Raw genomic sequence first — 57066 nt, 5'->3', positions numbered from 1 at the left:
CGGCCGCGTGGTCGTCGGCTGCAACGTGGAGAACGCGTCCTACGGCGTCGGGCTGTGCGCCGAGTGCGGGCTCGTCAGCTCGCTGCACGCGACCGGCGGCGGCCGTCTCGTGGCGATCTCCTGCGTGGACGCCAACGGCGAGCCGCTGATGCCCTGTGGGCGCTGCCGGCAGCTGCTCTACGAGCACGGCGGCCCGGAGTGCCTCGTCGAGGCGGTGCCGGCGCCGCTGCGGGTGCACGACCTGCTGCCGTACGCCTTCGGCCCGGCCGACCTGGAGAAGGTCAACGGCCCGGCCCTCGGCCCCCAGGTGCCCGAGGCCCTCGCCAAGTGGCGGGGCCGGGGCACCGTCTTCGTGCACCCGGACCTGTCCGGCGGCGCTACCGTCTGGACGGGGTACTGGGAACGTTCCGGCGGGAGCCCGGCCGAGATCGACGCCGAGAAGGGCGTGCTCGAGGAGGGCCCGAACTTCCCCACCGCGGCCGAGGCGGTCGCGTGGGGCCACGTCCGCACCCCACGGATCGTGGTGGTGGACGCCGACGGCGGCCTGGCCTGGGCCGGCGAGGGAGAACCGCCGGAAGGCATTCCGGCGAGGTGGGTAGGGGAGCAGGCATGAGCGAGTTCGCCGCGGTCGACGTCATCCGGGCCAAGCGGGACGGGCACGTGCTGTCCGACGCGCAGATCGACTGGGTGGTCGACGCGTACACCAAGGGCGTGGTCGCCGACGAGCAGATGTCGGCGCTGGCCATGGCGATCCTGCTGCGCGGCATGACGCCGGCCGAGATCGCCCGGTGGACCGCCGCGATGATCGCCAGCGGCGAGCGGCTCGACCTGTCCGCGGTGACCCGTCCGACCGCCGACAAGCACTCCACCGGCGGCGTCGGCGACAAGATCACGCTGCCGCTCACCCCGCTCGTGGCCGCCTGCGGCGCGGCCGTGCCGCAGCTGTCCGGGCGCGGCCTCGGCCACACCGGCGGCACGCTGGACAAGCTCGAGTCGATCGCCGGGTGGCAGGCGACGATCTCCAACGACGCGTTCAAGCGGCAGCTGCAGGAGGTCGGCGCGGTGATCTGCGCGGCCGGCGAGGGCCTCGCGCCCGCCGACCGCAAGCTCTACGCCCTGCGCGACGTCACCGGCACGGTCGAGGCCATCCCGCTGATCGCCAGCTCGATCATGAGCAAGAAGATCGCCGAGGGGACCGGGGCGCTCGTGCTCGACGTCAAGGTCGGCTCCGGCGCCTTCATGAAGGACCTGGCGACCGCCCGCGAGCTGGCGAGCACCATGGTCCGGCTGGGCAAGGACAGCGGCGTCAACACCATCGCGCTGCTCACCGACATGAGCACCCCGCTCGGCCTGGCCGTCGGCAACGCGGTCGAGGTGGCCGAGTCGGTCGAGGTGCTGGCCGGGGGCGGACCGGCCGACGTGGTCGAGCTCACCCTCGCGCTGGCCCGGGAGATGCTGGCCGCGGCCGGGATCGACGCCGACCCGGCCAAGGCGCTCGAGTCGGGCGCGGCGATGGACAGCTGGCGGCGGATGATCGCGGCGCAGGGCGGCGATCCGTCCGCTCCGCTGCCGGTGGCTCGGGAGAACGAGGTGGTGCGGGCCACGGCCGACGGAGTGGTGACGGCGGTCGACGCGTACGGGATCGGGGTTGCCGCCTGGCGTCTCGGCGCCGGACGCGCCCGCAAGGAGGACCCGGTCAGCTACGGCGCGGGCGTTCTTCTCAAGGTCAAGCCGGGCGACCGGGTGCGGGCCGGTGACGTGCTGCTGGAGCTGCGTACGGATGAACAGTCCCGAATTCCCGGCGCGCGCGACCTGGCCGTGGATGCGGTGAATGTCGGAGACGTCCCGCCCACCCTTACCCCGCTGGTGCTCGACCGCATAGCCTGACGCACCATGACGAAGGCCGCACCCGACCCGCGCGCGGTCCGCGAGGCCAGCCTGGACGAGCTCGAGCGGCTGGGCCTGCCGCTGCCGCCGCCGGGCTTCCCGATGATCTGGGAGTCCGGCGACACGGTGGAGCTGCGCCCGACGCTCGACATCGAGGCGCGCTGCGCGGTGCTGCACGTGGTGGTGGCGCGCTGCTTCGGCATGCCCACCGAGATCGCGATGAGCTGGCTGCTCGGGTCGCACCTCGTCGATCTGGTCACCCCGCCCGAGTGGCAGTTCGTGATCGGGGCCAAGGGCGACCACCGCTCGTTCGTGCTGCACCACGATGCCGTCTTCGCGCTGGCCTGGCTGCTCGGCCTCAGCCGGCACCTCGACCCGACCGCGCCGCCCGAGGGCCGGCTGATGTCGCAGATGCCCGATCTTCCGGCCGGTGAGTCCTTCGGCAGCTGGCGGTCGCGGTCGCTGATGTCGCCGCGGGACCCGGTCGAGGCGGCGGTTCTGCTCGATCTCTACTACTGCCTGGACTGGGCGTTCCAGGAGGCCGCGCGGATCGGGATGCGCCTGCCCGGGGAGATCGACGCCAACGCGATCGGCCAGCGCCGGTGGGCTCTGGAGTGGGCGATCGTCTTCCATGGCCCGTACCACGACAAGCCGCCGGAGTGGGAAGAGGTCGACCTCTCGGTCTAATCGGATTTCCTCCGATATGTCGAGATCTGTACGGCGGCGGTAACCGTCACGTCCCCGTCGGGTGCGGCCGCGCCGTGATGGGCGCTCGGGGTCATGCCGATCAATGTGCGGGTCTCGGCGGCGCTGAGGTTCATCTGTTTCTCCAGCGTTATCGCGTCTTTCAAGCGGAAATAGTCGCCGAGGCTGTCGCGGACCCGCTGGTCCTTGTCCGGATCAACCCCGATCATTCCGTACGAGGTGATCAGCTCCCGCAGGTGCTCGGCGGTCGGGGTGACCACCAGCAGCACGCCGTCGGGGCGCAGGACGCGGCGGAACTCGGCGCCGTTGCGCGGCGCGAAGACGTTCAGCACCGCCGACGCGGCGCCGTCCACGATCGGCAGCGGCCGCCACAGGTCGGTGAGCACGGCCGCCGCCCTCGGATGCACGCGGGCCGCCCGGCGCAGCGCCGGCTTGGAGACGTCGAGCCCCACTCCGCTCGATGTTTCGCCCAGCGCACGGGACAGGTAAAAACCCGTGCCCACGCCGGCGTCGATCAGGAAACCGCTCGGTACCTCGGCGGCGAGCGCGTCGGCGATGAAGTCGTAATGACCGGCGGCCAGGAACGTCTCGCGGTCGGCCACCATCTCCGCCGTGTCGCCGGTGTGCGGCAGGCGGCCGGCGCTCAGGTCGGCGTACCCCTGTTTCGCCAGGTCGAAGCTGTGGCCCCGGGGACACCGCAGGGCTTGCTCCCGCCGGTGCAGCGGCTGCCCGCAATTCGGGCAGCGCAGGTACGGCAATGCTCCGTCGATCATTCGTTCCCGACCTTTAGGCTCGGCTGATGGCGGCCATCACGCACTCCGACATCGTCAAGGCGCCCAAGGCGCTCCTGCACGACCACCTCGACGGCGGCCTGCGCCCCGCGACCATCCTCGAGCTGGCCGACGCCGTGGGCCACCGGCTGCCGGCCGGCGACGCCGAGGCGCTGGGCGCGTGGTTCGTCGCCTCCGCCGACTCCGGCTCGCTGGAACGCTACCTGGAGACGTTCGCGCACACCGTGGCGGTCATGCAGACCGAGACCGGGCTGCACCGGGTGGCCAAGGAGTGCGCGCTCGACCTGGCCGCCGACGGCGTCGTCTACGCCGAGGTGCGCTACGCCCCCGAGCAGCACCTGGAGCGTGGCCTCTCGCTGGACGGTGTGGTCGACGCGGTCAACGCGGGCTTCGCCGAGGGCAGCGCCGAGGCGGCCGCGCTGGGCCGGCCGATCCGGGTCGGGGTGCTGCTGACCGCGATGCGGCACGCGGCCCGCTCGCAGGAGATCGCCGAGCTCGCCGTGCGGTACCGGGACGCCGGGGTGGTCGGCTTCGACATCGCCGGCGCCGAGGCCGGCTTCCCGCCCACCCGTCACCTCGACGCGTTCGAGTACCTGCAGCGTGAGAATTTCCACTTCACGATCCACGCGGGCGAGGCGTTCGGCCTGCCGTCGATCTGGCAGGCGCTGCAGTGGTGCGGCGCCGACCGGCTGGGCCACGGCGTCCGGCTGGTGGACGACATCACCGGCTCGCCGGCCGACGGCGGCGCGATGCTCGGCCGGCTGTCGGCGTATGTGCGGGACAAGCGGATTCCGCTGGAATTGTGCCCTTCGTCCAATGTGCAGACCGGCGCGGCCCCCTCGATCGCCGAACACCCGATCGGGCTGCTGCACGACCTCCGCTTCCGGGTGACGGTCAACACGGACAACCGTCTGATGAGCGGAACGTCCATGTCGCGGGAGATGACCCTGCTCTGCGAGGCCTTCGGCTGGGGCTGGGCGGAGCTGCGGTGGCTGACCATCAACGCTATGAAGTCGGCCTTCATCCCGTTCGACGAACGGCTGGCCATCATCGACGAGATCATCAAGCCGGCGTACGCGAAACTCCTGGGTTGAATGCCCTCGGGCAAATAGCACCCCACCTACGGGGAGCGATGCTGCCGATTCGGTGAGCCTCCTCATCCGTTCGGCCAGAATGGTCCCAACAAAGACTGCAAAATCGGGCATCTCACCTTGCTCTGGGGCTCGGACCGCGCCATCGTCTCTCCTGCCCCGATCCACTACGATCGGGCCCGATCGGACTGCGCCACCCCCACGCCGTACCGGTCGGAGTGAGTGACACTGAGAGACGCACACAGATACAGGCAGTAACAGCGAACCGGCGATGACCCCTGGATTGGGACAACATCGCATCACACAACCGGTCCGTGTCCGCTTGGTCTTTCTCTTTGACACTCGTCGTGATGGAATCTCGGGGGCCCGACGCGGTAGTCGGCCGTGTGCGGTGCCCGGCGACCCGATGCCGGGCCCGAATCAGGAGGACGGTGACGTGAGCAAGCGCCCCAAGACGGCGACCGGCGTCATGTCGCGTCTCCGTCGGCCGGCCGATCGGCTGCGAGATCTGCCGATCTGGTCGAAGCTCGGCTTGATCATGCTGGTTCCCACCTTGGCGACGATCATCGTCGGCGTCAGCGGCCTGGTGGACCACATCGATACGGCCAGCAACGCGGAGCGCGCACGTAACCTTGCGGTGTTGTCCGAGGCGGCCGGTGGCCTCGTCGACCGCCTGCAGAACGAACGCGCCTACGGCGTGATGATCAGGACCTATGGGAACACGCCCGTCGGCGACGCCGCGGTCACCGCGTTCTCCAAGGAGAACGCCGCGGTCGACGAGGCCAAGGTGCCCTACTCCCAGCAGAAGGCCGCGCTCGACGACGTGCCGCCCAAGGTGGCCACGCTGCTGCTGCGCCTCGACCGCAACCTCGAGGAGCTGCCCGCCAAGCGCACCTCGATCGCGAAGCGGAAGCTGACGGTCCCGGACGTCGAGGACACGTACGACATCCTCATCAACGACCTACTCACCGTGCGCGACGTGTCGGCACAGCTCTCGAGTGACACCGAGCTGAGCGACCACCTGCGTACCGTGGCCGCCGTCGCCCGGGCGAAGGAGTACATCGCCGAGCAGCGTGACATCGGCCACGAGGTGCTCGGCGCCGGCGACTTCACCGCCACGCTGCGCCGTGCGTTCCTGCTCACCGACACCGGCTTCGAGCTCGCCACCGACACGGTCCACTCGATCGGCACCGACAACGAGATCCAGCTCTTCGACCGGATCCAGAACGTGCCCGACGGCCGCGCCGCGACGAACTTCACCGGCCAGCTCAAGGCCCTGCAGGGCAACAACACCCGCAACATTCCGTACGACGCGCAGTCGTGGGAAAAAGCGATGATCGGCTACAACAACCTGTTCCGTCAGGTGGAGCAGAAGCTGGACGCCGACGTCGTGGCCCAGGCCACCACCCTGCGCAACGACGTGAACCGGCGGGTGTTCATCGAGACCAGCGTGCTGCTCGCGATGCTGCTGCTCGCGATCCTGTTCGCCTGGCTCGTCGCCCGGTCGATGGCCCGCTCGCTGCGTGAGCTGCGCCAGGGTGCTCTCTCGGTCGCCCAGTTCGGTCTGCCGCACGCCGTCTCCCGGCTGCGAGATCCCGCGCTGGCCACCTCGCTCACCCCGGCGCAGGTCGCCGACCAGATCGCCGAGCCACTGCCGGTCCGCAGCCGGGACGAGTTCGGGCAGGTGACCGAGGCGTTCAACGCGGTTCACCTCGAGGCGGTGCGCACCGCGGCCGAGCAGGCCGCCCTGCGGGCCTCCGTCGCGACGATGTTCGTCAACCTCGCCCGCCGTTCGCAGATCCTGGTCGACCGGCTCATCGGTCACCTCGACCGGCTGGAGCGCGGCGAGGAAGACCCGGACCGCCTGGCCGAGCTCTTCCAGCTCGACCACCTCGCCACCCGGATGCGTCGTAACGACGAGAACCTCCTGGTTCTCGCCGGCGCCGACTCCACCCGCGTGCAGCGCGAGCCGGCCGCCCTCATCGACGTGCTGCGCGCCGCGCAGTCCGAGGTCGAGCACTACACCCGCATCGAGTTCGGCATGATCGACCGGGACATCGAGGTGGCGGCGCACGCCGTCAACGACATGGTCCACCTGGTCGCCGAGCTCTTCGACAACGCGACCGCGTTCTCCCCGCCCAACTCGACGGTCACCGTCGAGGCCCGGCGGCTCGGCGACGGCGCGCTGCTCTCGGTGGAGGACCGCGGTATCGGCATCAGCCGTGAGCAGCTGCGCGACCTCAACGACCGGCTGGCCAACCCGCCCATGGTGGACGTGGCCGTCTCCCGGATGATGGGCCTGGTCGTGGTCGCCCGGCTGGCGAACCGGCACGGCGTCAAGGTCGAGCTCCGCCCGGCCGACTCCGAGCGCGGCACGGTGGCCGAGGTCAGCCTGCCGATCCAGGTGCTCATCGCCGGCGCGCTGGCCGGCCGCGGCCTCCAGCCCGGCGGCTACGAGAGCCTGCCGCAGGGCGGCCGTCCGGGCCTGCCCGAGCCGATGGCGCTCGAGAGCGGTCGCGGTGGCTACTCCGGTGGCCGTCCCTTCGACCCGAACCCGCCGATGAACAACGGCGGCCTGCTCGGCGCCGGCGGCCGGTCGGTTCCGGCCTGGTCCGACCTCACCGGCGCGCCGGGCTCCAACGGCAGCAACGGCTTCGGCGCCAGCAACGGCTTCACGCCGAACGGCTCGACCAACGGCAGCAACGGCAACGGCAACGGGACGGGCAACGGCTTCTACGGCCCGCGCAGCAACGAGATGATCCCGCCGCTGCCGTCCGGCCCGCAGGGCTTCGCCGGTCCCGACGGGCTGCCGCAGCGCCGCAACGGCGAGCAGTTCCGCCCCGAGACCGACAGCGGCTTCGGCGCGACCATCCCGCGGCAGCTTCCGTCCAACCCGGAGAGCCAGCGCGGCGGGTTCGTCCCGCCGGTCTCGGCCCCGCCGGTGCCGCCGGTCTCCGCGCCGCCGGTGCCCTCCGGTCCGCCGTACGGCCGGCCCACCTCGGTGCCGCCGGCCAACGAGCCGCCGGTCTCCGGCCCGCCGACCCCGGCCGGCGGTCCGCCGACCTGGCCGCCGGTTGCCCCCGAGCGTGACCAGAACGCCGCTCCGCACGTGCCGGAGAGCCTCGCGGCCGCGCTCGACATGACCGCCGAGATCCCGCGCTACCGCCCGGGCGGCACCGACCAGCACCCGCAGGTCGAGCGCCCGAGCAACCCGCAGACCGCGCCGATCCCGTCGTCCGCGCCGCCGGCCCGTCAGGTTTCCGGCACGCCGACGTCGGGTGTGGACGCCCAGCGGGCGGCCGCGGCGGCCCGGGCGGCGCACGAGGCGGCGACGGCTCAGGCCGCGGAGGCTCAGGCCACCGCGGCGGCGCAGATCGCCGCGGCGCAGGCCGCGGCCCGCCAGCGGGACAGCGCGCAGGGCCAGTTCGCCGACGAGACGATGGAACTGCCGATCTTCCGCGAGCTGGAGTCGGCCTGGTTCACCACGGCCCGTCCCGCCGACGCCAAGCCGGCGGCCGGCGACGACACTCCACAGCGGATCCCGACCGGGGAACCGGCCCGTGTGGTCGGCGTGCCCCAGCAGGCCGGTTCGCCCGAATCGCGCGACCACGATCCCGCCCCGGTGGGCGTTGGCGCCGCGAACGGCTACGGTACTTCGAGTGGCAACGGTTCGAGCGGTGGTGTGCCGTCCAATCCGTGGCAAACAGCTGCCGACGAGGGTTGGCAGGCGGCCCGCGCGGCGGCCGAGCACACCATCGATGTCACCACCACGGCCGGGCTGCCCAAGCGCACACCGATGGCGCAGCTCGTCCCCGGCGGTGTCGACCGGGGTGGGAACCCCGCCCAGAAACGTACGCCCGAGGGTGTCCGCGGTCTGCTTTCCGCGTACCACCGCGGTGTGCAGCGTGGTCGCACCAAGGAACAATCGACCAACCCGGAGGAGACTCCGGGAGGGCAGCAGTCCTCGCAGGCTGGCAAGGAGCATGAGGCATGACATCTACGCAGGATCTCGGTTGGCTTCTGGCCAACTTCGCCGACCGCGTTCCCGGAGTCGCACATGCGATCGCGGTCTCCGCCGATGGTCTGCTCCTGGCAGCCTCGCGGGACCTTCCGCGTGACCGTGCGGACCAGCTGGCGGCTATCGCCTCCGGTCTGGTCAGCCTCACTCAGGGCGCCGCTCGGTGCTTCGAGGGTGGTGCGGTGTTGCAGACGGTCGTCGAGATGGACAACGGGTTCCTTTTCCTGATGTCGATCTCCGACGGTTCGTCGTTCGCGGTGCTCGCGGCGCGTAGCTGCGACGTCGGGCAGGTCGGCTACGAAATGGCCCTTCTCGTCGACCGGGTCGGCGAGGCACTCACCCCCGCCCCGCGGTCCGCCGCTGGGGTGCTCGGCTGAACGGGCCGTGGGCCGGCTCAGCCAACGGGGTTTACTGGACGGTTCCGCCGAGTGTTGGTCCGCTCGGCGGCTGTCCAAAACATTGACAACACGAGACACTTCTAGGGTTCGAGGAAGGGGTGAGCGGTGACGATGCCCGAGCGCGATGAGCCGACCGGCGCGCTGGTCAGGCCGTACGCCGTGACCCGCGGTCGGACCCGACCGAAGCTTGAGATAGCGCTGGAAGCGCTGGTCGAGACAACCGTGCGCGGACGATCTGGAGTGATCCGCGGCGGGCAGGGTGGAAGCGAGCATCAGTACATAGCGGCTATGTGCGACGGCGGCCGTGTGCAGTCGCTCGCAGAAATCGCCGCACGCATGCAACTGCCGCTCGGTGTGGCTCGAGTGATCGTCGCCGACATGGCCTCCGATGGCCTGGTCGCGGTGTACGAGCCCACCTCGCTGGAAGACGAGACCGACGCGGTAGGCACTGAACTGCTGGAAAGGGTGCTGAGTGGACTTCGCAGGCTCTGACATGTCGCACCGTCCCGCTGCTGGGGGGCGCGTTACATCGGCGAAGATTGTCATCGCCGGTGGGTTCGGCGTCGGCAAGACGACGCTGGTCGGGTCGGTCTCGGAGATCACCCCGCTGACCACCGAGGCCATCATGACCTCGGCCGGTGTGGGTGTCGACGACAACCGGCAGGTGCCGGGCACGATGACGACCACCGTCGCCATGGACTTCGGCCGTATCAGCATCGACCGTGACCTGATCCTCTATCTGTTCGGTACCCCCGGCCAGACGCGGTTCTGGTTCATGTGGGACGAGCTGGTGCGGGGCGCGATCGGTGCTGTCGTGATGGTGGACACGCGGCGTCTCGCCGACTGTTTCGCCGCCATCGACTTCTTCGAGCACCGTCGCCTGCCGTACCTGGTGGCGATCAACTGCTTCGACGGCATGCAGTACCACAACGCCCAGGACGTTCGCGACGCGCTCGCGATCTCCAGCGACGTGCCCGTGGTGAGCTGTGACGCCCGCAACCGTGAGTCGACGAAAAACGTCCTCATCTCGCTCGTCGAGTATGTGCTGACGATGCGTCGCTCGCGCGCGGTCGCACCTGCCTGAGTCGAGCGGCCGACGGCCCACGGCGCGATGCCGGACGGCCCGGTCGATCACTCAGAGTAGTCAGCCCACTCGCCTCGGCAAGCCCCGCTCCGATCGGTCGGAGCGGGGCTTCTGCGTGCTCAAGTTCGGGTGAGGGCGAGCAGCTCGTCGAGGTCATCGACAACCAGATCCGGCCGGTACGGGTCGGGGTCGCTGCGGTAGGCCTCGGCGCCCGGATACGCGGCGTTACTGACCAGCACCGGGCGCATCCCCGCGCGCCGGGCGCCGTCGTGCTCGCGGCTGCCGCCGTCGCCCACGTACCAGCAGTCGGCGGGAGCGACCCCGAGACGGGCGCTGACGGCCGCGTAGAGGCGCGCATCGGGCTTGCTGCACCCCTCGTGCCAGGAGAAGACCGTGGCGTCGATACGGGGCGCGTAGGGGGTTGCCGGCCATGACTCGTAGAGCTCGCTCGAGCAGTCGCTGATCAGTCCCAGGCGGAAGCCGTCGGCGCGCAGGCGGTCCAGGAGGGCGAGCACGCCGGCCCGGGGCGGGCGCACGAGCTCGGCGCCGTCCAGCTGGGCCGCGACGGCGTTGTCCAGTTGCGCCTCGGCGGGGTGGGCGCCGCAGCGGCGGGCGATCGCACTCAGCGTCGCCCGGGTGCCGCCGTAACGGCCCACGATGCGCTCGGGGAAGGTCTCCGCCATCTCTCCCCAGAAGACATCGGCCGGCACGCCCAGCGCGGCCGCGGTGGCCGCGAACGAAGCCCGGCGACCAGCCTCGGCCGCCGGGTCGGTCAGCGTGCCGAAGAAGTCGAAGACGATCGCGCGCACCGCCTCATGATGCCGCCACCGGGCTGCGCGCGTGGGGCGGCGGGGAGAAGGATGGGAGGCATGACGAAGCTCACGGGAAAGCAGATCGCCGAGGAAGGGCTGGCCGGGTGGGTGATGCTCGCGGGCAGCCTGCACACCCGGGTCCGCAGCGGGAACTTCGCGACCGGGCTCGCCCTGGTCGACGCGATCGGCGCCGAGGCCGAGCGGGCGAACCACCACCCCGACATCGACCTGCGCTACCCGCACGTCAACATCAGGCTGCTCAGCCACGACGAGGGCGGGGTGACCGAGCGCGACGTGCGAATGGCCCGCACGATCTCGGGGCTGGTCGCGGCCGCGGGGCTCGAGCAGACGTCGGCCGGGGTCAGCCAGCTCGAGCTGGCGCTGGACACCCCGGCCCTGAGCGCCGTGCTGCCGTTCTGGGGCGCGGTGCTGGGCATGGAACAGGACAGGGGACCCGACATCGGCGACGACCTGGTCGACCGGGCGGGCACGCTGCCGCTGATCTGGTTCCAGGAGTCGGGCGCCGAGGAACCGCGCCAGCGCTGGCACCCGGACATCTGGGTCGACCCCGCGGAGGTTCAGCCACGTATCGACGCCGCCGTCGCGGCCGGGGGCTCGCTGGTGAGCGACGCGGAGGCGCCGAGCTTCTGGGTGCTATCCGACCCCGAGGGCAACAAGGTCTGCCTATGCACCTGGCAGGACCGCGGCGCCTGACCAGCGCGCCACGGGCCGAGGCGGGTCGCCCGCGACCGAAAGCCGGGTTACGGGTCGCCCGCGACGGAAAGCGGTGGCGCCGGGTCGCCCGCGACGGGAAGGGCCGTGAGGGATCGCCCGCGACGGGAAGCGGTCGCGAGGGGTTGCCTGCGACGATCAGCCGCGGTGACGGGTCGCCCGAGACGGGAAGCGGCCGCGACCAATCGGTCGCGGCCGCGTTCGCAGAAGCGGTCTGCAGCGGAACCGGGCTAGCGGGAGCTGTAGTTCGCGTTGTTGTTGCGGTAGTCGTCGGCGCCCTCGCGGTCGCGGGTGAAGTCCCAGCCGCCGGCCGACTCGCGGCCCGGGCGGCCGCCCATCGCGAAGCCGCCGATTTCCTGACCCCGCCGCCAGCCGCGGAAGTAGCCCGTGGTGTGTGCGGCGATGCTCGCGGCGTCGCGCACGATGCGCAGCGGCCGCTCGTCGCGCAGCGGCGAACCCGGAACCAGGTTGGCCTGCGGGACCCGCTTGGGCAGACCGGCCGCGGTCTCGGCCGCGATCTCGGGTGTGGCCGCCCGCTCGGCGGCGCGCCAGCCACTGTCGTTGGGGTTGGCCCAGTCGAGATCGGACGCGGTGTCCGTGTGGCCGGTGAACCAGGCCGAGCGGGCCGCCGCGAAGATCAGCAGGTCGGTGTCGCTGCTGTCGGCCCCGACCGGCGGCGTGGTGCTGCGGTCGAGCGCGGTGAGCTTGGTGGTCGTCGTGCCGGGGGCGTTGACCGGGCTGCGACGGATGCCGTTGCGGCGGCCCTCGCCGTCGACCACGCGCAGCGACGGTGGATCGCTCATCGCCGGCAGGCCGGGGATCGTCGTGTCGAGGCTGCTGCCACCCAGCTGGGACTCGACCAGGCGCAGGGCCGGCGGCTCCTTCGGCATGTCCTGCCACGGCGGCTTGACCCGGCCGTTGTCGGCCGGCGGTGCGCTGATCGACGCGGCCGGCGGGATGGCGTCGTCGCCGCTCGGGTTGAGCAGCGGCCAGTTCGCCCGGGAGCCGGGCTCGGCCGACTCGGGCCGCTGGGTCGGCATCGGCAGCGAGGAGTAGTCGGTGGCGCTGCCGGGCGCGGGGCTCGACGGCGCGCGGGACGGACGCGGCGGAATCGTCGTGCGCTGGCGCTCGGCCCGGGCGTTGTTGATCGCCGCGTTGGTGAGCGTCGCCCGGAACGGCTGGCCGCTCTCGGCCGGCGAGACCGAGGCCGACGGCATCGAGGACGACATCGGGGACGGCGACATCGACGCCGGCGGCAGCGACGAGGACGGCATCGAGGACGACGGCATCGAGGACGACGGCATCGAGGACGACGGCCGCGAGGGCAACGAGGACGAGGCCCGCGACGACGGCGGGAGCGACGAGGGCGCCAGAGAGGACGGCGGCATCGAGGTGGGCGCCAGAGAGGACGGCGGCATCGAGGACGGCGGCATCGACGCGGCCGGCAGCCCACTGGACGGCCGACCGGCCGGGGAGGACGGCGCGGGCGCCGGGCGCGACCCCGGTGTGATCGGCGTCATGCCGGGCGGAGGCGGCGGCACCGAGACCGGCCGGTTGCCGGGCACCGGAGCGCGGTTGGGGAACGCGGCCGCGGCGGCGGGCGCCGCGGGAGGCGGCGTGACCGGGCGCGGCGCGAGCGGCGGCGGCGCCACCGGGTCGGGCGCGACCGGCGGCGTGTTCATCGGATGCGGCATGGTGCCGACGCCTGCGCTGGTCGGCTCGCGGCGGCTGCGCCGGCCGGCGGGCGCCGGGACGGAGCGCAGCGCGGCGGCCTCGGAGCGCCGCGTGGACGGGGTGGTGCGGGCGGAGATCGTGCCGATCAGAGCGGCGCACGCGGCATCGCCGGCGCGGACCGCGGCGATCGCCTTGCGGACCGTCTCGGCGGCGGCCGGGGCGAGCGACTTGTTGACCCCGCCGCGGCGGGGCGACTCGCTGATCGCGACGTGCAGCGCGGTGACCGCCGAGATGATCTCGTCGTCGGTGCCGGCGCCGGAGCGGATCAGCTCGGCCGCGACCTGCTCGGCCACCTGCTCGGCCTCGGCGCCCTGCGCGGTGAGCCGCCCGGGCTCGGGCAGCGCGTCGAGAACGGCCAGGGCCAGCGGGTGGGCCGGGTCGGGATAGGCCCGCAGGGCGGCGGGGTAGAGCTCGCGGAGGACCTCACGCAGCGCCACGGCGGCCGCGTGCCGGCCACCGAGCAGCGCCACGTGGGCGGCCAGGACCGGTTTGTAGCTGACCAGCTCGCGCGGGGCGGCCTGGGTGGTCGCGGCGATCGCGCCGGCCTGCAGCGCGCGGGCCAGGCCCACGGCACGGCGGGCGGCCGGCGGGGCCTGCATCTCCTCGACGGAGTCGTCGTCGGCGAAGCGCTCGGCGAAGTCGTCGGTGGTGTCGTCGTCCGTGACGACCAGTGGCCGTCCCGCCGCCGTGAGCAACGAGGTGACCAGGTGGTCGTCGCTGTCGGCGGCCACCGCGGCGTCGGTGAATCCACTCGTCCGTTCCACGAGCAGCATGCCGAGCTCGGCGTAGCCGCCGGGGTCGTCGCTGATCTCGTGGACGCCGAGCAGCCGGCCTGCGTCATCAACCACGGCTATGGTCAGCTGTGCGGTTGGGGCCGCACGAACCGAATCATCAGCCGACGCGAGACCGCAGTACACGCGCACGAGCGCCACGGCGTCGTCCTCCTCCCCGGGACTGAGACTTGTGCTGTCTTAGGCCAAGCACTGATGCTCCCTGGTTAGGGGTCAGTCGCGCCAGTCCACAGCGGCAGAGATCTTGCCGATTACCGAACGCCATCCGAGACTTGCCTGTTGTGCCCCGATTTTCTTCAATCGACGGCGACCGAAGAATCCACCCATCCCGCCACTTTCCGCGGATCGGAGGGCCTCGTCGAGGTCATCCAGCGGCGAACCGGCCGACAGGGCCAGGATCACCGGCTTGAGCCGCAGAGCGTACCCCAGGTCGCGGGCCACCTCGCCGGCGGCGATGAGCAACGGCAGGTCCCATGTGTCGTGCCCGCCGCGCAGGTTTTCCACCACGAGGTCGAGCTCGTAACGGTCGTCCGCGGACGGGTCGATGTCGGTCGACTGTACCCGCTCGGCCAGGGTCGCCCAGCTGTCGAGTTGTGCGAGGTCGTGCGGTGCACCCGAACGAATGAAGGAGACCAGCGACTCGGGGCTCTTGAACGCGAGCAGACGGCCCTTGTGACTGAGGAACATGGGCACTTCCTCGTCGGCCGCCTCGTCCTCGGCCTCGTCCGCCTCGTCGTCGAAATCGGCCGGGTCGGGTTCCTCGGCTTTCTCGGCGTCGTCGTCACCCTCGGCCAGCAGCGCCTGGAACTCGTCGTCGACGATGACCTCTTCCTCGTCGTCGACGCGGGACGCCGGGCCCTTGCGGGCGTCGAACGGGTCCTCCTCCTCGGCCTCGACCTCGGTCGGGGTCAGCTCGGAGGCCATCCGGTAGGCGCGCAGGGTCAGGCCGACGCCGGCCGGCAGGGCGATCTCGACCGGCTCGATCCGTACGTCTTCCCAGAGCTCCTCGCCGGAGAGACCGGACTTCTCGTCCACGGGCGTGGACGCCTCGGACTCGTCGGACTGGCTGGCCACGGTGACCTCCGGGATGATGCGGACGCTTGGACGGTGATTCTGCCGACACACCCTAATAGGCGTGCCTGAGTGTGGACCGACCGTCCCCCGTACTTCCGCATCGGCCGATAAAGGACGGCCCTAAAACCCCTTCGGATGCCAGACCGTCTTGGTCTCCAGCAAAGCGGTCATCGGGTGCAGACCGGGATCGACGGTGAAGTCGGTCTCGCCGCGCGAGCGGAGCACCCGCTTGAGCGTGCCGGAGGCGGTGCGTTCCAGGTCGGCGGCCAGTTCCGGGTCGGTCACGCCGGTCAGGTCGAGCGCGTTGACGTCGTCGTGCGAGGCCAGCCAGGGCGCGGTCTCGGCGGCGCGGCCGGTCAGGATGTTCACCACCCCGCCGGGCACGTCGGAGGTCGCCAGCACCTCGGCCAGGGTGATCGCGACCTGCGGGCCGGCCGCGAGCACGACCACCGTGTTGCCGGTGACGATCGCCGGGGCCACGACGCTGACCAGACCGAGCAGGGACGGCGGGGCGACGACGCCGACCACGCCGGTGGGCTCGGGGGAGGAGAGGTTGAAGTACGGCCCGGCGACCGGGTTGGCGTTGCCGACCACCTGGGCGATCTTGTCGGACCAGCCCGCGTACCACACCAGGCGATCGATCGCGGCGTCCACCTCGGCGGCCGGGACGCCGAGCGCCACGAACTCGGCGGCGCGGGCCTCGACCATCTCGGCGACGCGGTAGACGACCTGGCCGCGGTTGTACGCCGTGGCGCCGGCCCACTTGGGCTGGGCCTTGCGAGCCGCCACGACCGCGTCGCGCGCGTCCTTGCGGGAGGCGAGGGCCACGTTGTCGCCGTCCACGAGATAGGTCCGTCCTGACTCGCTGCGCGGGAACGCCCCGCCGACGTAAAGCTTGTAGGTCTTGCGCACCGCGAGACGGGCGCGGCCGTTGGAGGCAGCGGGCTCGGTCTTCACGGAAGCTGCCTTCGCGGCTTTCGCCGCCTTGGCCGGCGCCGGTTTCGCGGTGGGTGCTGACTTAGGCAAGGTACGCCTCCAGGCCGTGCCGGCCACCCTCGCGGCCGTAACCGGATTCCTTGTAACCACCGAACGGCGAGGTGGGGTCGAACTTGTTGAACGTGTTGGCCCAGACCACACCGGCGCGCAGTTTGTCGGCAACGGCGAGGATGCGTGAGCCCTTGTCGGTCCAGATGCCGGCGGACAGCCCGTACGGCGTGTTGTTGGCCTTTTCGATGGCCTCTTCCGGCGTGCGGAAGGTCAGCACCGAGAGCACCGGTCCGAAGATCTCTTCCCGGGCGATCCGGTGGGCCTGGGTCACCCCCGTGAAGATCGTCGGGGCGAACCAGAACCCGTGATCGGGCAGCGAACACGGCGGCGACCAGCGCTCGGCGCCCTCCGAACTGCCAATTTCCGACAATTCAGTAATTTTCGCCAGCTGGGCGGCGGAGTTGATCGCGCCGATGTCGGTGTTCTTGTCGAGCGGGTCGCCGACCCGCAGCGTGGCCATCCGCCGTTTCAGGGAATCGAGCAGCTCGTCGGCGATCGACTCCTGCACCAGCAGGCGCGAGCCCGCGCAGCAAACATGGCCCTGGTTGAAGAAGATGCCGTTGACGATGCCCTCGACCGCCTGGTCGATCGGCGCGTCGTCGAAGACGATGTTGGCCGCCTTGCCGCCCAGCTCGAGCGTGAGCCGCTTGCCGGTGCCGGCCACCGAGCGGGCGATCTGCCGGCCCACCTCGGTCGAGCCGGTGAAGGCGACCTTGTCGACGTCGGGGTGCTCGACCAGGTAGCGGCCCGTGTCGCCGGCGCCGGTGATGATGTTGACGACGCCCGGCGGGAGGTCGGCCTGGCGGCACACGTCGGCGAAGAACAGCGCGGACAGCGGCGTGGTCTCGGCCGGCTTGAGCACCACCGTGTTACCCGCGGCGAGCGCCGGAGCGATCTTCCACGCGAGCATGAGCAGCGGGAAGTTCCACGGGATGACCTGACCGGCCACGCCCAGCGGCTTGGGGTCGGTGCCGAAGCCCGCGTACCGCAGCTTGTCGGCCCAGCCCGCGTAGTAGAAGAAGTGCGCGGCGACCAGCGGCAGGTCGACGTCGCGCGACTCCTTGATCGGCTTGCCGTTGTCGAGCGACTCGAGGACGGCCAGCTCGCGGGAGCGTTCCTGGATGATCCGGGCGATCCGGAACAAATATTTCGCGCGCTCGGCGCCGGGCAGCGCCGACCAGGGGCCGAACGCGCGGCGGGCGGCGGCCACGGCCCGGTCGACGTCTTCCGGGGCGGCCATGGCGACCTCGGCGAGGACCTCCTCGCTGGCCGGGTTGATCGTCTTGAAGGTGCCCTTGCCGTCGCTGAAGTCGCCGTCGATGAAGAGGCCGTAGGTGGACGCGATCGAGACGATCGACCGCGATTCGGGGGCGGGAGCGTATTCGAACATGTGCGGCCTCAGTCCAGCGTGAAGTAGTCCGGACCGGCGTAGTGGCCGGTGGTGAGCTTGGTGCGCTGCATCAGCAGGTCGTTGAGCAGCGAGGAGGCCCCGAAACGGAACCAGTCCGGGTCGAGCCAGTCGTCGCCGACCGTCTCGTTGATCAGCACGAGGTACTTGATGGCGTCCTTCGTCGTACGGATGCCGCCTGCTGGTTTGACGCCGACCTGGCGCCCGTTCTGGGCGCGGAAGTCGCGCACGGCCTCGAGCATGATCAGCGTGACCGGAAGGGTGGCTGCGACCGGAACCTTGCCGGTCGAGGTCTTGATGAAGTCGGCGCCGGCCATCATCGCCAGCCAGGACGCGCGGCGGACGTTGTCGTACGTCCCGAGCTCGCCGGTCTCGAGGATGACCTTGAGATGGGCGTCCCCGCAGGCTTCCTTGACCGCCACGATCTCGTCGAAGACCTTGGCGTAGTCGCCGGCCAGGAACGAGCCCCGGCTGATCACCATGTCGATCTCGTCGGCGCCGAGCGCCACCGCGTCACGGGTGTCGGCCAGCTTGACGTCGAGCGGCGCCTGACCCGAGGGGAACGCCGTGGCCACGCTGGCCACGTGCACGCCGCTGCCGGCCAGCACCGGCACGGCCACCGGGACCATCGAGGGGTAGACACAGACGGCGGCCACCGACGGGCACGACGGGTCGGCCGGGTCGGGGTGCAGCGCCTTGGCCGAGAGCGCGCGGACCTTGCCCGGGGTGTCGGCGCCCTCGAGAGTGGTGAGGTCGACCATCCGGATCGCCAGATCGATCGCCTTGGCCTTGGCGGTCGTCTTCACCGATCGGGTGCCGAGCGCGGCCGCCCTGGCCTCGACGCCCACCTTGTCGACGCCCGGAAGCCCGTGCAGAAGGGCCCGCAGGTTGGCGGTCGACGTCGCTGTCGCAGTCATGAAAAGGATTCTACGCGGGCCTATGACATTTGATCTTGGCTGACCGGTAGGTTGTCGCCGTGGACGTACTCGTCGTAGATCACCCGCTGGCCCAGACCAGGCTCACCGCGATGCGCAACGCGGAGACCGACTCGGGCGTCTTCCGTGCCTCTCTGCACGAGCTCACCACGATGGTCGTGTACGAGGCGGCCCGCTCCTTCGCCGTGGAGCAGTTCCCGATCACCACGCCCGTGGCACCGACCCAGGGCACCAAGCTGGCCAACCCGCCCCTGATCGTCCCGGTGCTCCGGGCCGGCCTGGGCATGGCCGACTCGGCGCTGGCCCTGCTGCCGGAATCGTCGATGGGCTTCGTCGGCCTGGCCCGCGACGAGCACACCTTCGAGCCCCGGGCCTACATGGAGTCCCTGCCGGCCGACCTCTCCGAGCAGCCGGTACTGGTGCTGGACCCGATGCTCGCCACCGGCGGCTCGCTGCTGCACTGCTGCCGCCTGCTGGTCGAGCGCGGCTGCACCGACGTGATCCTCTGCTGCGTGCTGGCCGCCCCCGAGGGCATCGAGCGCCTGAGCCAGTCCGGCCTCCCGCTGCGCCTGGTCACGGCCGCGATCGACGAGGGCCTCAACGACAAGGCCTACATCGTCCCCGGCCTCGGCGACGCCGGCGACCGCCAGTTCGGCGGCATGCGCCGCTTCTGAGGCCTTTTGCCGTACGAGGTCAGCCAAGCACCGGCATACCAGGCCGGCGTGGGTGCCGTCCCGGCCCCGTGCCGCCGCCATCCGGGCTGAGCTGCAACAAGGGCGGGCCGGCCTTCGTCGTCGGTCACCCACCTGCCGCCGCCCGCTCCATCGACGGCCGGTCACCTGCCCGGCGAGGCGTGCGCGCGGCCCGCCCTGACACAGTTCGAACCCGAGGTCGCGAGCCGAGATCCTCCGCACAGCGGCCCCCGTCCGGCTCTGCGTACCAATGCGCGCTGCTCTGCGCACCCATGCGCGCTGCTCTGCGCACCCATGCGCGCGGCCACCACGGCTGGCGGGTGGGCCAGCGGACGTGACCGCCATGGCCCGGGCCGCCGCGTGATCGCGGCCGGCGCTGCCTGCCCGGCTCGGTGCAGGGGCCGGGCTGCGGGCAAGTGTGGCTACTTGCTGTGCGTATCGGACGCCTGCGGCGCAACGTTCAGCGACGCCTGGCGAACAACGATGACGACGTGCGCGTCGCGAACACCTGCGCATCAATGTTCAGCACCGGTCGGCAAAGGATGCGCGCCTCCGGTGCGAACACGTATCCATCACCGTCCCGCGGGTGGCCGGGCTGGCTCGCGCGCATAGTGCGGCCCGTCGCGATGGGGCGGTATGGGGGTAATGCCGGGAGTGCAAGCGGCGGCAGGTGGGTGACCCGGCACTTGGGCCGGCCTGCCCTCGTTGCAGCTCAGCCCGGATGGTGGCGGCACCGGGGTCGGGACGGCACCACGCCGCCCTGGAAGGCATGGACGTTGCTGACCTCGTACGGGAAAAGGAATTTGAATTTGCCGCCGACGCCGCTCAGAGGGAGGTGTAGGACCAGCCAACCGCCTTTCCGGCGGTGAAGGGCATGACGCCGTGGAAGACGCGGGGAGCGTCGGCGAAGACCAGGGGGAGGAAGTGGCGGTCGGACTCCCACATCGGGAGGTTGCCGGCCAGGACGTCGGCGAGGGGCATCCAGTGCAGGCTGCCCTCGTCGTTGGCGGTCAGTGGCGTGCCGGTCCAGGACGGGATGCGGAAGAGGAAGCCGAACCAGTTGCCGCCGTCCTTGCCGAAGCCGGGCCAGGAGATGGTGCCGGCGAAGTCGAGCGTCGTGCACTCGATGCCGGCCTCCTCGCGGATCTCGCGGCGCATGCCGGTGGCTACATCTTCGCCGGGCTCGAGCTTGCCGCCCAGGCCGTTGTAGTAGCCGTAGTGGATGTCGTCGGGGCGCGCGTCCCGGCGGATCATCAGGATGTTCTTGCCGTCGGGGGAGAAGACGTAGCCGAGAGTGGCGAGAGTGGCCTGCACGCGGGGAAACGTTACCGGGGGCTCGACTAGGGTCGTCGGCGTGAAGGTGCTCATCGCCGGCGGGGCCGGTTTCATCGGCAGCACGATCGCGTCCTGCCTGATCGACGCGGGTCATCAGCCGGTCATCCTCGACAACCTGGTGACCGGCCGTCGCGAGTTCTGCGAGGGGCGGCCGTTCTACGAGGGCGACATCGCCGACCGGGCCGTCGTCGACCGGATCTTCGACGAGCACCCGGACATCCTGGCCGTCGTGCACTGCGCGGCGCTGATCGTCGTCCCCGAGTCGGTGGCGCGGCCGATCCACTACTACCGGGAGAACGTCGCCAAGACGCTCGAGCTGGTCGACCATCTGCTGGCCCGAGGGGTCACCCGGCTCGTGTTCAGCTCGTCGGCCTCGATCTACGAGCCGAACGACGAGTTCAGCGTCGACGAGAGCTCGGCGCTGGCCGCGTCGAGCCCGTACGCGCGGACCAAGCTCGTGGTCGAGCAGATGCTCACCGACATCACCGCCGCCACGCCGCTGCGGGTGCTCTCGCTGCGCTACTTCAACCCGATCGGCGCCGACCCCAAGATGCGGACCGGCCTGCAGATCACGGCGCCGAGCCACGCGCTGGGCAAGCTCATCGAGGCGCACCGGGCGGGCGTGCCGTTCCGGGTGACCGGCACCGACTATCCGACCCGCGACGGCTCCGGCATCCGCGACTACGTCCACGTCTGGGACCTGGCCGGGGCGCACCTGGGCGCGCTCGAGGTCTTCGACTCCCTCTTCGCCGACGACCGGCGGTACCAGGTGATCAACCTGGGGACCGGCGCCGGCACCACGGTGCTCGAGCTGGTGGCTGCCTTCAACGAGGTCGTCGACGGGACTGTGACCGTGGAGCGGGCGCCGCGGCGGCCGGGCGACCAGGCGGGGGCGTACACCCGCAGCAGCCGGGCCGCCGACCTGCTCGGCTGGCGGGCCGAGCACTCGGTGGCCGACGGAATCCGCGACACCTTGGCCTGGTTCGCCCAGCGGGAACATGTTCTGCCCGACCTGGCCGGAGTTTCGACCCGACCTGGCGATCGTTCCGCGTGACTCGGGACACTATCGTTGCGTCCCATGACCTCCATTCCGCTCGCCGAGGAACTGCTCCTCCTCGCCTATGACGATCAGACCGGCAAGGCGACCGGCTCCCGTATCGGGCTCGACCTCGGGATGTCCGCGGCCGTGCTGGTCGATCTCGCGCTGGCGGGGCGGATCGCGTACGTCGACGGCTACCTGAAGGTGCTCGACCCGACCCCGATCGGCGACCCGATCGCCGACTCGGTGCTGGCCAAGGCCGCCGGGGACGAGCCGCACACGCCGAGCCAGTGGGTGCAGCGCCTGCGGCACCGCCTGCGCACCCGCGTCCTGGAAGACCTGGTCTCCCGGGGCGTGGTGCAGGACGTGGACGAGACCCAGATGGAGTTCATCCACGTCCACCGGTACCCGACCACCGACCCGGCCTACGAGGCCGAGATCCGGCGGCGCCTGGCCGAGGCGCTGACCGGCGACAGCACGTGCGACGAGCGGACGGCCGCGCTGGCCACCCTGCTGGTCGCGTGCCGTATGGAGCCGGCGCTGCGCCTGCCGTCCGAGGAGTCGGCGCGGGCGCACCAGCGGCTCGAGCAGATCGCCGCGGGCGCCGGTTTCTCCGGTTCCGCCGATCTGGAAGATTCCGTGGTGCGCCCGTCCGTGGCGCTCGTCGTGTACACGCTGGGCAAGGCCATCTCGGCCGCCCTGGGAGCCCCGAAACCCGTCTAGACCCCGAGTGCGGCGGCCACTTCCTGGCGGAGGACGTTCAGGGCGGCCGCCGCGCGGGTCCGGACCGCCGCCACGTCACCCTCGGTGACTGGTTCGACCATTTCCAGGTACGCCTTGAGCTTGGGCTCGGTGCCGGAGGGACGGATGACGACCCGGGCCGCGGCGGTCCGGATGGTCAGCACATCGTTCTCGGGGAGCAGGTCGTCGACGGCCGTCACCGGGGCGCCCAGCAGCGTCGCCGGCGGCCGCTGCCGGGCCCGGCCCATGGCCGCCCCGATCTCGGCGAGGTCGTCGACGCGTACCGAGAGCTGGTCGGTGGCGTGCACGCCGAACTCGGCCGCCAGCTCGTCCAGCCGGTCGGTGAGCGTCCGCCCGGACTCCATGAGCCCCGCCGCCAGCTCCGCGGCCGTCAGCGCGGCCGTGATGCCGTCCTTGTCGCGCACCAGGTCCGGCGCCACGCAGTAGCCGAGCGCCTCCTCGTAGCCGAAGGCGAGATCCTCGGCGGCCCGCACGATCCACTTGAAGCCGGTGAGCGTCTCGGCGTAGGGCACGCCGCGGGCCGCGCAGAGCCGCCCGAGCAGCTGCGACGAGACGATCGTGGTCGCGTACGTGCCCGGGATGCCGCGCCGGATCAGGTGATCGGCGAGCAGCACGCCGAGCTCGTCGCCGCGCAGCGCCCGCCAGTTGCCGTCCCCGGTCGGGATGGCCAGCGCGCACCGGTCGGCGTCCGGGTCGTTGGCGACGGCGAGGTCGGCGTTGCAGGCCTTGGCCAGCGCCAGCAGCCGGTCCATCGCTCCCGGCTCCTCCGGGTTGGGGAAGGAGACCGTCGGGAACTCGGGGTCGGGATCGGACTGCTCGCTCACCGGCACCGGCACGCCGAACCCGGCCGCGGCGAACGCGGCGGCCAGCGTGCCGCCACCGACGCCGTGCAGCGGGGTGTACACCACGGTCAGGTCGCGCGGGCCGCCCGGGGTGAGCACGTTGGCGGCGCTCTGCACGTACCCCTGAACGATCTTCTCGTCGAGGAGCGTGCCCGGGACGCCCAGCCGGACCCCGGCGGTCGGCCCGACCGCCCGGATGGCCGCCTCGATGCCGGCGTCGGCCGGGGGGACGATCTGCGCGCCGTTGCCGCCCGGCCCGCCGAGCTGCCGTCCCAGGTAGACCTTGTAGCCGTTGTCCTGCGGCGGGTTGTGGCTGGCCGTGACCATCACGCCGGCCACCGCGTCGAGGGCGCGCACCGCGTACGCGAGCACCGGCGTCGGCAGCGTCGAGGGCATGACCAGCGCCTCGCGACCGGCGCCGGTGGCCACCCGGGCGGTGCGCTCGGCGAAGTCCCGGGAGCCGTACCGGGCGTCGTACCCGACCACCAGCGGGCCGTCGCCACCCTGCTCGGCGAGCCAGGCCACCAGCCCGGCCGCCGCCCGCGTGACCACCGCGAGGTTCATCCCGTTCGGACCGGCCCGCAGCCGGCCGCGCAGTCCGGCCGTGCCGAAGGTGAGCGGCCCGGAGAACCGGTCGCGCAGCTCCTCGGCTGTGCCGGGCAGTCCGTCGATCAGCTCGCGCAGCTCGGCCCGGGTCGCCGGATCGGGATCGTCGGCGAGCCAGGCCTCGGCTTGTACACGTACTTCGTCGTCAGGCGCCATCTGGGATTGATAGCACGTGCCCGGGATGGTCAGGCGGCCGACAGGGTGTAAGTCTTGACCATCTCGTCGAAGATCGGCTTGCTGTCGGCGAACTGCGCCTCGGTCGAGGTCATGTAGAACGAGAACGCCTTGCCGCCGGTCACCACCGCGCCCCACAGGCCGTGCCGGGCCGCGTCGCCGCTGCCGCACGTGTACTCCAGGACCGCGCCGGCCTTACCGGAGATGGTGGTCTTGGTGAGGTTGACCCGGGCGTACGGCTTCGGGCAGCTCGTCGACTTCGTCTTCAGCGTGTTCTCCGCGATGCCGAGGAACTTGGTCGGCTCGGCGGTCGATTTCTCCACCAGGATGCGGACCTTGTGCTTGGCGTCCTTGGGGTCGACGTAGTCCACCCAGTCGCCGCTCGCCTTGCGGGTCCAGCCCTTCGGCACCTGCACCGAGATGCCCCGGTCGTTGTACTGCTGGGTGTCGAAGGGTGGCGCCGCCGCCTGGGTCGCGGTCGGCTGCGCGGCGTTCGTCGCCGGAGGCTTGTCGCCACCGCCGCCGGTCAGGCTGATCAGCAGCACCAGCACGATCACCACGGCGAGCGCGCCGCCGCCGGCGATCAGCTGCTTGTTGCGCGGCCAGCCCTTGAACGTCTCGACCGCCCGGCCGGTGGTGGCCTTGGCCGAGCCGATCGCGTTGCCGATCATCGCCTTGCGCTTGGCCCCGGGGCTGCTCACCAGGGTGCCGCCGCCCATCGCGGCGCGGGCGCCGTTCCAGGCCTCGCGCGGGGGCAGGACGTTCGTCGGGTCGGCGCCGTGGGCGGCCGGCATGAAGCCGGTCGGCGAGCCGGGCATCTGCGTGTCGCCGGGCTCGGGGGCGCGCCGCCTGCCGCCGGCGTTGTTCTGCTGGAGCTTGGCCAGGTGGTCGGTGAGCGACTCGCCGGGGGCGAGCATGGCCCGGCCGCCGATCTGTCCGCTCGGCTGCGGCGGCAGCGGCTGGGTCTCGGCCGGCATGGCCGGCGGGCGCTGCGCGGGGACCACGGAGTACGGGTCGGTCGCCATGTGCGGCGGGCTCGTGCTGGCCAGCGGGCCGGCCAGCTGCTGCCGGAGCATGGTGCGCGCGGTCAGCACGTCCATCCGCCGGTTCGGGTCCTTTTCCAGCAGACCCATCAGCACCGGGGTGAGCGAGCCGGCCCGCACGGCCGGGGCCGGCGGGTCCTCCACCACGGCGTGCATGGTCTCGATCGGGTCGCCCTTGTCGAACGGCGGGCGGCCCTCGACCGCGGTGAACAGCGTGACGCCCAGCGAGAACAGGTCGCTCGGCGGGCCGAAGTCGCTGCCCATGGCCCGCTCGGGCGAGATGAAATGCGGCGAGCCGAGCACCATGCCGGGCGTGGTGAGCTGCACGTCGGTGGGCATCCGGGCGACACCGAAGTCGGTGAGCACGCAGCGGCCGTCCGAGCAGATCAGCACGTTCGCCGGCTTCACGTCGCGGTGCAGCACGCCGTGCGCGTGCGCCACCTCGAGCGCGCCGAGCAGCGCTATGCCGATCTTGGCGACGACGCGCGGGGTGACCGGGCCGTCCTCGATCACCATGTCGGCGAGGCTGCGCGCGTCGAGCAGCTCCATCACGATCCACGGACGGCCGTTCTCGTGCACGACGTCGTAGACCTGCACCACCGCCGGGTGCTGGAGCGCGGCCGCGGCACGGGCCTCGCGCATGGTTCGTTCGTACATGGCGTCGCGGTCGCTGGGGGCCAGGCCGGGCGGGAGGATGACCTCCTTCACGGCCACGTCACGGCGCAGCAGCGTGTCCGCCGCACGCCAGACCGTGCCCATGCCACCGTGCCCCACCGCTGCGCGCAGCGTGTACCGCCCGCCGATGAGCGTGCCCGGGGCTGCGCGTCCGCTGGTGGGAGCGGTGTTGCCGCCGCTCCACGTCGGAATCTGAGTCACTGAGGATGCCACCGAGGGGATGTAGGGGCTGTCGACCAACCCCGCTATCTTGCCGGTTGGACACCCTCATTTGAAAGTCGCGACGCCGACGTTCCTGTGAACTCGACCGACCGTGACCAGGAAACCGCGCTGAGTGGGGATTATCGGACTCTCTGTGCAAAATCCCTCACGCTTGCGGCCTGAACGAAGCCTTAGGATCACGCATGTGAACGCAGAGTCGGGTTTCGAGATCAAACCGGTCTACCGTCCCGAGGACGTGCCCGCGGGCGTGCCCATCGGCGAGCCGGGCGAGTACCCGTACACCCGCGGCGTCTATCCGACGATGTACACCAAGCGCCCCTGGACCATGCGGCAGTACGCGGGCTTCGGCACCGCCGCCGAGTCCAACGCCCGCTATCACCAGCTGCTCGCGGCCGGCACGATGGGCCTGTCGGTGGCGTTCGACCTGCCCACCCAGATGGGGTACGACTCGGACGACCCGATCGCGCACGGCGAGGTCGGCAAGGTCGGGGTGGCGATCGACTCGATCGACGACATGCGGCAGCTGTTCGCGGGCATCCCGCTCGATCAGGTCTCGACCTCGATGACGATCAACGCGCCCGGCTCGGTCCTGCTCCTGCTCTACCAGCTCGTGGCCGAGGAGCACGGGGTGCCGGGCGGCGCGCTGCAGGGCACGATCCAGAACGACATCCTCAAGGAGTACATCGCCCGCGGCACGTACATCTTCCCGCCGAAGCCCTCGCTGCGGCTGGTCGCGGACACCTTCGCGTACTGCCGGGCGGAGATCCCGAAGTGGAACACGATCTCCATCTCGGGCTATCACATGGCCGAGGCGGGCGCCACGCCGGCGCAGGAGATCGCGTTCACGCTGGCCAACGGCATCGAGTACGTCCGGGCCGCGCTCGCCGCCGGTCTCGCCGTCGACGATTTCGGGCCCCGGCTGTCGTTCTTCTTCGTGGCTCGGACCACGCTGCTCGAGGAGATCGCCAAGTTCCGCGCGGCCCGCCGGATGTGGGCCCGGATCATGCGGGACGAGTTCGGGGCGAAGGATCCGAAGTCGCTGATGCTGCGCTTCCACACGCAGACGGCGGGCGTGCAGCTCACCGCCCAGCAGCCCGAGGTCAATCTGGTACGGGTGGCGATCCAGGCGCTCGGCGCGGTGGCCGGGGGCACCCAGTCGCTGCACACCAACGCGTACGACGAGGCGATCGCCCTGCCCACCGAGAAGTCGGCCCGGCTCGCGCTGCGCACCCAGCAGGTTCTGGCCTACGAGAGCGGCCTGACCGGCACGGTCGACCCGTTCGCCGGCTCGTACGCGATCGAGGCGATGACCGACGAGGTGGAGGCGGAGGCGACTCGGCTGATCGAGCGGGTCTTCTCCTACGGCTCGGCGGTCGACGCGATCGAGCAGGGCTTCCAGAAGGAGCAGATCGAGACGTCGGCTTACCAGATCGCCAACGAGATCGACTCCGGGGATCGGGTCGTGGTGGGTGTGAATCGCTTCACCATGGACGCGGAGGAACGGTACGAACCACTACGAGTCGACCCCGCGATCGAGGCCGCGCAGGTCGCTCGTCTCGCCGAACTCCGGGCGAACCGGGACGGATCGGCCGTCGAGACCGCACTGGCGGATTTGGCGAAGGCCGCCCAAGGAACCGAGAACGTCCTACCGTTGATGAAAGAGGCGTTGCGGCTCCGTGCCACCGTTGGCGAGGTATGCCACACGCTGCGTGGCGTATGGGGCGTCTACCACCCGGTGGAGCGTTTCTGAGTCGGACTCGTGGTGTGGGTCATCACCTCCACGATCCGTTACACGTTGTAGGAGGTGAAGGGATAGATGCTGCGCAGGGACGACACCCCGAGCATCTTCCGCACCTTCACCGAAAGCTCTTATCAGGGCATTCGTGACCCAACGCTACCCAGCGTGCACGGGATTGATGTTGCACAGCGTCACCAAAATGGGTCTAAGCTGTCGCGCGTCGCCAGAACACGACAAACCTTCGAGAGCGATACGGAAACCGACGTGACTACTACTCTGACGGCTCCCGCGGAGCCTTCATCGGAGTGGCCCGGGCCGCTGCCCGGCGCCGAGCCCCTGCCCGGCCAGCTCGACCGCTGGCTCGCCGCTCGCGGCGCGGAGCTCGTAGCGATTCGTCGGCACATTCACTCCCACCCCGAGCGATCCCACCAGGAGTTCGAGACCGCCGCGCTGATCGCCCGCGAGCTGGCCGTCGCCGGCCTGTCCCCGCGCCTGCTGCCCAAGGGCAACGGCGTGATCTGCGACATCGGCGAGGGCGACCGGGTCGTGGCGTTCCGCGCCGACCTCGACGCGCTGCCCCTGCAGGACCTCAAGGACGTGCCCTACCGCTCGACCGTCGACGGGGTGGCGCACGCCTGCGGGCACGACGTGCACACCACGGTGCTGCTCGGGCTCGGCCTGGCCCTGGCCCAGCTGGCCGAGCAGGGCAAGCTGCCCGGCCGGGTGCGGCTCATCTTCCAGCCGGCCGAGGAGAGCATCCCGTCCGGCGCGCCCGAGGTGGTCGCGGCCGGCGCGCTCAAGGACGTCGCCGCCATCTACGCCCTGCACTGCTACCCGCAGTTGCCGGCCGGCCTGGTCGGGGTCCGCTCCGGCCCGTTCACCGCGGCCGCCGACATCGTCAAGGTCAAGCTGACCGGCCCCGGCGGGCACACCGCCCGGCCGCACCTGACCGCCGACCTGGTGCACGCGCTGGGCCGGGTCGTGGTCGATGTGCCGGCCATGCTCGACCGGCGGATCGACCCGCGGGCCGGGGTCTCGATGGTGTGGGGCTCGGTGCACGCGGGCGAGGCGTTCAACGCGATCCCCGGCGAGGGCCAGGCCAGCGGCACGGTCCGCATCCTGAGCCGGGAGGCCTGGCGGGAGGCGCCCGAGCTGATCACCCAGCTGATCCGCGACGTGGTGGCGCCGACCGGCGCGCAGGCCGAGATCACCTACCAGCGCGGCATGCCCCCGGTGATCAACGATCGGATGGCCACCGCGGTCATCGCGGGCGCGGCCGGCGCCGCGCTCGGCGCCGACCGGGTCGTCGAGGCCGAGATCAGCATGGGCGGCGAGGACTTCTCGTTCTACCTCGACCACGTGCCGGGCGCGATGATCCGGCTCGGGACCGGGGTGCCGGGCTCCGACAAGCGGTTCGACCTGCACCAGGGCAGCTTCGACGTGAACGAGGACAGCATCGGCTACGGCGTGCGCGTCTTCGTGCACACCGCGCTGGCGGCGCTGTCCACGGGCGCCTTCTAGACAGTTGGCGGAACGGCCCGCGGCGTCGTCGCCGCGGGCCGTTTCGTTGTTACGGCTTGCCGGTTTCGTCCGGCGGGTCGGCGGAAGCCGGGGGACCGGCGGGTGCCGGCGGGCCGGCGGGTGCCGGCGGCGCCGAGGTTGGCGGTGTGGTCTCGGCCGAGCGCGATGACGAGTAGGCCGGCAGCGGCGGGCCTGCCGGAGCCATCGCCGGCCGTGGCGTCAGTCGGCCCTTCCCGAAGCGGCGGTACAGGTAGAAGCCGGCCCACACCGGCAGCGCCAGCGCGATGATCCACGGCAGCAGCGCGCCCAGCACGGTGAGCACCACCTTGAGCGAGGCCAGCAGCGCGTGCCAGCCCGCGGTCAGGCCGCCCACGAAGCCGCCGGGGTTGTCCTCCTTCGGCTTCGGGGCCGGGGCGGTCGGGGCCAGGAACGTCACGGTGATGGTGGACAGGGCCGTGAGGTCGGCCAGGCGGCGCTTCTTGGCCTGCAGCGACGCCAGGTCGGACTCCCGGGTCGCCACCTCCTTCTCCAGCATCACCAGGTCGTTCAGCGACTTGGCCTGGGCCAGCAGCTTGCGTCCACTGTCCACCCTGGCCTGCTGCACGAGGATGCGAGCGTCCAGGTCGACGGTCTCCTCGGTGACGTCCTCCGTGTTGATCTCGCGGTGTTCCTCCTTGCCCAGCCGGGCCAGCTGGTCGACCACGGCGGTGAACTTGTCGGCGGGGATCCGCAACGTCAGGGTCGCGGTGTCCGAGCCGCCGTCGCCGGTGGTGCGGTTGTCCGAGCCGATGAAGCCGCCGGCCGTGGTCGCGATGCCGGTGGCTTGGCCGGCGGCGGCGTTGACGCTGTCCTTGGCGCGCACCGAGATGCTGCCGCGGTAGATGATCGATCGTTGGTCGACGCTGAGGTCCGGCGCCTGCGCGGGCTGGTCCTTGGCGGTGCCGGCGTCCTGCTGGGCGACCTCGGGGGCCGCGGCGCCGCCCTCGGCGCGTTGCGGTGCCGCCGCCTTGTCGGCCGCGCTGCCGGAGCTGGACGAGTTGTCGGAGGCGCCGGCGCCGCATCCGGACAGCAAAGCCCCCGCGACTATCGCGGAGGCGATGATATATGTCGTTCTCCTATGGGTTGCACGCACTGTTTTCTCCCATCCCCGTTCGGGCGTGCACCTGGGACGTACGGCGCACGTTTCCCGGTTCCGGCAGACTGCGTGGTAAGCGGTTACGAATCGGCAGCGGAGGAGTCCCGTGCGCATCACGAAGTTCACGCATTCCTGCGTCCGGCTCGTCGGCGACGGAGTGCTGGTCGTCGATCCGGGCGAGTTCAGCGAGCGGTCCGCGCTGGATGGCGCCGACGCCGTGCTGATCACCCACGAGCATTCCGACCACCTCGACGTGGCCGCGTTGACCGAGGCGGTCTCGCGCCGTCCGGGCCTGCGCGTCTTCGCCCACGCCGGCGTGCTTCCCAAGCTCGCCGCCTTCGGCGACATCGCGTCCGCGGTGGGTCCGGGTGAGAGTTTCGAGGCGGCCGGTTTTGCCGTACGCACGTACGGCGGCCAGCACGCGCTGATCCACCCGGACATTCCGCGAGTCGCGAACCTGGCGTATCTCGTCGGCGACGACGGCACGAACGTCTACCACCCCGGCGACTCGTTCACCGTCCCGGAGGACACGGTCGTGGACACCTTGTTCGTCCCGTTGAATGCTCCGTGGATGAAGCTCATGGAGTCGATCGATTTCGTCCGGGCGGTCAAGCCCGGTCGCGCCTTCGCGCTGCACGACGCGCTGCTCAACCCGACCGGCGCGAAGGTCTCCGACGGCCACCTCGCCCGCCTCGGCGGCACGAGCTACGCGCACGTCGCGCCCGAGACCACGATCTGACGTGCCGAGCATGACCGACGAGCTGATCCAGCGGCTCTACGAGGAGCCGCCGGACGGCTTCGTGGCGGCCCGGACCGCCGCGATCAACGAGGCGAAGCAGACCGGCGACCGGGACGCGGCCAAGCGTCTGGCGGCGCTGAAGAAGCCGACCGTGGCCGCGTGGGTGGTCAACCTGCTGGCGTTGCGCCGGCCCGACCTGATCGAGCAGCTGGTCGACCTGTCCACGGCCCTGCGCGACGCGCAGCGCGGCCTCGACGGCGACCAGCTGCGCGAGCTGAACGCGCAGCGCCGGCAGGTGGTGTCGGCGCTGGTCGGCGCGGCCCGCAAGCTGGCGCTGGAGGCCGAGCCGGGCGCGAAGCTGCCGCTCGGCGAGGTGGAGGCGACGCTGACCGCGGCGATGGCCGAGCCGTCGATCGCGGCCCAGGTGCGCACCGGGCGGCTGATCCGGTCCGCCACCTACGCCGGCTTCGGCGAGGTGCCCCGCCCCCGGCTGCGGCTGGTCACCGACGACACCGACCTCGAGGATGACGCAGAGGTGGAGGTCGACGACAGCGCCGAGGTCGTGGAGTTCCCGACGCAGTCATCGCGGGAGCGGCAGGCCGCCGAGCGCCGCCGTCGCGAGTTCGAGCAGCGCCGCCGGGAGCTGAAGCGCGAGCTGAGCGCCGCGCAGGCCGCCGAGCGCCGGGCCGACGAGCAACTCGAACGCGCGGAGGCGGCCGAGCGCGACGCCGGCCACCTGGTCGACGACCTAGATGCCGAGCTCGCCGAGCTGGAACGACGGCGCACCGAGGCCCAGGCCGACGTGGCCCGCCGCAAGCAGGCCCGCCGCAACGCCGAGCGGGAAACTGCCGCGGCCCGTCGTCAGGTCGGCGACGTCCAGGCGGCTCTGGAGGATCTTGAATCGGGCGAGCCCGATTGACTCGTGAAATTTTTCATCTCAGTCCGGGGGGAGCACAATCTCCGGGGTGACCCCCGAACAGGCTGCCGCCAACGCCATGACGGGACTCGCCACGATCGTCGGTGCCTTCGCCGAGTCACCGCAGACGCTGCGCCGCGCGCGGCTGCTGGGGCTCTCCGGCTGGGCGTACCACGTGTCGGCGCGGGCCGGTGCGCTCGGCGAGGTACGACCCGAGACCGTGGCCGCGACCATCGGCTTCATCGCCCCCGAGGCCGTCATCGACGGCTGGGAGTCGACCGCGAAGACGTCGGCGCCCATGGAGGTGGCGACCTGGCACCTGCACGAGCTGTGCAAGTGGGGCATCGAGCAGATCGGCGGCTTCCCCCGCCTCGGCCGGCTGCTCGAGCTGGCCGGCCGGGTGGTGGACGCGGTCGACCACGCCGCGCTGCCGCTGTTCGCCGCGTGGCGGGCGATGCCGGTGCCCGATCAGGCGCCCGGCGCGCGGGCCGCGGTGACCCTGCACCTGCTGCACGAGCACCGGCTCGGCGTGCACCTGGTCGCCGTGCGGGCCAGCGGGCTCACCCCGTTGCAGGCGATCATCGCGGGGCCCGAGGGCGAGACCGGGGCGGTCGCGTTCGGCTGGCAGCCGCCCTACCCGCCGGCCGGGCCGATCGTGCGACGGCTGATCTGGGCCGACTCGGTGGCCGACGCGCTGGCCGGGCAGGCGTACGCGGCGCTCGACATGACCGAGCGCATCGAGCTGGTCGGCTTGCTCGAGTCCCTGAGCCAGCGCCTGGCCCGCTGATCTTTGTCGAAAGGAAACTCGCTCGACCCCGGAGCGGGTTCGTGGTCCGATGCCCAGATGACCGTCGCCGCGAGGACCGCGCTGCCCGAGGGGTGGACCACGCGCCGCCCGACGCTCGACGACATCCCCGAGATCCTGGCGTTGGTGCACGCCAGCGACATCGCGGCCATCGGCGAGCCCGACTTCACGGCCGACGAGGTGCGCGAGCGGCTCACCGACGCGAATACCGACATGAGCGTCGACAGCTGGCTCGCGCTCGACGAGGCGGGCGCCATCGTCGGCTGGACCTTCCCGAGCAACATGACCGGCGGCGACCGCGACTTCCTCGAGGTGTTCGTGCACCCCGAGCGCGGCCGCCCGGCGATGCGCCCGCTGCTCGCCCTGGTCATGAACCGGATGACCGAGCGGGCCGCCCTGCTCGGCCACCAGCGGTACGAGGTGCGCGCCGGGGCGATCCCCGCCGAGCAGCACTACATCGACGCGCTCACCGAGGCCGGCTTCGTCTTCCACCGGCAGCACGCCCGCATGCGGATGCCGCTCGACGGCGTGTCGCCCACCCCGCCCGAGCCGCCGGCCGGGGCGATCGTGCGCCCGGTCCGGGGCGACGACGAGGACGACATGCGCGCCCTGCACGCCGTGATCGAGGAGGCGTTCCGCGACACCGACCACTTCGCGGTCGACTATCCGACCTGGCGGGAGCAGATCGCGAACGAGCCGTCGGTGTCGTACGACGAGTGGTTCGTCGCCGAGGTGGACGGCCGGGTCGTCGGGTCGCTCCAGTCGTCCGATTCCGGGATCGACGACAACGAGGGCTGGGTGAAACGTCTCGCGGTGCTCGGGGCGTACCGGAAAAGGGGTTTGGGTGAGGCTCTGCTGCGGCGGGCCTTCGCGGTCTATGCGGCGAAGGGTCGCTCGCACGCGGGCCTCGGCGTGGATCTCGCGAACCCCACCGAGGCCGTGCGCCTCTATCTCGCGGTCGGCCTGACGCCGCTGTACCGCGCGAACATCTACCGCACCTACGTGACCGCGGGGGTCAGATCTCCGGCGTAGAGGTGGCGCTCGGCCGGTGGCGCAGGTCGTCGACGTAGTCGTCGGGCGCGCCGGCCTTCTCGGCCGCGTTGGCGATCTCGGAGAGATACCACGCGGTCGGCAGGCCACCCTCGTACCCGTCGTACACGTACACCCACGCGCTGAGGTCGCCCTCGAGGGTGGAAACACGCACGGTGAGCTTCTGGTACGCCCCCGCAGTCACCCCCTCGACCTCGTCGAGCTGTGACGCATCCCACGGATGCACGTCGTAGAGGGATACGAAGACCCGGTCACCCGGCGACTCGGCGATCGTGGTGACCGCGCCCTCCCAGCCCATTTGCCCCTCGCCGGCGAAGGTCAGTCGCCAGCCTTCGATCCACCCGACACCGACCATGGGCGAGTGCGGGCAGTAGGCCCGCATGCGGGCCGGGTCGAGGTTTGAGCCATACGCGGCGTAATGACGCACGGCGATGACGATAGCCGGATACCACCGTCGTGGAGAATAAAAGAGTGCGTGTCGGCACAGTTGCGTTGTTACAGAGGGGAACGTCGTGAGTCGGATCGTGATCATCGGTGGGGGCCCGGGTGGGTATGAGGCGGCCCTGGTCGCCGCCCAACTCGACGCGGAGGTGACCCTCGTCGAGGCCGACGGGCCCGGGGGCGCGTGCGTGCTGACCGACTGCGTTCCGTCGAAAACGTTCATCGCGAGCTCCGAGGTGATGACGGGTTACCGGCACAACGACCGGTTCGGTATCCGCTCGGCCGGCCTCGACGGCGTCACGGTCGACGCCGTGGCGGTGAACAACCGGGTGAAGAAACTGGCCCTGGCCCAGTCCGCCGACATCCAGGCCAAGCTGGTCAAGGCGGGCGTCGAGGTCATCCACGGCCGGGCCCTGCTCGGCGAGGACACCCTCGGCCACACCCACCAGGTGCTCGTGATGCCCGTCGAGGGGGAGATCTTCTCGATCGAGGCGTCGACCGTGCTGCTCGCGACCGGCGCCACCCCGCGGGTGCTGCCCACCGCCAAGCCGGACGGCGTCCGCATCCTCGACTGGCGGCAGGTCTACGACCTCACCGAGCTCCCCGAGCACCTCGTGGTGATCGGCTCCGGCGTGACCGGCGCTGAGTTCGCCAGCGCGTACCTGGCGATGGGCACGAAGGTCACGCTGGTCTCCAGCCGCGAGCGGGTCATGCCGCACGAGGACGCCGACGCGGCGATGGCCATCGAGCGGGTGTTCCGCGAGCGCGGCATGACGATCCTCAACCAGTCTCGCGCCGAGTCGGTGGTGAACACCGGTGACGGCGTCCTGGTCACGCTCTCCGACGGCCGCACGGTCGAGGGCTCGCACGCGCTGATGGCGGTCGGCGCGATCCCGAACACCGACAAGCTCGGCCTCCGCGAGTACGGCGTCGACGTCGGCCCCGGTGGATACCTCACGGTCGACCGGGTGTCGCGCACCAACGTGCCCGGCATCTACGGGGCCGGCGACTGCACGGGCGTGCTGCCGCTGGCCAGCGTCGCCGCCATGCAGGGCCGGATAGCGATCTGGCACGCGATGGGCGAGGCGGTGGCGCCACTGCGGCTGCGCACGGTCTCGGCCAACGTCTTCACCGACCCCGAGCTGGCCACCGTCGGCGTCTCGCAGAACGAGGTGGACTCCGGCCGCACCCCGGCCCGTCAGGTGATGCTGCCGCTGACCGGCAACGCGCGGGCCAAGATGGCCGACCTGCACGACGGTTTCGTGAAGCTGTTCTGCCGGCCGGCGACCGGTCAGATCGTCGGCGGCGTGGTGGTGGCGCCGAAGGCGAGCGAGCTGATCCTGCCGATCACCATGGCGATCGAGAACAACCTGACGGTGGACCAGCTGGCCCACACCATCACTATCTACCCGTCGTTGTCGGGGTCGATCGCGGAAGCTGCTCGTCAGCTGATGCAGCACGAGCCGCAATGACGTCGGCCTCGGCGGCTGCTCCCGCGGCCGCGATGCTCACGGCCAGCTCGGCGTCGGCCTCTTTGCGGCCGCCGAACAGGGCGAGGATCCAGCCGGCGGTGCCGAAGACGACCGCGGCGGTGGCGGCGATCGCGAACAGCCGCCACGCCGACTGGGTGATGGCCGTGCCGCCGACGTGACCGACCAGGCCGCCGTAACCCGCCCAGCACAGCGCGGCGGCACCGTCGTAGAGCGCGAAGAGCTTGACCGGGTAACCCGTGCGACCGGCGTGAAAACCGGCGGCCATGCGGCCGCCGGGGACGAATCGGCACAGCAGCAGCACGAGAGGCCCCGGACGGCGCAGCCCCCGGGTGAAGCGGATGGCGGCCTTGCGCGTCTTGGACTGCTCGCGCGGGGCGTCGTCGTGTCGCGGGGCGAAGCGGGCGCGCAGGGCGCCGAGCCGGCCGCGGCCCACCTGCCCGGTCGAGCGGCCCAGCAGGAACGCGATCGAGTCGCCGGCGAACATGCCGGCCGCGCCGATGAGGATGACCACCGGGAGATCGAGGTTCCCGTAGACGGTGAGCGCGCCCGACGTGATCATGATCGCCTGAACCGGGACCACCGGAATCATCGCGTCGATCGTGAGGAAGCCGAACAGCGCCAGGTATGCCCACACCGGGGTGGCCATCATGGTCAGCAATTCGGTCATCGGTCTTGCCACCTCACGGCTTCGGGGCTCGCCCCATTCTTGATCGGGGTACCTGAGAATGTGCTGTGTTACAGCATGCGCCCTGATCAGACCCCGGCCGCGGTGATAACGGACACGGTATCGTCCCGATCTCATAGCGGAATCGGCGCCGGTTATTTCCCCTGATTTCACCCCGCGGGACGGCGCGAGTTTTTCGCTCGCCTCTCGCGGGCGTACGGTTTGAGTGCCAGTGACGCCGGGTCCCCCGTTCTCGGCGTCCTGGCCCAGGGCCGTCGGTAGGTCCCGTACCGACGGCCCGCCCCCCGCCCGGGGTTGACGGGCACATTTCCCGTGTTACCGGCCCGCAATGAGCCACGCGTAGGTTCCTCGCATGGCGGATCTTTTCGAGGAGTACCGCCTCGGCCCCGGCTGGGACGAGATGTTCAGCGAGCTGGGCATGCCCCGCCCGAGCTACGAGGCGCTGCACGCGACCCTCCAGCCGTTGTCCAGCGGTGAGCTGGGCACCCGGGCCGAGGTGCTGGCGCGGGCGTTCCTCGACCAGGGCATCACGTTCGCGCTCAAGGGCGTCGAGCGACCCTTTCCGCTCGACATCGTGCCGCGCATCATCGCCGCCGCCGAGTGGCGCGCGGTCGAGCTCGGCGTGGCCCAGCGCATCCGGGCGCTCGAGGCGTTCCTCGCCGACGTGTACGGGACCGGCCAGGTGCTCGCCGACGGCGTGGTGCCCAGGCGCATCATCGCGACCAGCGCCCACTTCCTGCGTGCGGCGGCCGGCATCAACCCGCCCAACGGCGTGCGCATCCACGTCGCCGGCGTCGACCTGATCCGCGACGAACAGGGCACGTTCCGTGTCCTCGAGGACAACGTGCGCATCCCGTCCGGGGTGAGCTACGTCATGGAGAACCGGCGGGCCATGGCCCAGGTGCTGCCTGAGGTCTTCGCGGCCACCCGCATCCTGCCGGTCGAGAGCTATCCGGCCATGCTGCTGCGGGCGCTGCGGGCCGCCGCGCCGGTCGGGGTGAGCGACCCGACCGTGGTCGTGCTCAGCCCCGGCGTCTACAACTCGGCGTACTTCGAGCACGCGCTGATCGCCCGGGAGATGGGCGTCGAACTGGTCGAGGGCCGCGACCTGGTCTGCGTCGGCAACGACGTGGCGATGCGCACCACGGCCGGCGAGCAGCGGGTCGACGTCATCTATCGGCGCATCGACGACGACTTCCTCGATCCGGTGCACTTCCGGGCCGACTCGGTGATCGGGGTGGCCGGCCTGCTCAACGCGGCGCGGGCCGGGCGGGTCACGATCGCCAACGCGGTCGGCAACGGGGTGGCCGACGACAAGCTGCTCTACACGTACGTGCCCGACCTGATCCGGTACTACCTCAACGAGGAGCCGCTGCTGCCCAACGTCGACACGTACCGGCTGGACGAGCCCGGCGTGCTGGATCACGTGCTACCCCGGCTCGACGAGCTCGTGCTGAAACCGGTGGACGGCGCGGGCGGCGCGGGCATCGTGATCGGCTCGCAGGCTTCGTCGCGCGACCTGGACGGCGTACGCGCGAAGATTGTGGAAAATCCCCGCGGGTGGATCGCCCAGCGCGAGGTGAAGCTCTCGATGGTGCCCACGCTGATCGGCAACCGGCTGCGTGGCCGGCACGTCGACCTGCGGCCGTTCGCGGTCAACGACGGCGAGAAGATCTGGGTCCTGCCCGGCGGCCTCACCCGGGTCGCGCTGCCCGAGGGCGCGCTGGTGGTCAACTCCAGCCAGGGCGGCGGCTCGAAGGACACGTGGGTGCTCGCGGGCGACGACGACGTGGTGCCGTTCGAGCTGCCCTACCTGCCGGTCACGCCGGACCCCCTGCCGGCGGCCGCGAGCCCCGACCTCGGCCCCGGCGCCTCGGGCGACCAGGAGCAGCAGCAACAGCAGCAACAGGGGAGGTTGTCGTGCTGAGCCGCATCGCGGAGTCGCTCTACTGGATCGGCCGGTACGTCGAGCGGGCCGAGGACACCGCCCGCATCCTCGACGTGCACCTGCAGCGGATGCTCGCCGACCCGTGGACGCAGGAGGACTCGGCCTGCCGCTCGCTGCTCGCGGTGATGGGCATGCCGACCGCCGACGGCCCGTTCACGTCGGCCCAGATCGTCGGGCTGCTCGGGCTCGACGACCGCAACCCCTCGTCGGTGGTCGGCGCGCTGGCCGCGGCCCGGGAGAACGCTCGCGGCTCCCGCGAGACCGTCTCCTCCGAGATGTGGGAGTGCCTGAACTCGACCTGGCACGGCCTGCCCAACGCCCGGCGCCGGGTCGAGCAGCAGGGGGTGCACACGTTCTTCCGCTGGGTGCGGGAGCGCTGCGCGGTGATGGCCGGGCTGACCGACGCGACGATGAGCCGCGACGAGGGCTGGCTGTTCCTGGTGCTCGGCCGCAGTGTCGAGCGGGTCGACATGACCGCGCGGCTGCTGCGCACCCACGAGCGAGCCGGCGGCAGCATCCCGTCCTGGATGACGCTGTTGCGCTCCAGCGGGGCCTGGGAGACCTTTTTGCGTACGTATCGGGGCGCGCTCGACGATCGGCACGCGGCCGAGTTCCTGCTGCTCGACCGGCTGTTCCCGCGCTCGGTCTTCGCGGCGCTCTCGACCGCCGAGGGCTGTCTGTCCGATCTGGAGCCCGACCCCGGCCGGGCCGGCGTGGCCACCGACGCGCAGCGCATCGTCGGGCGGGCCCGCACGAACCTCGAGTTCCGCGGCGCCGACGAGCTGATCGGCGAGATGTCGTCGGTGCTGGCCAGCCTCGAGAAGACGTGTTCGCAGGTCAACGAGGCGGTCTCCCGTCGGTACTTCCGGCAGACGTCGGCGGTTAACTGGGTGCGAGGGGCGGTCGCGTGACTGTGGACTCTTGGCGACTGCGGATTCAGCACAAGAGCGGTTTCGACTACGCGGGGCCGGTCACGTCGTCGTACAACGAGGCCCGCATGTGGCCGCGCAACGAGACCCGGCAGGCGGTGCTCGACGCCCGGGTCGAGGTGTGGCCGCCGGCCCGGACGTACCGCTACGAGGACTACTGGGGCACCGTCGTCACCGCGTTCGACGTGCACGCCAAGCACGAGGCGCTCACCGTCACCGCGACGTCCACGGTGGAGACTCTTCCTCCCGGCGACCTGGTCTCCAACGGCTTCGTGTGGGAGGCGCTGAGCCGCCCGGAGAACGTCGACCGCTGGTACGAGCTGCTGCTGCCGACCCAGCGCACCGGCCTCGACGACGGGCTGCGCGAGATCGTGGCCGACATCAAGGCCGCGCACGCCACCCCGCACGCGGCGGCGCTCGGGGTCTGCGAGTTCGTGCGGGGCGAGGTGACCTACCAGCCGGGCGCGACCGGGGTGCAGAGCGACGCGCTGCACGCGTGGAAGCAGCGCAAGGGCGTCTGCCAGGACATCAGCCACCTCACCGTGGGCATGCTGCGCGAGATGGGCCTGCCGGCCCGGTACGTCTCGGGCTACCTGCACCCGTCGCCGTCGGCCGCGATCGGCGACAGCGTCGTGGGGCAGAGCCACGCCTGGATCGAGTGGTGGGCCGGGCGGTGGACGGCGTTCGATCCGACCAACGGGGTGCCGGTCGGGGAGCGTCACGTCGTGGTCGGGCGCGGACGGGAGTACGGCGACGTGCCGCCACTCAAGGGTGTCTACGCCGGACCGCAGAGCACCGGGCAGGGCGTCGAGGTGACCATCACTCGCCTACGCTGAGGCGCGTGCCCGCTCTGATCCCGCCGACGGTCGACGTCCACGCCTCGTTCCTGCGCGCCATCGAAGAACATCGCGCCGAGGGCCGGGGACTGCCCGCCGACCAGACGAACATCGGCATGTACATCCGGACGTACGACGGCATCTGGGAGTCCTTGGAGGGGTTTTCCCGGTTTGTCGCTGACGTTCGCGCGCAGGAGCGGGAGGACACCCCGCGGCCGCCCGGCTTCGTGCCGACCACGTCGCTGTGGTGGGTGGAGGGCGACGAGTACCTGGGCCGGCTCGGCATCCGGCATCGGCTGGCTCCCGGCCAGATCGGCGAGCGCAACGGCCACATCGGGTACGACGTCCGCCCGTCGGCGAGGCGGCGGGGTCACGCCGCGGCGATGCTGGCCGCCGCCCTGCCGATCGCGGGGTCCCTGGGGCTGCCACAGGTCCTCATCACCTGCGACCACGACAACGAGGCGTCCCGCCGCACGATCGAGCGCAATGGCGGCGTCCTGCACGATCGCCTCGACGAGAAGCTCCGGTACTGGCTGCCCACGGCCTGACCGGCTCATCTTGTCAGTGGCAAGTTAGGATCGGCCCATGCCGAGGCCGACCTACCACCACGGCGACCTGCGCCGGGCCCTGCTCGCCGCCGTCGAGGAAGCGATCACCGAGAACGGCGTCGCCGCCCTGAGCATGCGGGATCTCGCCCGCCGTGCCGGTGTCTCGCACGCCGCGCCGACCCATCACTTCGCCGACAAGGCGGGGCTGCTCACGGCGTTCGCGACCGAGGGGTTCGAGCAGCTGGCCCGGGCGCTGGCCACCTCTCGGTTGGCAAGTAACAGCTTTGTGGAGCTCGGGGTCACCTATATCCGCTTCGCGGTGACCCGGCGGGCGATGTTCGAGGTCATGTTCCGCACCGATCTGTACCACGCGGACGACCCGGACCTGCTCGCGGCGCGGGGCAAGGCCGCCGACGCCCTTTACGCCGCCGTCTCCGACCTCCCGGACGCCATCCTGGCCGCGCCCGCTGCCCGCCCGGCCGCCGCGCCCGCCGCCGGCCCGGCCGCCGCGCCCGCTGCCCGCCCGGCCGCTGTGCCCGCCGCCGGCCCGGCCGCTGTGCCCGCTGCTCGCCCGGCCAAGCCCGGCACCGCCCAGACCGCCCCGCCCGAGGTGCGCACCGCGGGCCTGGCCGCCTGGTCGATGGCGCACGGTTTCGCGACTCTGTGGCTGACCGGCGCCTTCCCCGACCGCGACCTGGACCCCGCCGATGCGGCCCGGCACCTTTTCACCGAGCTGAGCCGCGATCACGCCCCCTGAGCGATCAGTCGATCGTGCAGATCACCGCACCGGCGGTGACCGTGGCGCCGACCTCGACCGCCAGGCCCGCGACCGTGCCCGACTTGTGAGCCTGCAGGGGTTGCTCCATCTTCATCGCCTCGACCACGACGATCGTGTCGCCTTCCTGCACCTCGTCGCCGTCGGAGACCGCGACCTTCACGATCGTGCCCTGCATCGGGGCGGTCAGCGCCGCGCCGCCGGCCGCCGCCGTGGCCTGGCCGCCCGAGCGCCGTGCCGCCGGACGCGGGGCCGTGCTTCCCCCCGTACCGGCGAAAAGGGTTTTGGGAAGACTCACCTCGAGGCGCCGGCCGCCCACCTCGACCACGACGGTCTCGCGTTCGGCGGACGCCGGCGTGCCGGAGGCCGCCGCGAACGGGGGCACCCCGCCGGACCACTCGGTCTCGATCCATCGGGTGTGGACGGTGAACGGCTCGGCCGTGAACGCCGGATCGCGCACCACGGCCCGGTGGAACGGCAGAACCGTGGCGATGCCCTCGACCACCGTCTCGTCGAGGACGCGGCGGGAGCGTTCGAGCGCTTCCTCGCGGGTCGCGCCGAACACGATGATCTTTGCCAGCAGGGAGTCGAAGTTTCCGCCGATGACGCTGCCCGACTCGACGCCCGCGTCGACCCGCACGCCGGGGCCGCTCGGCCAGGTCAGCGACGTGACCGTGCCGGGTGCGGGCAGGAAGCCGCGGCCCGGATCTTCCCCGTTGATGCGGAACTCGATCGCGTGGCCGCGGGGGATCGGGTCGTCGGTGATGGCGAGGACGGCGCCGTCGGCGATGCGGAACTGCTCGCGCACCAGATCGAGGCCGGCGGTTTCCTCGCTGACCGGGTGCTCGACCTGGAGCCGGGTGTTGACCTCGAGGAACGAGATGGTGCCGTCCTGGCCGACCAGGTATTCCACCGTGCCGGCGCCGTGGTACCCCGCCTCGCGGCAGATCGCCTTGGCGCTCGTGTGGATCTGGGCGCGCTGCTCGTCGGTGAGGAACGGGGCCGGCGCCTCCTCGACCAGCTTTTGGTGGCGGCGCTGCAGGGAACAGTCGCGGGTGCCGACCACCACGACGTTGCCGTGCGTGTCAGCCAGGACCTGGGCCTCGACGTGGCGGGGACGATCGAGATAGCGCTCGACGAAGCACTCGCCACGCCCGAACGCGGCCACCGCCTCGCGGACCGCGCTCTCGAACAGGGACGGGATCTCGTCGAGGGTGCGCGCCACCTTGAGACCCCGGCCACCGCCGCCGAATGCCGCCTTGATCGCCACGGGCAGGCCGTGCTCCTGTGCGAAAGCGATGATCTCGCCGGCGTCGGCCACCGGCTCGGCCGTGCCGGCCACCAGCGGCGCGCCCGCGCGCTGCGCGATGTGCCGGGCGGTGACCTTGTCGCCGAGGTCGCGGATCGTCTGCGGGGTCGGGCCGATCCAGGTGAGGCCGGCGTCGAGCACGGCCTGGGCGAACTCGGCGTTCTCGGAGAGGAAGCCGTAACCGGGGTGCACCGCGTCGGCGCCACTGCGGGCGGCGACGTCGAGCAGCTTGTCGACGCGCAGATAGCTGTCGGCCGCGGTGTCGCCACCCAGCGCGAACGCCTCGTCGGCCAGCCGGGCGGGCAGGCCGTCGCGGTCGCTGTCGGCATAGACGGCGACGCTGGCGAGACCCGCGTCCTGACAGGCCCGGATGACCCGGACGGCGATCTCGCCCCGGTTGGCGATCAATACCTTGCGCACGGCCTGAGCTTAGTGCCCGGGACCGACAGTTCTACTCTTAAGTAGTGTCCGCTACGCGCATGATGATCCTCGGACTGGTGCAGTGGATGCAGCCCGTCCACGGCTACGACGTGCGGCGCGAGCTGCTCAGTTGGAGCGCGGACAAATGGGCCAACGTGCAGCCGGGCTCGATTTATCACGCGCTGCGCAAGCTCAGCGAGGAGGGCCTGCTCCGCGAGGTCTCGACCGAGCAGGTGGGCGGCCGCCCGGCCCGTACGACGTACGAGATCACCGAGAAGGGAAGGGCCGAGTTCCAGACGCTGCTGCGCGGCAACTGGTGGCACGTCGACAACCCGCCCGACTCGTTCATGGCGGCGTTCGCCTTCCTGCCGGCCCTGCCCCGCGAGGAAGCCGCGGCCGCGCTGCGCAACCGGGCGATCCAGTTGCGGGCCGGCGTGCAACAACTGGAGGCGGCCACCCAGGCGGAATGGCTCGACAAGAAGCCGGTCTATGTCGCGTGGATGTGGGAGCTGACGATCGCCCGGTCGGAGGCGGAGATCGCCTGGTGCGAGCGGACGGCCAAGCGGATCGAATCGGGCGAGCCCTACATGACCGGGTTTGACAATCAAGTTTGACTAGTAAAACTTGAACATCGTACGCTGCCCGCATGATAGAGACTCGCGGGTTGCGCAAGTCGTTCACATCGCGCCAGGGGCGTGAGAAAAAGACCGTCGAGGCCGTCCGTGGTGTGGACCTCGACGTCGCCGAGGGGGAGATCTTCGGGTTTCTCGGGCCGAACGGGGCCGGCAAGACCACCACGCTGCGCATGCTCGCCACGCTGATCGAGCCCGACGGCGGCACCGCCACGATCGCCGGGGCCGACCTGCGCCGCGATCCGGCCGAGGTGCGCCGCCGGATCGGCTACGTCGCGCAGGGCGGCAGCACCTGGGACGATTCGACCGCGCGCGAGGAGCTGGTGCTCCAGGCGCGCCTCTACGGCGCGAGCAAGGCGTCGGCCCAGGCCCGTGCCGCGAGCGTTCTCGAGGGCTTTCAATTGATCGAGTACGCGGACAGAAAGTGCAAGACCTACTCGGGCGGGCAGCGTCGACGGGTCGACATCGCGCTCGGCATCATCCACGAGCCGAAGGTCGTCTTCCTGGACGAGCCCACCACCGGCCTCGATCCGCAGAGCCGCGCGCACATGTGGGAAGAGATCCGCCGTCTGCGTGCGGAGGGCATGACGGTCTTCATCACCACGCACTACCTCGACGAGGCCGACGCGCTCTGCGACCGGATCTCCATCATGGACAACGGAGAGATCGTCGCCTCCGGTACGCCTTCTTCTTTGAAGCGTGAGATCTCCGGGGACGTCGTCCGCGTCGGTTTGCCGGTGGACGCCGTGGCTGCCGCGGCTTCCGCTTTGGCGGCTTACAAAATTGAGTCGTACGACGACAGCGTGCGCCTCTATGTGGAGGACGGCGCGGTGGCGATCCCGCAGATCCTGCGCGCCCTCGACGCGGCCGGCGTGCCGCTGGGCACGATCGAGCTGCACCGCCCGAGCCTCGACGACGTCTTCCTGACCAAGACCGGCCGATCACTGCGGGAGAGCTGACCCATGAAGCTGTTGCGCGACACCTCGCTGATCTTCCAACGGCAGATGCAGCTGCTCCTCCGCAATCCGGTGTGGATCTTCGTCGGCGTCTTCCAGCCGGTGATGTACCTGCTTCTGTTCGCCCCGCTCCTCAAGCCCGCGCTCCAAGTGAGCTCCAACGCCGAGGCGTACGAAATCTTCGTGCCTGGTCTTTTGGTCTTGCTGGCGATTTTCGGGGGTCTGTTCCAGGGCTTCGGCCTGATCGCCGAACTGCGCGCCGGCGTGATCGAGCGTTCTCGGGTGACGCCGGTCAGCCGCCTCGCGCTGCTGCTCGGGCGCTCGCTGCGCGACGTGGTCTCGCTGATCGCCCAGGCGGTCATCATCACCCTGCTGGCGCTGGTCTTCGACCTGCGCGTGTTCATCGGGAACCTGCTGCTGGCCTACCTGATGCTGGCGCTGATCTCGCTGATGACCTCGGCGCTGAGCTATGGCGTGGCGCTCGCGGTGAAGAGCGAGGACGCGCTGGCGCCGCTGATGAACACGGTCGCCCAGCCGGTGCTGCTGCTTTCGGGGATTCTGCTGCCGCTGACGTTCGCGCCCGGCTGGCTGCAGGGGATCGCCGACTGGAACCCGTTCTCCTGGGCGGTCGACGGGACGCGCGCGCTGTTCCGCGGCGACCTGGGCTCGCCGGATGTCTGGCAGGGCCTGATCATCATGGCCGTGCTGGCCGCGGCGGCGGTGGCGTGGGCGGCGCGGATGTTCGCCCGGAGCGTGCGCTGACGATTTTCCGGTGCACCTGGTCGGTTCGTCGTTTCGCGTTCTGGCGGACCGATCGGGTGTGCTTTATTTGACCGCCCGGATGCTGATCAGGCGCGCCAGAGCGCCGTGATCGACACGTCCATTTCGATGAGCAGTTTGCGCAGCAGGGGTAGCGACAGCCCGATGACGTTGCCCGGATCGCCCTCGATCCGCTCGACGAACGCCGCCCCGCGCCCGTCGATCGTGAACGACCCGGCCACGTTGAGCGGCTCCTCGCTGGCGACGTAGGCCGCGATCTCCGCATCGGTGATGTCCGAGAAGTGCACCACGGTCGTCCCGACGGCCTCGGCCTGCCGCCCGCTCACCAATCCGGTCACGTGGTGCCCGGTGTGCAACACTCCCGACCGCCCGCGCATCATCTCCCAGCGCTTCGCGGCTTCCTCGGCGTTGGCCGGCTTCCCAAAGATCTGCCCATCGAACGCGAGCACCGAGTCACACCCCAGCACCAGAATCCCCGGGTCCGGCGGCAGCTCGGCCGCGATCGCCCGCGCCTTCATCCGCGCCAGTGCCAGGCAAAGCTCATAAGCATCCGCCGCCTCGACAACGGACTCATCCACCCCGCTGACCATCACCTCGGCGTCAATCCCCGCAGCGCTGAGCAGAGCCCGCCGAGCCGGACTGGCCGAAGCCAAGACAAGCCGGTAGTCGATGTCGTTTCCCACGCCCCCGAGGCTACAAGCCCCACCCACCCCGAAACAGCACAGAACCGCGCGTTTCGGCGCGAAGTTTCCCCCCTCAGCCCCTGCGCCGCCGCTGCCGAAGAACAACCAGAGCGACAAGTCCCCCCGCCACCACAAGCCCCACCAACACCCCAAGAACCAACGGCGTGCTGCTAGAAGCCGGCGCAGCCTCAGGCACCGCCCCACCCGTAGTAGCCCCCGGATCGATATACCCCGGCTTAGTGCCCTCATCCGCAGTAGCCGAAGCAGGAGCCGCAGCGGACGCGGTGCTGTTCTGAAGCGGCGCCACCTCGGCGGTAAGCGCCTTGACGATATTCAACTCGCCGTATCCGCATTGGTCGTCGCGCCCAGGCGCACCTATGTCGTCCGCGGTGGCCTCTAGACGATGAATAACTTCGGGTCCGGAAATATTGGGAAACTTTGCGCGCACTAGGGCGGCGGCACCCGCGACGATAGGAGCGGAGACGGATGTTCCGTCAACGTCCGCATATCTATCCTTGGGCTCGGCGGTGGTTATGTCCTTGCCGGGCGCGCAAATATCAACCCTATTGTCGACGACGGAAAAGGATGCGTGTTTTCCGTTCCTATCGGTTGACCCAACAGCAAGGACGCCATCCAACGCCGCCGGATAGTCCATGATGGCTTGTTTGCTGTAATTTCCGGCCGCAACTACGACGACGACGTCTTCGTCGATCGCAGCGTTGACGGCATCGGTCAGATCGTCAGCCGGACCCGTCCCTGCGGATATATTGATAACCTTCGCGCCGTTATCTGCTGCCCAGCCTATACCTCTCGCCATTGCTTCGAGGGAAAACTGGTTCCCGTCGTTGGCAGCCTTGATCGGCAGAATTTTGGATGCCGGCGCAATTCCGAGTGCCCCGTCAGTGCTGTTCTTTCCGTGGGCAGCGACGAGTGCAGCCACGTTGGTACCATGGCCATCCTGATCCGCTCGTCCGTCTCCTTTTCCTCCCGGCAAGAGATTTACGCCTGCCAGAAGATTTCGTTGGAGATCGGGATGCGGGTAAACCCCGGTGTCGATTACGGCAACAGTTACGCCGGATCCCTTGCTGATGGAGTGGGCCTGGTCGACGTTCAGGCTTTTTAGATACCACTCATCATTGCGGACGCTATCCGCATACGCGGGAGCGGTCGGCACCGTGATGGCTGCCGCGAGCGTAAGAGCTCCTACAGCTGCGGCGAATCGGACACGCATTGGTCAGCCGAGTCCGATCGCCGGTCCCGGATCGATGCGCCGGATCTGAGATGGCAACACGACGGGATCGACTCCCTCGGCGGTCTCCCACGGGTTGTCGGGGTCCCAGTGCACACCATCAGTTTCGTCGCGGCGGCCTGCCCGTCGGCCGGCCCCTTGTCCGTACATACCGGTCGAGTGCTGACCGGCTGATACACCCCCGGTGCCGGCGCCGCGCTGCGATCCAAGCGTCCCTTCGCTCTCACCGATCACACCGCCAACCGGGTTGATGCGCCGCATTCCGGCTCGGCCTGCACTTTGCTGACCGAGTGCGCCGCCTGGCATGCCGCCGATGATTCCGCCAGGCGCCATGGTCCGCATCCCGCCCTCGGGAATACGGCCGCCTGATCGCAACAGCCCTTCACTGGGTGCTCCGAGTCCGCGTCCAACGCCGGGCGTGGTCGGGGTCAGCGGCGATGTTCCTCCGGGTAGGAGCCCGGTATTCGGCGGAAGGAGACCGGGATTGGGGAGCGGACCGCCCCCGGTGGGGACGGTTGGGGTGGTTGGGCTGAAACCCGGGCTGGTCGGCGGCGGTAACGTCGGCTGGGCTCCGCCCAGGACGAGTCCAGGCTGCGTACCCGCGCTTGGCGACGTGACCGGCACCCCAACTGTCGTCTGCGGTGAGGTCGGGAAGGTCGTCGCAGTGTGCCTAGACGTAGTCGTGGTGCCGCCCCCGTCGGGGAAGCTCGGCGTGATAGGTGGGAGCAGCGGAGGGACGTAGGTGTCTCCCTCTCGAATGGTCTTCTTCTCGTCGCGCTCGGTTGCGGCTGTATAGGGAGTTGGCTTGATGATTCGGGCTTGGGCTTGGGCTAGGTCTGTGCTCACGGTGCTGAGCAGCCGCGCGGCCTGGACTCGGAGCTCTTCCTGGCGACCGGGAGCGACCGGGGGCTCCTCGCCGCTCGGGCTGGGGGTCGGCGTTGGCGTCGAGCTGCTCTGGGCCTGGTCTTTCTTGGCGGTGAAGGCGTCCAGCGCGGTCTTGTTGCTCTGGTACTCCGCGTAGATTTTGTTCATCTGGACCTGGGCCTGGTAGATCGACCCGGTCGCGGCGGAGATGGCCTCGTGGTTGGTGATCGACGCCTCGTACGTGTCGGAGAGGTTCTTGATGAGCTCGTCCAGGCGGGCCAGGTAGGTGGCCGAGGCGGGGCTCTTCTCCGGGGGCCAGGCGGCCGCGAGGTTGTCTCGGTACTCCTGCACCTGGAAGCGGTGCTCGCTCAGCAGCTCGGCGGATTTCTGCCAGCCGCCGACCAGATCCCACTGGGCGTCGGTGCTGGGGTTCTGAATGAGCTCCTGCATCTTGTCGAGCGTCATCGACTCCCAGGGGGTGCCGCCGCCACCGCCACCTGCGTCAAGCATCAGGAAACCCCCTCGCCGGACTGCTCCGCGGGGATGCCGACCCGGTCGAACGCCTTGTCCACATCGCGCACCTTCGCGTGGGCGAAGGCATCGGAGCCGCTGTACGTCTTACTGATGTCTTCCGCGGCCGTGGCGAAGCCCTGCGTCCCGTTCGCGTAGTTGTACACGTTCTGATGGGCGACGTCGGCCGCCTCGTGGTGGATGAACAGGAACGTGACCAGCTCGATGAACTCGCTCGGCGGGTCGGGCAGCTTGGTCGACATCGCGTCGGTGACCGTGGTGAGGTGGGGCGCGTAGCTGTCCTTCACGTTCGCCGACAGCTTGGTGGCGAACTGCTCCATCGCCTGGATGTCGGCTTCGATCTGGCTGAAGTCGGTGTAGCCGTAATCGCGCAGCCAAGCGGGCCCGCGGTCCTCATCAGGAATCATCGTGCCCTCCCCCGACGGAAGCGGAAGCTTTCAGACGCCGGTCGACCGGCGACGCATAGGTGAGCGTAGTCGGTCAGCGCCAGCGCGGGGGGACCGCTCCGGCGGCTGTGGACAGTCGGAATCGGGGCGTTATCTATCGATGGCTGATGATCTATCGGGGGAGGGCGGAGCCGCGCCAGGAGGACGGACGGATCGATGGGCGTGCGGACCTCAGCCAGGCTGAGGTGGCCGGGGGCGGGGGAGCCGCGTTCGCCGAGGCGGCCAGCACGGCGACCAGCGCGGCCAGCTCAAGATCGGTGGGAGTGCCCCGGACTACGCTGACCAGCGGTTCCTCATCCATCGACCGAGCGTACGACATCGGATTCGGTTGTCCGGTGACACGAATCCCACACTCGGCTGATCGATTCGCTGTGGCTGGACATGACCGGGTATTTTCTGCGTGATGTCTTCTTCTCCCCCAGCCGTTGTCGCTGACCGTTACCGGCTCGTCGCGCCGCTCGGTCAGGGCGGCATGGGCCGTGTCTGGCGGGCGAACGACGTTGTCCTGCACCGCGACGTGGCCATCAAAGAGCTGGTGCCGCCGCCCGGCCTGACGCCGGACGAGCGCAAGGAGATGCGCGAGCGGTCGCTGCGTGAGGCGCGCGCGATCGCCCGGCTCAACAACATCAACGTGGTCCGCGTCTTCGACGTGCTGCAGACGGACGCCGACCCGTGGATCGTCATGGAGTACGTGCCGTCCCGCTCGCTGCAGGACACGCTGGCCGCCGACGGCCCGTTCAACGCGGTCCGGGTCGCCGAGATCGGCCTCGGCGTGCTGGGCGCCCTCCGCGCCGCGCACCGGGCCGGCGTCGTGCACCGTGACGTCAAGCCGGGCAACGTGCTGCTCGGCGCCGACGGGCGGGTCGTGCTCACCGACTTCGGCCTGGCCACCGTGCCCGGCGACCCCAATGTCACCCGTACGGGGCTGGTGCTCGGCTCCCCGGCGTACATCGCTCCGGAGCGGGCCCGCGACGGCACGGCCGGTCCCGCGGCCGACCTCTGGTCGCTCGGCGCCACCCTCTACGCCGCGGTCGAGGGCGCCTCGCCGTTCGCCCGGCCCTCGGCGATCGCCACGCTCGCCGCGCTGGCCACGGAAAATCCGCCGCCCGCGCGCAACGCCGGCCCGCTCAAGCCGGTGCTCAACGGCCTGCTCCGCAAGGACCCGACGCACCGGATCAACGCGGAGGAGGCCGAGCGCCTGCTCAACCGCGCGGCCGGCCGCCGTTCCAAGCTCGCGTTCCCGATGAGCCCCACCATGCGCCGTCCGGGCGTGGGCCGCGACCGCCTCGGCGGCTCGATGGCGCCGACCGGCTCGACGCCGGTGGTTCCGGGGCCCCGGCCGCCCGTCGCACCCGCCCGACCGGTTGATCCGCCGGGTCGTCCTCCCGTCTCGGGTGGCCGCCCGGCGGCCGGCGAGGGCCGGCCGCCGGTCTATGTGCCGGGCAAGGCGCCGGTGGGCCGCACGGGCTCCGACACGCCGGCCAAGGTCGATGGACCCAAGGCCGCCACGCCGCGCCTCGACGCCACGCGGGTCGACACGCCGCCGGTCCAAGACGACAAAACCTCCAAAATCTCCGGCGCCCGTACGCCGGGCCGGCCCCCGGCGTCGGGTCCGAGCCGACGCGGCAGCGCGGAGGACTCCCCGTCCACACGTACGAGCCGGGGCGAAGCCGGTTCGTTCACCGCGGCCGACGTCGCCGCGCACCATCGCGGCAAGGCCGCCCCCGAGCACGAGCAGTCCCTCGCCGAGGCGACCGCCCTGGTCAGCCCCGTCGAGACGCCGCCGGTCGAGGCCACCACCGTGGTCGGCCCGGTCGTCGAGGCCACGACCGTGGTCCCGCCGCCCGTGACCGCCGACGCCACCACGGTCGTCGACGCGCCGCGGCAGCCGCGGAAGAAGGCCGCCACCAAGCAGACGCCGTCCAAGAAAGAACCGGTCGAGGAGAAGGCCGAGGCCGCGAGCCCGCCCGACGCCGCGGTCGAAACCCCGGCGGCGGAGACGACCGAGGCCGAGCCCGAAGACCGGGCCGAGGAGGGCACCGCCGAGGCGGAGACGGCCGAGCAAGAGGAAGAAGAGAAGGCCCGCCCGGAACCGCCCACCGACGAGACCGAGCCCGGGACCGAGCCCGAGCCTGAGACCAAGGCTGAGACCAAGAACGAGGCGGAGACCGAGCACGAGGCGGAGACCCAGCAGGAGGCAGAGCTCGAGCAGGAACCCGAGCCGACCCCGAGCGAAGTTGCCCCCGTCTCCCCGGCGATCAGCCGCTCGACCCGCCCGGCCTGGCGTCCCATGGACGACGTGCGCCCCGCCGCCCGCGGCGGCATCACCGTCTTCGGCACCCGCCTGACCTACCCCCAGGCCGGGATCGGTGCCGGCGTCCTCCTGGTGGTCGTGGTCCTGCTCATCGTGCTGGCCGCCAAGGCCTTCGGCACCGACGACAACCCCGGCAACAAGCCGAACGCAGCGCCCACCGCGACCGGCGCCGCCCAGCCGAGCGCGACCGGCAGCGCCGCCCAGTCGGCCACCACCGGCGGCGCCTCCCAGCAGCCCAGCAACGCGGCCTCCAGCGCCCCGCCGAGCAGCCCTCCGGCCGCCCTGACCCTTCCGGCCGGCTGGAAGATGTACACGCAGCGGGCCACCGGCGACGCCCCCGCCTTCACGATCCCCATCCCGAACGGCGCTGAGATCTCCAACGGCACCGGTTCCGCGATGGAGTTCCGCTGGAGCAACCGCCTGCTGATCGTCGACCGCACCAACTCCCCGCAGGCCGACGCGTACCAGGACTGGAAGAACCAGGAGGCGTCCCGCCGCGGCTCGTACCGCAACTACTCGCGAATCCGGATCGATCGGGTGCAGTACCGTGACTACGACTCGGCCGCCGACTGGGAGTTCACGTACACCAGCAGCAGCGGCAACGCCCAGCACGCCCTGAAGCGGAACATCCGGGTCGACGCCAACGCCGCGTACTCGCTCTCCTGGTACACGACACCCGAGGACTGGGCCAGGTCGCAGAGCGATTTGCAGCTGCTCTACCAGGGGTTTCAGCCCAAGTAACCACACCGATGTGCGTGAAGCGGAGTGAATGGGTACTTCATTCGGCGTCACGGATGGAGGTGCGGTGCCATGAACTGCCGACGACACGGCAGTAAGCCCACAATCGCTCTCTGGATGCTGATCGCGGTCGCCGACCTCGCGATCCTGGCCGCCGCCGTCGGCCTGGCCACCACGGTCCTTATCCTGGCCGGCCTCGTCGCGGCAGCCGGCGGCGTGCTCGCGGCACGCGGTCTCCTGGCCACCGGGCGAGGCAGCGACACCAACACTCGGGTGGTGGCACGCCGACGCGCTTAGCGTGATCGGCTACAGTCCCCCGGGTGTCGATCGACGGTGTGACAGATCTCTGGGACAAGCTGCTCGGCGCTCAGCCGGACCCGCCCGGCCTGCTCGTGCTGCTCACCGCCCTGGCCGGCCTGCTCGCGGTGTCGTTCCGCCCGGTGTGGCGGATCGCCCGCAACGCGGTGACGATCGCCCACGAGGGTGGTCACGCGCTGATGGCGCTGCTGACCGGTCGTCGCCTGCGCGGCATCCGCCTGGAGTTCGACACCTCCGGCCTCACCCTGTCGTCGGGACGCCCGACCGGCCCCGGGATGGTGTTGACCCTCCTCGGTGGGTACATCGCCCCGTCGCTGGTCGGCGTGCTCGGCGCCTGGCTGCTCGGCGGCAACCGGATCACGCTGTTGCTCTGGCTCGCGGTCGTCCTGCTGCTTCTGATGCTGATCAACGTCCGGAACCTGTTCGGCGTGATCTCCCTCGTGGTCACGGGCGCGATCGTCTTCGTCGTGTCGTGGTTCGCGTCCGCTCAGATCCAAGCCATTTTCGCGTACGCCGGAGTCTGGTTCTTGTTGTTCGGGGGTGTCCGCCCCGTCTTCGAGCTGCAGAGTCTCCGCCGGCGCGGCCGCATGCCCGACTCGGACGCCGACCAGCTGGCGCACATCACCCACGTTCCGGCCCTGTTCTGGGTCGGCGTCTTCCTCGTGGTCGACCTGGCGGCGCTGGTGATCGGCGCGTTCCTGCTCGCCGGCCAATGGCTGCCTCAGACCGCGTCGTAAAAACAGCAACGTCCTAGAGCGGGATGTTGCCGTGCTTCTTCGGCGGCAGAGTCTCCCGCTTTGTCCGTAATGTTCGCAGCGCCCGCGTGACCTGCGTCCGGGTCTCCGACGGCTGGATGACCGCGTCCACATAGCCCCGCTCGGCCGCGATGTACGGATTGGCCAGCGTGTCCTCGTACTCCTGAATGAGCTCGGCCCGCCGCTCGGCCGAGTCGATCTCCCCGCGGTAGAGGATGTTGACCGCGCCCTGCGCTCCCATGACCGCGATCTGTGCGGTGGGCCAGGCGAAGTTGAGATCCGCTCCCAAATGCTTCGACCCCATGACGTCGTACGCCCCGCCGTAGGCCTTGCGAGTGATGACGGTGACCTTGGGGACGGTGGCCTCCGCGTACGCGTAAATCAGCTTGGCCCCCCGGCGGATGATGCCGTCCCACTCCTGGGAGGTGCCCGGGAGGAAGCCGGGCACGTCGACGAAGGTGACCACCGGGATGTTGAAGGCGTCGCAGGTGCGCACGAACCGGGCGGCCTTCTCGCTGGCGGCGATGTCGAGCGTGCCGGCGAAGTGCATCGGCTGGTTGGCGACCACCCCGACCGGGCGGCCCTCGACCCGGCCGAAGCCGACCACGATGTTCTGCGCGTACAGCGGCTGCACCTCGAGGAAGTCCTCGACGACGGTCTCCACGACGGTCTTGATGTCGTAGGGCTGGTTCGGCGAGTCCGGGACCAGCGTGTCCAGCGCAAGATCAACCGTCGAAGCGGACAAGTCCGATAGATCCTCGAAGACCACCGGCTCGTCCAAATTGTTCGACGGCAGGTAGGACAGCAGCGCGCGGACGTAGTCGATCGCGTCGTCCTCGTCGGAGGCCAGGTAGTGGGCGTTGCCGCTGCGGGTGTTGTGGGTGCGAGCGCCGCCCAGCTCCTCCATGCCGACCTCTTCGCCGGTGACGGTCTTGATCACGTCGGGCCCGGTGATGAACATGTGCGAGGTCTGGTCGACCATGACGGTGAAGTCGGTGATCGCGGGGGAGTAGACCGCCCCGCCGGCGCACGGCCCCATGATCAGGGAGATTTGGGGGATGACGCCGCTGGCCCGGACGTTGCGGAAGAAGATGTCGGCGTAGAGGCCGAGCGCGACGACGCCCTCCTGGATACGGGCGCCACCGGAGTCGTTGATCCCGATGATCGGGCAGCCGATCTTCATGGCCAGGTCGAGGACCTTGACGATCTTCTCGCCGAAGACCTCGCCGAGGGAGCCGCCGAAGACGGTGAAGTCCTGCGAGAAGACGCAGACCTGCCGGCCGTCGACGGTGCCGTAGCCGGTGACCACCCCGTCCCCGTACGGCCGGTTCTTGTCCAGGCCGAAGTTGGTGCTGCGGTGCCGGGCCAGCTCGTCGAGCTCGACGAACGATCCCTCGTCCAGCAACAGGTCGATGCGTTCGCGGGCGGTCTTCTTGCCCCGCGCGTGCTGCTTCTCGACCGCCCGGGCCGAGCCGGCGTGCACCGCCTCCTCGGTGCGGCGCTCGAGGTCCGCGAGCTTCCCGGCGGTGGTGTGGATGTCGGCCTCGACCGATTCCTGCGGCATCGTCACGGTCTTCCTCACGCTCTCCCGGCTCCGGCGCCGGTCCCGTGGTGATCGTAATCCGGTGGAGGCCGGGCGTCGCTACGGGTGCGTTTCGCACCCAATGCCCTATTCGTTACTCCGGGTGTGACGAACTGGATGACCGGGGCCGGGCTCGCCCTCATCGCCGGTGGCATCGCCACACTGATCAGCTTCCGCTCGATCCTGTTCGGTGGCGGAGGCGAGCGCCGTGCCCGGCGCCGAGCGTCCCGAGCGTCCCGGGAGCCGCGGGCGATCGAGGCACCGCGCCGCCGGCCCGCGCTTCCGGCGGCGGCGCCCGAGCCCGAGCCTCCGAGCGAGGAAACACCGATCGAGTGGTCCCGGCGCGGCCGTCGTGGGCGGCGGCGGGCGCTGGTCACGGCGTCCGGCGGTCGCGGGATTCCCGCCGAGCCGTGGGAGTCCGATGAGGACGAGGGCGGTGGGCTGGCGTCGATCGGCCTGGCGGACGAGGACGACGACCTCGATCTGTGCGCGGAGGTCGACGACGACCAGGTCGACGAGGACCGGGAGGAGGAGCCTCGCCCGGACCGCCACGGCGACCGCGTCGAGGGCTGGGTCCGCCCCGCCTATCAAGAGCCGGACGACGAGCCGCGGCCCGGCGAGTACTGGACGCCCATCCCGGTCGACCTGGCCGGCGACGCCGAGCCGTCGGCCAAGGGCTACGGCTGGCCCCGTCCGGTCGAGCGGCTTCCCGCCGTCCCCGACTACGAGCCGGCCACCGGATTCGACCTCGTCCCAGTCTCCGAGCCCACCGAGGTCGTGCCCGCCTGGCCGGTGAACGACGACCGCCCGGGCCGGATCCGCCTGCCGCGCTCGTGGTCGACCCGCAACGACAAGCCCGAGCGGCGCCGCCCCCGTCCGCGGCCGCGTCCGGAGCCCCCGGCCGACCCGAGCAGCACCGTCTACGTGAGTCGGCATGCCGCCGACCCGCCGCCCCCGCCGGACTAGGCTCGACCAATGCCGGCCTCGCCCTACACCGACCTGGATCGCCCGCCGCTGTCGTCCCGCGGCCTCCAACGAGCCCTGGTCACCCCGGGTGGCTTCTGGACCGGCATCGACCTGCGCCCCGAGACCGGCTCCACCAACGCCGACGCCACCGCGGCCGCGCTCCGGGGCGAGCCCGAGGGCCTGGTGGTGGTGGCCGAGCAGCAGACCGCGGGCCGGGGCCGCCGCGACCGGCAGTGGACGTCGCCGCCGCGCGCCGGCCTCACCCTCAGCGTCCTGCTGCGGCCGGGCCGGGCCGACGATGAGAAGGAGTGGCCGGTCGTCCCCGTCGGGGCGTACGGCTGGCTGTCGTTGCTTGTCGGTGTCGCCCTGCTCGAGGCGGTACGCCGTGTGGCCGAGGTCGAGGCCACCCTGAAATGGCCGAACGACCTGCTGGTGGGCCCGGCCGACCGGCCCGGCAAGGCGGCCGGGATCCTGGCCGAGGTGGCCGGCGACGCCGTGGTCGTCGGGATCGGACTGAACGTGACGACCCGGGCCGAGGAACTGCCGGCGACGACCGGGCTGCCCGCGACCTCGCTCAAGCTGGCCGGCGCGGCCACCACCGACCGCGACCCGCTCCTGCGTGCGCTGCTGCGCGGCATCGCCGGTTGGTACGCGGGCTGGCGCGAGGCCGGCGGCGACGCGGAAATGTCCGGCCTGCTCGCGGCGTACCGGCGGGACTGCGCCACGATCGGCCGCCCGGTGCGGGCACTGCTGCCCGGCGGCGGCGAGGTCACCGGCGAGGCGACATCGGTGGACGTCGACGGCCAGCTGGTGATCCGTACGGCTGACGGCGCCGACCTTCGCGTCTCGGCGGGTGACGTGGTGCACGTACGCTGAGCGCGTGGCGTTCCCGGACGAGGTACTCACCGACGAGGAGGAGGTCGTCCTCCACCTCCACCCGCACTGGAAGACGGCGATCCGCCCGGCCCTGGTCGTGCTGCTGGCCCTGGTCACGACGGCGTTCGCCTGGGTGATGCTGCCGCAGAACACCGGCGGCTTCCTCGGCTTCGGCCTGGTCGCCCTGATCA

The 57066-nt window shown here is 70.8% G+C and carries 53 protein-coding genes (2 of these 53 only partly in view); 33 read left to right on the top strand and 20 right to left on the bottom strand.

Features of this window, described 5'->3' with window-relative positions; translation table 11 throughout:
- The 3 genes in view from A3CQ_RS0120750 to A3CQ_RS0120740 are tightly spaced (at most 6 nt apart) and all read left to right on the top strand, a layout consistent with a single transcriptional unit that may run on beyond the window.
- Positions 1 to 613, top strand: the 3' portion of a protein-coding gene (locus tag A3CQ_RS0120750; protein ID WP_020512872.1) for a cytidine deaminase. The gene continues 107 nt to the left of window position 1, outside the view; the window shows 613 of its 720 coding nt (coding positions 108-720); its start codon lies beyond the left edge, outside the window; the stop codon is at positions 611 to 613.
- Complete coding sequence (locus A3CQ_RS0120745; RefSeq protein WP_020512871.1) at positions 610 to 1887, top strand: thymidine phosphorylase; 1278 nt, start codon at positions 610 to 612, stop codon at positions 1885 to 1887. The genes A3CQ_RS0120750 and A3CQ_RS0120745 overlap by 4 nt, the downstream gene beginning before the upstream one ends.
- Before the next feature lie 6 nt (positions 1888 to 1893).
- The gene (locus A3CQ_RS0120740; RefSeq protein ID WP_020512870.1) at positions 1894 to 2574 is read left to right on the top strand and encodes a DUF4272 domain-containing protein; all 681 of its coding nucleotides are present in this window, start codon (positions 1894 to 1896) and stop codon (positions 2572 to 2574) included.
- Here the strand turns inward: A3CQ_RS0120740 and A3CQ_RS0120735 are convergent.
- Positions 2571 to 3365, bottom strand: coding sequence for a putative RNA methyltransferase (locus tag A3CQ_RS0120735; protein WP_020512869.1), 795 nt, complete (start codon positions 3363 to 3365; stop codon positions 2571 to 2573). The two genes, A3CQ_RS0120740 and A3CQ_RS0120735, sit on opposite strands and share 4 nt — an antisense overlap.
- A 26-nt stretch (positions 3366 to 3391) precedes the next feature.
- Here A3CQ_RS0120735 and A3CQ_RS0120730 point away from each other — a divergent pair, with 26 nt between their 5' ends.
- The 5 genes from A3CQ_RS0120730 to A3CQ_RS0120710 all read left to right on the top strand — a co-directional run bounded on the left by A3CQ_RS0120730 (position 3392) and on the right by A3CQ_RS0120710 (position 9974).
- Positions 3392 to 4477, top strand: coding sequence for an adenosine deaminase (locus tag A3CQ_RS0120730; protein ID WP_020512868.1), 1086 nt, complete (start codon positions 3392 to 3394; stop codon positions 4475 to 4477).
- Between the two features lie 433 nt (positions 4478 to 4910).
- A complete protein-coding gene (locus A3CQ_RS0120725) occupies positions 4911 to 8468 on the top strand; it encodes a sensor histidine kinase (protein ID WP_026205959.1) in 3558 nt (1185 codons plus the stop codon).
- Positions 8465 to 8869 (top strand): roadblock/LC7 domain-containing protein, encoded by a 405-nt coding sequence (locus A3CQ_RS0120720; RefSeq protein WP_014447580.1) that lies wholly within the window; start codon positions 8465 to 8467, stop codon positions 8867 to 8869. Before A3CQ_RS0120725 ends, A3CQ_RS0120720 begins: the two co-directional genes overlap by 4 nt.
- A 132-nt stretch (positions 8870 to 9001) precedes the next feature.
- The gene (locus A3CQ_RS0120715; RefSeq protein WP_026205958.1) at positions 9002 to 9382 is read left to right on the top strand and encodes a DUF742 domain-containing protein; all 381 of its coding nucleotides are present in this window, start codon (positions 9002 to 9004) and stop codon (positions 9380 to 9382) included.
- A gap of 1 nt (position 9383) precedes the next feature.
- Positions 9384 to 9974, top strand: a complete 591-nt coding sequence (locus tag A3CQ_RS0120710) for a GTP-binding protein (protein ID WP_020512865.1) — start codon at positions 9384 to 9386, stop codon at positions 9972 to 9974.
- A 119-nt stretch (positions 9975 to 10093) separates the two neighbouring features.
- Here the strand turns inward: A3CQ_RS0120710 and A3CQ_RS0120705 are convergent, their stop codons facing one another.
- On the bottom strand, positions 10094 to 10783 hold the full coding sequence (locus A3CQ_RS0120705) for an HAD family hydrolase (protein ID WP_020512864.1): 690 nt from the start codon (positions 10781 to 10783) through the stop codon (positions 10094 to 10096).
- A gap of 60 nt (positions 10784 to 10843) precedes the next feature.
- Between A3CQ_RS0120705 and A3CQ_RS0120700 the strand changes: the two genes are divergently transcribed.
- Positions 10844 to 11500 carry a 4a-hydroxytetrahydrobiopterin dehydratase gene (locus tag A3CQ_RS0120700; protein ID WP_020512863.1) on the top strand — a complete coding sequence of 219 codons (657 nt, stop codon included), beginning with the start codon at positions 10844 to 10846 and terminating at the stop codon, positions 11498 to 11500.
- Positions 11501 to 11748: 248 nt separating this feature from the next.
- On the opposite strand, the gene A3CQ_RS53530 is transcribed toward A3CQ_RS0120700, so the two are convergent.
- The 5 genes from A3CQ_RS53530 to deoC form a co-directional block, all read right to left on the bottom strand.
- Entirely contained in the window at positions 11749 to 14184 is a 2436-nt protein-coding gene (locus tag A3CQ_RS53530; RefSeq protein ID WP_040432653.1) for a hypothetical protein, read from the bottom strand.
- A 72-nt stretch (positions 14185 to 14256) separates the two neighbouring features.
- Entirely contained in the window at positions 14257 to 15168 is a 912-nt protein-coding gene (locus tag A3CQ_RS0120690) for a SatS C-terminal domain-containing protein (RefSeq protein ID WP_370657616.1), read from the bottom strand.
- Positions 15169 to 15237: 69 nt separating this feature from the next.
- Positions 15238 to 16074: an aldehyde dehydrogenase family protein gene (locus tag A3CQ_RS0120685; RefSeq protein ID WP_020512860.1), complete on the bottom strand. Its 837-nt coding sequence runs from the start codon at positions 16072 to 16074 to the stop codon at positions 15238 to 15240.
- A gap of 61 nt (positions 16075 to 16135) precedes the next feature.
- On the bottom strand, positions 16136 to 17554 hold the full coding sequence (locus A3CQ_RS0120680; protein ID WP_020512859.1) for an aldehyde dehydrogenase family protein: 1419 nt from the start codon (positions 17552 to 17554) through the stop codon (positions 16136 to 16138).
- Positions 17555 to 17562: 8 nt separating this feature from the next.
- Positions 17563 to 18489 carry a deoxyribose-phosphate aldolase gene (deoC, locus tag A3CQ_RS0120675; protein WP_020512858.1) on the bottom strand — a complete coding sequence of 309 codons (927 nt, stop codon included), beginning with the start codon at positions 18487 to 18489 and terminating at the stop codon, positions 17563 to 17565.
- Between the two features lie 59 nt (positions 18490 to 18548).
- Between deoC and upp the strand changes: the two genes are divergently transcribed.
- Entirely contained in the window at positions 18549 to 19181 is a 633-nt protein-coding gene (gene upp, locus A3CQ_RS0120670) for a uracil phosphoribosyltransferase (protein WP_020512857.1), read from the top strand.
- An 843-nt stretch (positions 19182 to 20024) separates the two neighbouring features.
- On the opposite strand, the gene A3CQ_RS0120665 is transcribed toward upp, so the two are convergent.
- Positions 20025 to 20513 carry an NUDIX hydrolase gene (locus A3CQ_RS0120665; protein ID WP_026205955.1) on the bottom strand — a complete coding sequence of 163 codons (489 nt, stop codon included), beginning with the start codon at positions 20511 to 20513 and terminating at the stop codon, positions 20025 to 20027.
- Positions 20514 to 20553: 40 nt separating this feature from the next.
- On the opposite strand from A3CQ_RS0120665, the gene galE reads away from it, so the two are divergent.
- Both galE and A3CQ_RS0120655 read left to right on the top strand, forming a co-directional pair.
- A complete protein-coding gene (gene galE / locus A3CQ_RS53525) occupies positions 20554 to 21588 on the top strand; it encodes a UDP-glucose 4-epimerase GalE (RefSeq protein WP_051115295.1) in 1035 nt (344 codons plus the stop codon).
- A gap of 24 nt (positions 21589 to 21612) precedes the next feature.
- Positions 21613 to 22296, top strand: a complete 684-nt coding sequence (locus A3CQ_RS0120655; RefSeq protein ID WP_020512854.1) for a GOLPH3/VPS74 family protein — start codon at positions 21613 to 21615, stop codon at positions 22294 to 22296.
- Here A3CQ_RS0120655 and A3CQ_RS0120650 read toward each other — a convergent pair.
- Entirely contained in the window at positions 22293 to 23939 is a 1647-nt protein-coding gene (locus A3CQ_RS0120650) for a phospho-sugar mutase (RefSeq protein ID WP_020512853.1), read from the bottom strand. The two genes, A3CQ_RS0120655 and A3CQ_RS0120650, sit on opposite strands and share 4 nt — an antisense overlap.
- A 29-nt stretch (positions 23940 to 23968) precedes the next feature.
- Entirely contained in the window at positions 23969 to 25876 is a 1908-nt protein-coding gene (locus tag A3CQ_RS0120645; RefSeq protein WP_084699156.1) for a serine/threonine-protein kinase, read from the bottom strand.
- 205 nt (positions 25877 to 26081) lie between these two features.
- Here A3CQ_RS0120645 and A3CQ_RS0120640 point away from each other — a divergent pair, with 205 nt between their 5' ends.
- Together A3CQ_RS0120640 and A3CQ_RS0120635 are read left to right on the top strand one after the other, a co-directional pair.
- A complete protein-coding gene (locus tag A3CQ_RS0120640; RefSeq protein WP_020512851.1) occupies positions 26082 to 27647 on the top strand; it encodes an acyl-CoA mutase large subunit family protein in 1566 nt (521 codons plus the stop codon).
- Positions 27648 to 27899: 252 nt separating this feature from the next.
- Positions 27900 to 29156: an amidohydrolase gene (locus A3CQ_RS0120635; protein WP_020512850.1), complete on the top strand. Its 1257-nt coding sequence runs from the start codon at positions 27900 to 27902 to the stop codon at positions 29154 to 29156.
- Between the two features lie 49 nt (positions 29157 to 29205).
- Here the strand turns inward: A3CQ_RS0120635 and A3CQ_RS0120630 are convergent, their stop codons facing one another.
- Positions 29206 to 30228, bottom strand: a complete 1023-nt coding sequence (locus A3CQ_RS0120630) for a DUF4349 domain-containing protein (protein ID WP_020512849.1) — start codon at positions 30226 to 30228, stop codon at positions 29206 to 29208.
- Between the two features lie 169 nt (positions 30229 to 30397).
- Here A3CQ_RS0120630 and A3CQ_RS0120625 point away from each other — a divergent pair, with 169 nt between their 5' ends.
- Genes A3CQ_RS0120625 through A3CQ_RS0120610 form a run of 4 tightly spaced genes read left to right on the top strand, consistent with a single transcriptional unit; the run spans position 30398 to position 33783 of the window.
- Complete coding sequence (locus tag A3CQ_RS0120625) at positions 30398 to 31030, top strand: MBL fold metallo-hydrolase (RefSeq protein WP_020512848.1); 633 nt, start codon at positions 30398 to 30400, stop codon at positions 31028 to 31030.
- 1 nt (position 31031) lies between these two features.
- Positions 31032 to 31949, top strand: a complete 918-nt coding sequence (locus tag A3CQ_RS0120620) for a hypothetical protein (protein WP_026205952.1) — start codon at positions 31032 to 31034, stop codon at positions 31947 to 31949.
- 46 nt (positions 31950 to 31995) lie between these two features.
- A complete protein-coding gene (locus A3CQ_RS0120615) occupies positions 31996 to 32733 on the top strand; it encodes an SCO6745 family protein (RefSeq protein WP_026205951.1) in 738 nt (245 codons plus the stop codon).
- 57 nt (positions 32734 to 32790) lie between these two features.
- Positions 32791 to 33783 carry a GNAT family N-acetyltransferase gene (locus tag A3CQ_RS0120610; RefSeq protein ID WP_020512845.1) on the top strand — a complete coding sequence of 331 codons (993 nt, stop codon included), beginning with the start codon at positions 32791 to 32793 and terminating at the stop codon, positions 33781 to 33783.
- Here A3CQ_RS0120610 and A3CQ_RS0120605 read toward each other — a convergent pair.
- Positions 33767 to 34228 carry a gamma-glutamylcyclotransferase gene (locus tag A3CQ_RS0120605; RefSeq protein WP_026205950.1) on the bottom strand — a complete coding sequence of 154 codons (462 nt, stop codon included), beginning with the start codon at positions 34226 to 34228 and terminating at the stop codon, positions 33767 to 33769. The genes A3CQ_RS0120610 and A3CQ_RS0120605 overlap by 17 nt on opposite strands.
- Positions 34229 to 34313: 85 nt before the next feature.
- Between A3CQ_RS0120605 and A3CQ_RS0120600 the strand changes: the two genes are divergently transcribed.
- A complete protein-coding gene (locus tag A3CQ_RS0120600) occupies positions 34314 to 35714 on the top strand; it encodes an NAD(P)H-quinone dehydrogenase (protein ID WP_020512843.1) in 1401 nt (466 codons plus the stop codon).
- Here the strand turns inward: A3CQ_RS0120600 and A3CQ_RS0120595 are convergent.
- Positions 35644 to 36402, bottom strand: coding sequence for a DedA family protein (locus tag A3CQ_RS0120595; protein ID WP_020512842.1), 759 nt, complete (start codon positions 36400 to 36402; stop codon positions 35644 to 35646). The genes A3CQ_RS0120600 and A3CQ_RS0120595 overlap by 71 nt on opposite strands.
- Positions 36403 to 36772: 370 nt before the next feature.
- On the opposite strand from A3CQ_RS0120595, the gene A3CQ_RS0120590 reads away from it, so the two are divergent.
- From A3CQ_RS0120590 to A3CQ_RS0120570, 5 genes are read left to right on the top strand one after another with little or no spacing between them, the layout of a single operon-like run.
- On the top strand, positions 36773 to 38347 hold the full coding sequence (locus A3CQ_RS0120590) for a circularly permuted type 2 ATP-grasp protein (RefSeq protein WP_020512841.1): 1575 nt from the start codon (positions 36773 to 36775) through the stop codon (positions 38345 to 38347).
- Positions 38341 to 39279, top strand: coding sequence for an alpha-E domain-containing protein (locus A3CQ_RS0120585; protein WP_020512840.1), 939 nt, complete (start codon positions 38341 to 38343; stop codon positions 39277 to 39279). Before A3CQ_RS0120590 ends, A3CQ_RS0120585 begins: the two co-directional genes overlap by 7 nt.
- Positions 39276 to 40133: a transglutaminase family protein gene (locus A3CQ_RS0120580; protein WP_245577288.1), complete on the top strand. Its 858-nt coding sequence runs from the start codon at positions 39276 to 39278 to the stop codon at positions 40131 to 40133. Before A3CQ_RS0120585 ends, A3CQ_RS0120580 begins: the two co-directional genes overlap by 4 nt.
- A gap of 5 nt (positions 40134 to 40138) precedes the next feature.
- The gene (locus A3CQ_RS0120575) at positions 40139 to 40681 is read left to right on the top strand and encodes a GNAT family N-acetyltransferase (RefSeq protein ID WP_020512838.1); all 543 of its coding nucleotides are present in this window, start codon (positions 40139 to 40141) and stop codon (positions 40679 to 40681) included.
- A gap of 37 nt (positions 40682 to 40718) precedes the next feature.
- Positions 40719 to 41438: a TetR/AcrR family transcriptional regulator gene (locus A3CQ_RS0120570; RefSeq protein ID WP_020512837.1), complete on the top strand. Its 720-nt coding sequence runs from the start codon at positions 40719 to 40721 to the stop codon at positions 41436 to 41438.
- 4 nt (positions 41439 to 41442) lie between these two features.
- Here the strand turns inward: A3CQ_RS0120570 and A3CQ_RS0120565 are convergent, their stop codons facing one another.
- The gene (locus tag A3CQ_RS0120565; RefSeq protein ID WP_026205949.1) at positions 41443 to 43185 is read right to left on the bottom strand and encodes an acetyl/propionyl/methylcrotonyl-CoA carboxylase subunit alpha; all 1743 of its coding nucleotides are present in this window, start codon (positions 43183 to 43185) and stop codon (positions 41443 to 41445) included.
- Positions 43186 to 43244: 59 nt separating this feature from the next.
- Here A3CQ_RS0120565 and A3CQ_RS0120560 point away from each other — a divergent pair, with 59 nt between their 5' ends.
- From A3CQ_RS0120560 to A3CQ_RS0120550, 3 genes are read left to right on the top strand one after another with little or no spacing between them, the layout of a single operon-like run.
- The gene (locus tag A3CQ_RS0120560; protein WP_020512835.1) at positions 43245 to 43799 is read left to right on the top strand and encodes a PadR family transcriptional regulator; all 555 of its coding nucleotides are present in this window, start codon (positions 43245 to 43247) and stop codon (positions 43797 to 43799) included.
- A gap of 32 nt (positions 43800 to 43831) precedes the next feature.
- The gene (locus A3CQ_RS0120555; RefSeq protein ID WP_026205948.1) at positions 43832 to 44776 is read left to right on the top strand and encodes a daunorubicin resistance protein DrrA family ABC transporter ATP-binding protein; all 945 of its coding nucleotides are present in this window, start codon (positions 43832 to 43834) and stop codon (positions 44774 to 44776) included.
- A gap of 3 nt (positions 44777 to 44779) precedes the next feature.
- Complete coding sequence (locus A3CQ_RS0120550) at positions 44780 to 45535, top strand: ABC transporter permease (protein ID WP_020512833.1); 756 nt, start codon at positions 44780 to 44782, stop codon at positions 45533 to 45535.
- Between the two features lie 86 nt (positions 45536 to 45621).
- Here the strand turns inward: A3CQ_RS0120550 and A3CQ_RS0120545 are convergent, their stop codons facing one another.
- The 5 genes from A3CQ_RS0120545 to A3CQ_RS59225 all read right to left on the bottom strand — a co-directional run bounded on the left by A3CQ_RS0120545 (position 45622) and on the right by A3CQ_RS59225 (position 49627).
- Positions 45622 to 46236 carry a Maf family protein gene (locus A3CQ_RS0120545; RefSeq protein ID WP_026205947.1) on the bottom strand — a complete coding sequence of 205 codons (615 nt, stop codon included), beginning with the start codon at positions 46234 to 46236 and terminating at the stop codon, positions 45622 to 45624.
- Positions 46237 to 46309: 73 nt separating this feature from the next.
- Positions 46310 to 47410, bottom strand: coding sequence for a type VII secretion-associated serine protease mycosin (gene mycP / locus A3CQ_RS59230; RefSeq protein ID WP_157296118.1), 1101 nt, complete (start codon positions 47408 to 47410; stop codon positions 46310 to 46312).
- A 60-nt stretch (positions 47411 to 47470) separates the two neighbouring features.
- On the bottom strand, positions 47471 to 48814 hold the full coding sequence (locus A3CQ_RS0120535; protein WP_157296116.1) for a hypothetical protein: 1344 nt from the start codon (positions 48812 to 48814) through the stop codon (positions 47471 to 47473).
- 44 nt (positions 48815 to 48858) lie between these two features.
- Positions 48859 to 49287, bottom strand: coding sequence for a hypothetical protein (locus A3CQ_RS53520; protein ID WP_020512830.1), 429 nt, complete (start codon positions 49285 to 49287; stop codon positions 48859 to 48861).
- A 151-nt stretch (positions 49288 to 49438) separates the two neighbouring features.
- Positions 49439 to 49627, bottom strand: coding sequence for an acyl-CoA carboxylase epsilon subunit (locus A3CQ_RS59225; protein WP_084699170.1), 189 nt, complete (start codon positions 49625 to 49627; stop codon positions 49439 to 49441).
- Positions 49628 to 49729: 102 nt separating this feature from the next.
- Between A3CQ_RS59225 and A3CQ_RS64430 the strand changes: the two genes are divergently transcribed.
- The 3 genes from A3CQ_RS64430 (at position 49730) to A3CQ_RS0120515 (ending at position 53433) form a co-directional block, all read left to right on the top strand.
- The gene (locus A3CQ_RS64430) at positions 49730 to 52381 is read left to right on the top strand and encodes a serine/threonine-protein kinase (RefSeq protein ID WP_370657615.1); all 2652 of its coding nucleotides are present in this window, start codon (positions 49730 to 49732) and stop codon (positions 52379 to 52381) included.
- A 69-nt stretch (positions 52382 to 52450) separates the two neighbouring features.
- On the top strand, positions 52451 to 52675 hold the full coding sequence (locus A3CQ_RS0120520; RefSeq protein WP_026205945.1) for a hypothetical protein: 225 nt from the start codon (positions 52451 to 52453) through the stop codon (positions 52673 to 52675).
- Positions 52676 to 52698: 23 nt separating this feature from the next.
- Positions 52699 to 53433: a M50 family metallopeptidase gene (locus A3CQ_RS0120515; RefSeq protein WP_020512827.1), complete on the top strand. Its 735-nt coding sequence runs from the start codon at positions 52699 to 52701 to the stop codon at positions 53431 to 53433.
- Positions 53434 to 53446: 13 nt separating this feature from the next.
- On the opposite strand, the gene A3CQ_RS0120510 is transcribed toward A3CQ_RS0120515, so the two are convergent.
- Positions 53447 to 55015, bottom strand: coding sequence for an acyl-CoA carboxylase subunit beta (locus A3CQ_RS0120510; RefSeq protein ID WP_020512826.1), 1569 nt, complete (start codon positions 55013 to 55015; stop codon positions 53447 to 53449).
- A gap of 123 nt (positions 55016 to 55138) precedes the next feature.
- On the opposite strand from A3CQ_RS0120510, the gene A3CQ_RS0120505 reads away from it, so the two are divergent.
- The 3 genes in view from A3CQ_RS0120505 to A3CQ_RS0120495 are tightly spaced (at most 9 nt apart) and all read left to right on the top strand, a layout consistent with a single transcriptional unit that may run on beyond the window.
- On the top strand, positions 55139 to 55999 hold the full coding sequence (locus A3CQ_RS0120505) for a hypothetical protein (protein WP_157296114.1): 861 nt from the start codon (positions 55139 to 55141) through the stop codon (positions 55997 to 55999).
- Positions 56000 to 56008: 9 nt separating this feature from the next.
- Positions 56009 to 56875, top strand: a complete 867-nt coding sequence (locus tag A3CQ_RS0120500; RefSeq protein ID WP_020512825.1) for a biotin--[acetyl-CoA-carboxylase] ligase — start codon at positions 56009 to 56011, stop codon at positions 56873 to 56875.
- A gap of 4 nt (positions 56876 to 56879) precedes the next feature.
- Positions 56880 to 57066: the 5' end (the start) of a PH domain-containing protein gene (locus A3CQ_RS0120495; protein WP_020512824.1), read on the top strand. Its footprint extends 377 nt past the window's final position; the window shows 187 of its 564 coding nt (coding positions 1-187); the start codon lies at positions 56880 to 56882; the stop codon falls past the right edge of the window.

The organism is Paractinoplanes globisporus DSM 43857 (assembly GCF_000379645.1).
In the GTDB taxonomy this organism is placed as follows: Bacteria; Actinomycetota; Actinomycetes; order Mycobacteriales; family Micromonosporaceae; genus Actinoplanes; species Actinoplanes globisporus.
The sequence above is the reverse complement of the archived record's forward strand: the minus strand, read 5'-3'. Positions and strand labels throughout refer to the sequence as shown.

Bases quoted from the DNA above. Each gene is read 5' to 3' on its own strand.
- A3CQ_RS0120745 (WP_020512871.1), top strand. From the start codon at position 610: ATGAGCGAGTTCGCCGCGGTCGACGTCATCCGGGCCAAGCGGGACGGG.
- A3CQ_RS0120740 (WP_020512870.1), top strand. From the start codon at position 1,894: ATGACGAAGGCCGCACCCGACCCGCGCGCGGTCCGCGAGGCCAGCCTG.
- A3CQ_RS0120735 (WP_020512869.1), bottom strand. From the start codon at position 3,365: ATGATCGACGGAGCATTGCCGTACCTGCGCTGCCCGAATTGCGGGCAG.
- A3CQ_RS0120730 (WP_020512868.1), top strand. From the start codon at position 3,392: ATGGCGGCCATCACGCACTCCGACATCGTCAAGGCGCCCAAGGCGCTC.
- A3CQ_RS0120720 (WP_014447580.1), top strand. From the start codon at position 8,465: ATGACATCTACGCAGGATCTCGGTTGGCTTCTGGCCAACTTCGCCGAC.
- A3CQ_RS0120715 (WP_026205958.1), top strand. From the start codon at position 9,002: ATGCCCGAGCGCGATGAGCCGACCGGCGCGCTGGTCAGGCCGTACGCC.
- A3CQ_RS0120710 (WP_020512865.1), top strand. From the start codon at position 9,384: ATGTCGCACCGTCCCGCTGCTGGGGGGCGCGTTACATCGGCGAAGATT.
- A3CQ_RS0120700 (WP_020512863.1), top strand. From the start codon at position 10,844: ATGACGAAGCTCACGGGAAAGCAGATCGCCGAGGAAGGGCTGGCCGGG.
- A3CQ_RS0120680 (WP_020512859.1), bottom strand. From the start codon at position 17,554: ATGTTCGAATACGCTCCCGCCCCCGAATCGCGGTCGATCGTCTCGATC.
- deoC (WP_020512858.1), bottom strand. From the start codon at position 18,489: ATGACTGCGACAGCGACGTCGACCGCCAACCTGCGGGCCCTTCTGCAC.
- A3CQ_RS0120655 (WP_020512854.1), top strand. From the start codon at position 21,613: ATGACCTCCATTCCGCTCGCCGAGGAACTGCTCCTCCTCGCCTATGAC.
- A3CQ_RS0120650 (WP_020512853.1), bottom strand. From the start codon at position 23,939: ATGGCGCCTGACGACGAAGTACGTGTACAAGCCGAGGCCTGGCTCGCC.
- A3CQ_RS0120610 (WP_020512845.1), top strand. From the start codon at position 32,791: ATGACCGTCGCCGCGAGGACCGCGCTGCCCGAGGGGTGGACCACGCGC.
- A3CQ_RS0120595 (WP_020512842.1), bottom strand. From the start codon at position 36,402: ATGACCGAATTGCTGACCATGATGGCCACCCCGGTGTGGGCATACCTG.
- A3CQ_RS0120590 (WP_020512841.1), top strand. From the start codon at position 36,773: ATGGCGGATCTTTTCGAGGAGTACCGCCTCGGCCCCGGCTGGGACGAG.
- A3CQ_RS0120570 (WP_020512837.1), top strand. From the start codon at position 40,719: ATGCCGAGGCCGACCTACCACCACGGCGACCTGCGCCGGGCCCTGCTC.
- A3CQ_RS0120560 (WP_020512835.1), top strand. From the start codon at position 43,245: ATGATGATCCTCGGACTGGTGCAGTGGATGCAGCCCGTCCACGGCTAC.
- A3CQ_RS0120555 (WP_026205948.1), top strand. From the start codon at position 43,832: ATGATAGAGACTCGCGGGTTGCGCAAGTCGTTCACATCGCGCCAGGGG.
- A3CQ_RS0120550 (WP_020512833.1), top strand. From the start codon at position 44,780: ATGAAGCTGTTGCGCGACACCTCGCTGATCTTCCAACGGCAGATGCAG.
- A3CQ_RS0120535 (WP_157296116.1), bottom strand. From the start codon at position 48,814: ATGACGCTCGACAAGATGCAGGAGCTCATTCAGAACCCCAGCACCGAC.
- A3CQ_RS53520 (WP_020512830.1), bottom strand. From the start codon at position 49,287: ATGATTCCTGATGAGGACCGCGGGCCCGCTTGGCTGCGCGATTACGGC.
- A3CQ_RS59225 (WP_084699170.1), bottom strand. From the start codon at position 49,627: ATGGATGAGGAACCGCTGGTCAGCGTAGTCCGGGGCACTCCCACCGAT.
- A3CQ_RS64430 (WP_370657615.1), top strand. From the start codon at position 49,730: ATGTCTTCTTCTCCCCCAGCCGTTGTCGCTGACCGTTACCGGCTCGTC.
- A3CQ_RS0120520 (WP_026205945.1), top strand. From the start codon at position 52,451: ATGAACTGCCGACGACACGGCAGTAAGCCCACAATCGCTCTCTGGATG.
- A3CQ_RS0120510 (WP_020512826.1), bottom strand. From the start codon at position 55,015: ATGCCGCAGGAATCGGTCGAGGCCGACATCCACACCACCGCCGGGAAG.
- A3CQ_RS0120500 (WP_020512825.1), top strand. From the start codon at position 56,009: ATGCCGGCCTCGCCCTACACCGACCTGGATCGCCCGCCGCTGTCGTCC.